The organism is Marinifilum sp. N1E240 (genome assembly GCF_009295825.1).
Lineage (GTDB): Bacteria > Bacteroidota > Bacteroidia > Bacteroidales > Marinifilaceae > Marinifilum_A > Marinifilum_A sediminis.
Genome location: NZ_WHKF01000011.1, coordinates 1 through 57,671, shown reverse-complemented (window position 1 = coordinate 57,671; position 57,671 = coordinate 1). Strand labels below are relative to the sequence as shown.

At 34.8% G+C, this 57,671-nt stretch carries 45 protein-coding genes, 1 tRNA gene and 1 riboswitch (1 of these 47 running past the window's edge); of the genes, 25 read left to right on the top strand and 21 right to left on the bottom strand.

Annotated features, from left to right (window positions below; translation table 11 throughout):
* On the top strand, positions 1-1,839 hold the 3' portion of the coding sequence (locus GCQ56_RS18255; RefSeq protein ID WP_152735975.1) for a pyruvate carboxylase subunit B. The gene continues 66 nt to the left of window position 1, outside the view; only the last 1,839 of its 1,905 coding nucleotides appear in the window; its start codon lies off the left edge, out of view; it ends in the stop codon at positions 1,837-1,839.
* Positions 1,840-2,095: 256 nt separating this feature from the next.
* On the opposite strand, the gene GCQ56_RS18250 is transcribed toward GCQ56_RS18255, so the two are convergent.
* From GCQ56_RS18250 to GCQ56_RS18225, 6 genes are all read right to left on the bottom strand, one after another.
* Positions 2,096-2,180, bottom strand: a tRNA-Ser gene (locus GCQ56_RS18250).
* 146 nt (positions 2,181-2,326) lie between these two features.
* Entirely contained in the window at positions 2,327-3,268 is a 942-nt protein-coding gene (locus tag GCQ56_RS18245; RefSeq protein ID WP_152735974.1) for an MOSC domain-containing protein, read from the bottom strand.
* Between the two features lie 14 nt (positions 3,269-3,282).
* Positions 3,283-3,738, bottom strand: a complete 456-nt coding sequence (moaC, locus tag GCQ56_RS18240) for a cyclic pyranopterin monophosphate synthase MoaC (protein WP_152735973.1) — start codon at positions 3,736-3,738, stop codon at positions 3,283-3,285.
* Positions 3,739-3,753: 15 nt separating this feature from the next.
* Entirely contained in the window at positions 3,754-4,554 is an 801-nt protein-coding gene (locus GCQ56_RS18235; RefSeq protein WP_152735972.1) for a GTP 3',8-cyclase MoaA, read from the bottom strand.
* Positions 4,538-5,713: a gephyrin-like molybdotransferase Glp gene (gene glp / locus GCQ56_RS18230; RefSeq protein ID WP_152735971.1), complete on the bottom strand. Its 1,176-nt coding sequence runs from the start codon at positions 5,711-5,713 to the stop codon at positions 4,538-4,540. The genes GCQ56_RS18235 and glp overlap by 17 nt, the downstream gene beginning before the upstream one ends.
* Before the next feature lie 4 nt (positions 5,714-5,717).
* Positions 5,718-6,260, bottom strand: a complete 543-nt coding sequence (locus GCQ56_RS18225; RefSeq protein ID WP_152735970.1) for a hypothetical protein — start codon at positions 6,258-6,260, stop codon at positions 5,718-5,720.
* A 91-nt stretch (positions 6,261-6,351) separates the two neighbouring features.
* A riboswitch (molybdenum cofactor riboswitch) is annotated at positions 6,352-6,497 on the bottom strand.
* Positions 6,498-6,738: 241 nt separating this feature from the next.
* Here GCQ56_RS18225 and GCQ56_RS18220 point away from each other — a divergent pair.
* Positions 6,739-7,665: a cation diffusion facilitator family transporter gene (locus GCQ56_RS18220; protein ID WP_152735969.1), complete on the top strand. Its 927-nt coding sequence runs from the start codon at positions 6,739-6,741 to the stop codon at positions 7,663-7,665.
* Here GCQ56_RS18220 and GCQ56_RS18215 read toward each other — a convergent pair.
* Together GCQ56_RS18215 and GCQ56_RS18210 are read right to left on the bottom strand one after the other, a co-directional pair.
* Positions 7,662-8,312: an HAD family hydrolase gene (locus GCQ56_RS18215; RefSeq protein ID WP_152735968.1), complete on the bottom strand. Its 651-nt coding sequence runs from the start codon at positions 8,310-8,312 to the stop codon at positions 7,662-7,664. The genes GCQ56_RS18220 and GCQ56_RS18215 overlap by 4 nt on opposite strands.
* Positions 8,313-8,431: 119 nt before the next feature.
* On the bottom strand, positions 8,432-9,163 hold the full coding sequence (locus tag GCQ56_RS18210; RefSeq protein ID WP_152735967.1) for a hypothetical protein: 732 nt from the start codon (positions 9,161-9,163) through the stop codon (positions 8,432-8,434).
* Between the two features lie 596 nt (positions 9,164-9,759).
* Here GCQ56_RS18210 and thrA point away from each other — a divergent pair.
* From thrA to GCQ56_RS18155, 11 genes are all read left to right on the top strand, one after another.
* Positions 9,760-12,192, top strand: a complete 2,433-nt coding sequence (gene thrA, locus GCQ56_RS18205; RefSeq protein ID WP_152735966.1) for a bifunctional aspartate kinase/homoserine dehydrogenase I — start codon at positions 9,760-9,762, stop codon at positions 12,190-12,192.
* Positions 12,193-12,270: 78 nt separating this feature from the next.
* Positions 12,271-13,197: a homoserine kinase gene (locus GCQ56_RS18200; RefSeq protein WP_152735965.1), complete on the top strand. Its 927-nt coding sequence runs from the start codon at positions 12,271-12,273 to the stop codon at positions 13,195-13,197.
* Between the two features lie 26 nt (positions 13,198-13,223).
* Positions 13,224-14,519, top strand: a complete 1,296-nt coding sequence (gene thrC, locus GCQ56_RS18195) for a threonine synthase (RefSeq protein ID WP_152735964.1) — start codon at positions 13,224-13,226, stop codon at positions 14,517-14,519.
* 418 nt (positions 14,520-14,937) lie between these two features.
* Positions 14,938-15,210, top strand: coding sequence for an HU family DNA-binding protein (locus GCQ56_RS18190; protein ID WP_054717818.1), 273 nt, complete (start codon positions 14,938-14,940; stop codon positions 15,208-15,210).
* Between the two features lie 71 nt (positions 15,211-15,281).
* The gene (locus tag GCQ56_RS18185; protein ID WP_152735963.1) at positions 15,282-15,971 is read left to right on the top strand and encodes an RNA methyltransferase; all 690 of its coding nucleotides are present in this window, start codon (positions 15,282-15,284) and stop codon (positions 15,969-15,971) included.
* Positions 15,972-16,134: 163 nt separating this feature from the next.
* Positions 16,135-16,842 carry a LytTR family DNA-binding domain-containing protein gene (locus GCQ56_RS18180; RefSeq protein WP_152735962.1) on the top strand — a complete coding sequence of 236 codons (708 nt, stop codon included), beginning with the start codon at positions 16,135-16,137 and terminating at the stop codon, positions 16,840-16,842.
* A 52-nt stretch (positions 16,843-16,894) separates the two neighbouring features.
* Complete coding sequence (locus GCQ56_RS18175) at positions 16,895-18,088, top strand: aspartate aminotransferase family protein (protein ID WP_152735961.1); 1,194 nt, start codon at positions 16,895-16,897, stop codon at positions 18,086-18,088.
* A gap of 3 nt (positions 18,089-18,091) precedes the next feature.
* Complete coding sequence (locus GCQ56_RS18170) at positions 18,092-18,901, top strand: hypothetical protein (RefSeq protein WP_152735960.1); 810 nt, start codon at positions 18,092-18,094, stop codon at positions 18,899-18,901.
* Positions 18,902-18,905: 4 nt separating this feature from the next.
* The gene (locus GCQ56_RS18165) at positions 18,906-20,870 is read left to right on the top strand and encodes a dipeptidyl-peptidase 3 family protein (RefSeq protein WP_152735959.1); all 1,965 of its coding nucleotides are present in this window, start codon (positions 18,906-18,908) and stop codon (positions 20,868-20,870) included.
* Between the two features lie 58 nt (positions 20,871-20,928).
* On the top strand, positions 20,929-21,969 hold the full coding sequence (locus tag GCQ56_RS18160) for a VPS10 domain-containing protein (protein ID WP_152735958.1): 1,041 nt from the start codon (positions 20,929-20,931) through the stop codon (positions 21,967-21,969).
* Between the two features lie 69 nt (positions 21,970-22,038).
* Entirely contained in the window at positions 22,039-23,301 is a 1,263-nt protein-coding gene (locus GCQ56_RS18155; RefSeq protein WP_152735957.1) for a M28 family metallopeptidase, read from the top strand.
* A gap of 576 nt (positions 23,302-23,877) precedes the next feature.
* Here the strand turns inward: GCQ56_RS18155 and GCQ56_RS18150 are convergent.
* The 3 genes from GCQ56_RS18150 to GCQ56_RS18140 form a co-directional block, all read right to left on the bottom strand.
* Positions 23,878-26,511, bottom strand: coding sequence for a DUF5686 and carboxypeptidase regulatory-like domain-containing protein (locus tag GCQ56_RS18150; RefSeq protein ID WP_152735956.1), 2,634 nt, complete (start codon positions 26,509-26,511; stop codon positions 23,878-23,880).
* Between the two features lie 486 nt (positions 26,512-26,997).
* Positions 26,998-28,644 (bottom strand): hypothetical protein, encoded by a 1,647-nt coding sequence (locus GCQ56_RS18145; RefSeq protein ID WP_152735955.1) that lies wholly within the window; start codon positions 28,642-28,644, stop codon positions 26,998-27,000.
* A 4-nt stretch (positions 28,645-28,648) separates the two neighbouring features.
* Positions 28,649-29,446, bottom strand: coding sequence for an ABC transporter ATP-binding protein (locus GCQ56_RS18140; RefSeq protein ID WP_152735954.1), 798 nt, complete (start codon positions 29,444-29,446; stop codon positions 28,649-28,651).
* Between the two features lie 259 nt (positions 29,447-29,705).
* Here GCQ56_RS18140 and htpG point away from each other — a divergent pair, with 259 nt between their 5' ends.
* On the top strand, positions 29,706-31,757 hold the full coding sequence (gene htpG / locus GCQ56_RS18135; protein WP_152735953.1) for a molecular chaperone HtpG: 2,052 nt from the start codon (positions 29,706-29,708) through the stop codon (positions 31,755-31,757).
* 163 nt (positions 31,758-31,920) lie between these two features.
* Positions 31,921-32,556: a hypothetical protein gene (locus GCQ56_RS18130; RefSeq protein WP_152735952.1), complete on the top strand. Its 636-nt coding sequence runs from the start codon at positions 31,921-31,923 to the stop codon at positions 32,554-32,556.
* 113 nt (positions 32,557-32,669) lie between these two features.
* Here GCQ56_RS18130 and GCQ56_RS18125 read toward each other — a convergent pair whose 3' ends face one another.
* The 3 genes from GCQ56_RS18125 to GCQ56_RS18115 all read right to left on the bottom strand — a co-directional run bounded on the left by GCQ56_RS18125 (position 32,670) and on the right by GCQ56_RS18115 (position 38,543).
* Positions 32,670-36,452 (bottom strand): PAS domain S-box protein, encoded by a 3,783-nt coding sequence (locus GCQ56_RS18125; protein ID WP_152735951.1) that lies wholly within the window; start codon positions 36,450-36,452, stop codon positions 32,670-32,672.
* A 143-nt stretch (positions 36,453-36,595) separates the two neighbouring features.
* Positions 36,596-37,927, bottom strand: a complete 1,332-nt coding sequence (locus GCQ56_RS18120) for a DEAD/DEAH box helicase (protein ID WP_152735950.1) — start codon at positions 37,925-37,927, stop codon at positions 36,596-36,598.
* A gap of 91 nt (positions 37,928-38,018) precedes the next feature.
* Positions 38,019-38,543, bottom strand: a complete 525-nt coding sequence (locus GCQ56_RS18115; RefSeq protein WP_152735949.1) for a hypothetical protein — start codon at positions 38,541-38,543, stop codon at positions 38,019-38,021.
* Between the two features lie 178 nt (positions 38,544-38,721).
* On the opposite strand from GCQ56_RS18115, the gene GCQ56_RS18110 reads away from it, so the two are divergent.
* From GCQ56_RS18110 to GCQ56_RS18100, 3 genes are all read left to right on the top strand, one after another.
* The gene (locus GCQ56_RS18110; RefSeq protein WP_152735948.1) at positions 38,722-39,915 is read left to right on the top strand and encodes a pyridoxal phosphate-dependent aminotransferase; all 1,194 of its coding nucleotides are present in this window, start codon (positions 38,722-38,724) and stop codon (positions 39,913-39,915) included.
* A 165-nt stretch (positions 39,916-40,080) separates the two neighbouring features.
* Positions 40,081-40,704, top strand: coding sequence for a hypothetical protein (locus tag GCQ56_RS18105; protein ID WP_152735947.1), 624 nt, complete (start codon positions 40,081-40,083; stop codon positions 40,702-40,704).
* 10 nt (positions 40,705-40,714) lie between these two features.
* Entirely contained in the window at positions 40,715-41,359 is a 645-nt protein-coding gene (locus GCQ56_RS18100; protein ID WP_152735946.1) for a hypothetical protein, read from the top strand.
* Positions 41,360-41,416: 57 nt separating this feature from the next.
* Here GCQ56_RS18100 and GCQ56_RS18095 read toward each other — a convergent pair whose 3' ends face one another.
* From GCQ56_RS18095 to GCQ56_RS18075, 5 genes are all read right to left on the bottom strand, one after another.
* Positions 41,417-42,616, bottom strand: coding sequence for an FprA family A-type flavoprotein (locus GCQ56_RS18095; RefSeq protein ID WP_152735945.1), 1,200 nt, complete (start codon positions 42,614-42,616; stop codon positions 41,417-41,419).
* A 205-nt stretch (positions 42,617-42,821) separates the two neighbouring features.
* Positions 42,822-43,493, bottom strand: a complete 672-nt coding sequence (locus tag GCQ56_RS18090; protein WP_152735944.1) for a Crp/Fnr family transcriptional regulator — start codon at positions 43,491-43,493, stop codon at positions 42,822-42,824.
* Positions 43,494-43,642: 149 nt separating this feature from the next.
* Positions 43,643-44,878: an ABC transporter permease gene (locus tag GCQ56_RS18085; protein WP_152735943.1), complete on the bottom strand. Its 1,236-nt coding sequence runs from the start codon at positions 44,876-44,878 to the stop codon at positions 43,643-43,645.
* A gap of 25 nt (positions 44,879-44,903) precedes the next feature.
* A complete protein-coding gene (locus GCQ56_RS18080) occupies positions 44,904-45,830 on the bottom strand; it encodes an ABC transporter ATP-binding protein (RefSeq protein WP_152735942.1) in 927 nt (308 codons plus the stop codon).
* 67 nt (positions 45,831-45,897) lie between these two features.
* Positions 45,898-48,186: a gliding motility-associated C-terminal domain-containing protein gene (locus GCQ56_RS18075; RefSeq protein ID WP_152735941.1), complete on the bottom strand. Its 2,289-nt coding sequence runs from the start codon at positions 48,184-48,186 to the stop codon at positions 45,898-45,900.
* A gap of 270 nt (positions 48,187-48,456) precedes the next feature.
* Here GCQ56_RS18075 and GCQ56_RS18070 point away from each other — a divergent pair, with 270 nt between their 5' ends.
* The 5 genes from GCQ56_RS18070 to GCQ56_RS18050 all read left to right on the top strand — a co-directional run bounded on the left by GCQ56_RS18070 (position 48,457) and on the right by GCQ56_RS18050 (position 52,763).
* Positions 48,457-49,746: an ABC transporter substrate-binding protein gene (locus GCQ56_RS18070; RefSeq protein WP_152735940.1), complete on the top strand. Its 1,290-nt coding sequence runs from the start codon at positions 48,457-48,459 to the stop codon at positions 49,744-49,746.
* Between the two features lie 32 nt (positions 49,747-49,778).
* A complete protein-coding gene (locus tag GCQ56_RS18065) occupies positions 49,779-50,486 on the top strand; it encodes a GTP-binding protein (protein ID WP_120239272.1) in 708 nt (235 codons plus the stop codon).
* A gap of 69 nt (positions 50,487-50,555) precedes the next feature.
* Complete coding sequence (locus GCQ56_RS18060; protein WP_152735939.1) at positions 50,556-51,584, top strand: ATP-binding cassette domain-containing protein; 1,029 nt, start codon at positions 50,556-50,558, stop codon at positions 51,582-51,584.
* A gap of 108 nt (positions 51,585-51,692) precedes the next feature.
* Positions 51,693-51,935, top strand: a complete 243-nt coding sequence (locus tag GCQ56_RS18055) for a hypothetical protein (protein WP_152735938.1) — start codon at positions 51,693-51,695, stop codon at positions 51,933-51,935.
* Positions 51,936-52,079: 144 nt separating this feature from the next.
* Entirely contained in the window at positions 52,080-52,763 is a 684-nt protein-coding gene (locus GCQ56_RS18050) for a GPP34 family phosphoprotein (protein WP_152735937.1), read from the top strand.
* Positions 52,764-52,794: 31 nt separating this feature from the next.
* Here the strand turns inward: GCQ56_RS18050 and GCQ56_RS18045 are convergent, their stop codons facing one another.
* Together GCQ56_RS18045 and GCQ56_RS18040 are read right to left on the bottom strand one after the other, a co-directional pair.
* Positions 52,795-53,526, bottom strand: coding sequence for a hypothetical protein (locus GCQ56_RS18045; protein ID WP_152735936.1), 732 nt, complete (start codon positions 53,524-53,526; stop codon positions 52,795-52,797).
* A gap of 16 nt (positions 53,527-53,542) precedes the next feature.
* The gene (locus GCQ56_RS18040; RefSeq protein ID WP_152735935.1) at positions 53,543-54,667 is read right to left on the bottom strand and encodes a hypothetical protein; all 1,125 of its coding nucleotides are present in this window, start codon (positions 54,665-54,667) and stop codon (positions 53,543-53,545) included.
* A gap of 313 nt (positions 54,668-54,980) precedes the next feature.
* On the opposite strand from GCQ56_RS18040, the gene GCQ56_RS18035 reads away from it, so the two are divergent.
* Positions 54,981-55,631, top strand: coding sequence for an HD domain-containing protein (locus tag GCQ56_RS18035; RefSeq protein WP_152735934.1), 651 nt, complete (start codon positions 54,981-54,983; stop codon positions 55,629-55,631).
* 1,248 nt (positions 55,632-56,879) lie between these two features.
* Complete coding sequence (locus tag GCQ56_RS18030; protein ID WP_152735933.1) at positions 56,880-57,353, top strand: hypothetical protein; 474 nt, start codon at positions 56,880-56,882, stop codon at positions 57,351-57,353.
* The last annotated feature ends 318 nt before the right edge of the window (positions 57,354-57,671 follow it).

Below are 57,671 nucleotides of genomic sequence, written 5' to 3'. Positions count from 1 at the left end.
GCAGAAAATCCAATTAAAATTAATGACGTAAGTTTACGTGATGGACACCAGTCACTTTTTGCTACTCGTGGACGTACAGAAGATATGCTTCCTGTTGCTGAAATGATTGATGATGCAGGATATAATGCTGTTGAAACTTGGGGAGGTGCTACTTTTGATACGATGCACCGTTTCTTGGGTGAAGATCCATGGGAGCGTTTAAGAGTGTTGAAAAAACATATGCCTAAAACTCCATTCTCAATGCTTCTTCGTGGGCAGAATGTGGTAGGATACCGTAACTATGCTGATGATGTAGTTCAATCTTTTGTTCAGCGTTCTATCGATAATGGTATGGATATCTTCCGTTGTTTTGATGCGTTGAATGATTTCAGAAACTTCGAAACTGCAGCTAAGGTTATTAAAGATAACAAGAAGCACTTACAAGGTGTTGTATGTTATACTTTGAATCAGCCTCGTTTGGGTGGTGAAGTATATAATATGGAATATTACCTTAATAAGGTAAAGGATCTTATCAGTTTTGGTGTTGATTCTATCTGTATTAAGGATATGGCTGGATTGATCGCTCCTTATGATATTTATAATTTGGTTCGTGAAATTAAGCAATTTACAGATACACCTATTAACTTGCACACTCACTTTACTTCTGGTATGGGTGACTTGGCTATTTTTAAAGCGATCGAAGCTGGTGTAGATATCGTTGATACTTGTATCGGACCTTACGCTTACCGTACTTCTCATGCAGCTGTGGAGCCAATGATTATGTCTCTGTTGGGAACAAACCGTGATTCAGGAATGGACATTAACAAGATTAATGCAATTGCTGAAGAAATGGAGAAATACATTCCAAAATATAAGCACTTGGATAACAATCCTAAGTATGCTACTACTGATATTAACGTATTGTTGCACCAAACTCCAGGTGGAATGCTTTCTAACTTGGTAAATCAGTTGAAAGCAATGGATGCACTGGATAAATTACCAGAAGTGTATCGTTTACTTCCTAAAGTTCGTAAGCAGCTAGGTAACATTCCATTGGTAACTCCTACATCTCAAATTGTTGGTGTACAGACGGTAAACAATGTACTATTCGATTCTTACGAAGGAGAATATGCTCAAATTACTAAAGAAGTAAAAGACCTTTGTTACGGATTGTATGGTAAAACGACTCATCCAATCGATCCTGAAGTTCAAAAGAAAGCATTGAAGGATTATCCTCGTGGTGAAGAGCCTATTACAGCTCGTCCAGGATCTATTCTTGAGCCAGAAATGGAAGATGTTAAAGCTGAATTCGGAGATCTTGCTAAGGATATCGATGACGAAGTTTTATGCGCACTTTATCCTATAACAGGAAAACGCTTCTTGAAATGGAAATATGGTTTGGAGGAAGTTCCAGCTGATGTAAAAGCTAAAACCATGGAAGAAGTTGAAAAAGAGAATGAGTTGGTAAGAAAAGCACTTTCTGGAGAACTTACTTCTAAAGGAAAAGGTAACGGTCGTGAGCTTGAAGTTACAATTGAAGGAGAAACTTTTACTGTAGAAGTTAATGATCCTAACGGTCCTGCTACGCCTCAATTTAAAGGTCGTAAGAAAAAAGAATCTGCTAACGATGAAATGGCTACAGGAAGCGTTGTTGCTCCAATCCCAGGTATGATTGTTGAGTGCAAAGTTAAAGTTGGTGATGAAGTAAAAGTAGGAGATACATTAGTAGTACTTGAAGCTATGAAGATGATGAATAATCTTGATGCTAAAGCAGAAGGTACTGTAAAAGAGATTAAGTGTGATTCTGGCGATTCTGTTGCTAAAGGCGATTTGCTTTTAGTAATTGAGCCAAAAGCCTAATGACTATTTAATATTGAGTTTTTATTACCCTCTGAATTTATTTTCAGAGGGTATTTTTTTGCATTTAATTTGGCACATCTGGAATTAGATAGATCACTGATTAACAAAACCAAATGGATTTCTTTAAAGTTTAAAGCTGGGATAATAAAGTCAGAATTATTTTTAGAGATAGGTGGTGAGATGGAATCTTTTTTATCTTTCCAGTTATTGGCATAAAAAAAGAGAGCTTCAAATTAATGAAACTCTCTTTTAGAAGCGGAGAGAGAGGGATTCGAACCCCCGGTACGTTGCCGCACAATGGTTTTCAAGACCACCGCATTCGACCACTCTGCCATCTCTCCAATATGTCTGTGAGCCTTATCAGCTCTGATATCTCTTGTGATAACGGGTGCAAATATAGGATGAAATTTGATTGCTACCAAACATTTTTTTGCAATAAATTATAAATTGTTCTGAAGCCGCTGTAAGTCAGATAAATTAATTTTAATTAGCGGTGCAAATCAAGTTCATTTAGCATGTATAAGGAGTGTTCAACGGTTTTAAAAATTTCGGAACAATACTCATTTACTGCTTTTGGACTCCCTGGCATAGCATAAATCAAAGTTTTATTCATAACACCGGCAATTCCCCGACTAACCAATGCATTTGCTTTCTCCATGCCATATTTCACACGAATTAATTCCATGATTCCTGGAATTTCTTTTGTGATGTGCTTTTGTACAACTTCAGGGGTGATATCTTTTGGTCCAATCCCAGTTCCTCCTGTTGTAAGAACCATATCATACTCTTCCTCTTTTGCTATATTTAGTAGTTCAGATAATTTTTCTTCTTGATCAGGAATGATATGCTTATCAATGGTGTAATGGCGATTTCTTGATTTCAAAAAATCTTCACACAACTTTTCAGCTAATGGACCGCTTTTATCTGCATATTCTCCTCTGCTGGCTCTATCGCTTAGTGTAATTATCATTGTTTTAATTACACGAGGCTTGTAGGTTAAAATATCTCCAGCTTTTAGTTCTCCATCTTTCAATACTCTACAGAAAATACCTTCTTTTGGCATTACACAGTTTCCAATTTCTCTAAAAATGCTACAATTATCACCATGACATTTTTTACCTATTTGAGTTACCTCAAGTTCCATATTACCAAGTGTGAATTTATCAAGAGGAGCGGTATGGTGTAGCAAGAGTCCTTCGGTAGTAATATTCTCGGCAAATTCTCCAAAGTCGATTTTTCGTTTGGCTTGTTCTGAGAATTTATCAATACTTTCTTTGGCAAGTAAACTAACTTGTCGGTGCCAATTTCCTGAGTGTGCATCTTTAGCAACTCCTATAGAATTTAATTCTATTTTATCAACTGGCTTTTTAATGGTTCCTTTTTTCTCAGATATATTTACAGAGAGTACTGCTACTTCTTTAATGCTCATGGTTTCTGTATTTCTTATTTCAAATCTGTTTTTGTTTTCTCCTGAAGTGTAACTTGTCCTATTACCATATTTTTATCAACAGCTTTACACATGTCGTAAATGGTAAGTAGGGCAACGCTAGCTGCGGTTAGAGCTTCCATTTCAACTCCTGTCTGTCCAATGCATCGCACTCTGGTGTGTACTTTAACACCATTCTCAACAATGCTACAGTTAACTTCGGCTTTTGTGATTTGTAAGGTGTGGCAAAGAGGAATTAGGTCGCTGGTTTTTTTAGCTGCCTGAATTCCTGCAATTTCAGCAACCGTTAAAACATCACCTTTTTTCATCGAATTCTCTCGAATCAACTTAATGGTTTCATTTTCCAGTTGGATTAAACCTGTTGCTTTAGCTTCTCTAATTTGTGGAGTTTTATCGCCTACATCAACCATGTTGGCTTTTCCTTCATTATCTATATGACTAAATTTCCCCATCTTAATTTCTAATTATTAACCACCAATACCATAAAAGCTGCCTTTTTTATTTTTGGTTCCAGCTTCAGGTTTTTGATTTATAGATTTATCTATTGCTTTTTTAGCTCCTAACTGCTTTAAATCAAATTCACTTTGATTGAATAAGCAAGGTTTTACTTTACCATTTGCAGTTAACCTGATTCTGTTGCATTCCTGACAATTGCCACCTTTACCGCCTTCAACAATCGAGAATTCGCCGGTAGCCAAATCCATTTGTTTGATAAAACGCAAGTCCAGATCATTTTGAGAGCAATATTTTCTGAGTGCTTCAATGTCGTCAAGATCTGCATCTGGCATGCGAACACAGTTTATTTTTACAGGATGTAAACCTGCATTTTTGGCAGCTTTAATACCTTTAAAAACATCTTCGATATCACCTAAACGAGTAATTGTTTTGTACTTTTTGGCATTAAGAGTATCTAAACTGATATTTACTCGATTCAATCCAGCTTTAGCCAAATCTGCAGCATATTTTTCCAACAAAATACCATTTGTTGTCATAGCCAAATCTTCAATGCCAGGTATTTGTGCAATTTGTTGAACCAAATCGATAATGCCTTTTCTAACCAAAGGTTCTCCTCCGGTTAATCGAATTTTATTAATTCCGGTTGAGACAGCCTCTTTTATAAAATCTACAATTTGCTCAAAGCTTAGAACTTCTTCATGAGCGATTAAGTCAATACCCTCTTCGGGCATACAATAGGTGCATCTTAAGTTACATCTATCGGTTACCGAAATTCTCAGGTAGTTGATATTTCTTTTATAATTGTCTAACATGTACAAATTCTCCTTCGGTAAATTCGTCAACTTCTCGCGGAACAGCCATAATGCCGTCAGCAAGTGTAAATGCATTTATATGAGCCGATCCGTGATATTTAATGGGAACCACTCTGTTGTTTGCATTAAATCGTACAGGAATGAACTCGAGTCTGTCGGTTCTTTTCCTCTTATAATCTTGAGAGATTGGCATTCTTACCATTGGTGCATTGTAATTGTGACCCATCAATCGATACAACAGAGGCTTACCCAATAATTCAAATTGAACAAATGAAGAAACCGGATTTCCTGGCATGCCGAATACATACTTTCCATCCTTGGCAGCAAACACAGTGTGTTTTCCAGGCTTTACCGCTAATGTGTGAAACCAGATATTAAATCCGAGCTCCTTTAGTATCTGTGGGACGTAATCGTAATCTCCAACAGAAACGCCACCGGAAATGATCAAAATGTCATTTTCTTCAATACATTTTATCATGGCTTCTTTGGTTGCATCCTTAGAATCTGAAACAATGCCTTGATAATTGCCCGTAATGCCCATTTTTTGCAATTGAGCTTGCAATTGCCATGAGTTAACGTTTCTAATTTGTGATTGATTTGGTTTCTCATGAGGCTCTACCAACTCACTTCCTGTCGCAATTGTTGCTACTTTTGGCTGTTTGTATACCAAAGGTTTAGCACAACCAACTGTTGCTAATACAGAGATGTGTTGCGATTTTAAGCGTGTTCCTTTGCTTAAAACAACATCATTTTCTTCAATATCTTCTCCTTTTATACAAATATTAGATTTGGAATCTTCTTTTGTAAATCGAATTAAGTTATTGTTTATTTCTTCTGTGTGTTCAACCATTATTACAGTATCAGCTCCATCAGGAACCATAGCACCAGTCATAATTTTAGAACACTGCTTGTCACCAATTGACAGACTTGGGGCAGTTCCTGCAGCTACAACTTCAAGTACTTCCAGATTTTCTTTTAAGTCTGATTTTTTGCAGGCATATCCATCCATTGCCGACTTATTAAAAGGAGGAATGCACATGTCTGAACAAACATCTTCAGCCAAAACACGGTTTAAGCAATCTGAAATATCAATGTGTTCTTTTTCCAGTTTTTTAGTGGCATGTTTAACCGTTTTTAGAGCTTCGTGAAAGGTTATCATAGTGTTAGTTTTTTATCCCCCATTTATTATTTGCAAATTTCACTCTTGCTGGATCGAAATTGAATGTATCACCATTAAATTCAATTTTACGATCTGCTAAATGCAAATATTTTTCGGTTTTGGGTTTTGTTTGGTTACTGTTTTTATTTTTTATCATTAAAAAAAGTCCTGGTGTAAGCAGTTCTCTTAATCCACCCGATTCAATTATTACAGGTGTAGTAATGTTTATAAATTTATCAAAAAAAGAGAGAACTTCAGATAAATATTCATCTTTGGTTTGAACGAAGTAAACTGCATTGCTTCCGGCTTTTAGCATTCTGTTACTATCCTTGTTGTGTTCTGTTGTTGTCTCCTTTGTAATTGTATAGTTTTCATTCTTTTTTAAAATCATTGCTTCAGATTTTAATTCATGGAAATGTGGACAAATTTTAATACTAACAATTGAATGTTCATCTTTTAATTGATCAATCAATTTGCAGGCAAAAAGTGTTTTACCAACATTTTGACCTGTTCCTGCAATTAGTAGTATGTTCTCTCTTAATTCCATAAAAAAAAATCCTCCAATTCAGTGCAGAATTGAAGGTTCATGTCTCTAAGAATCAATGCTAAATTGTATAGTACAATAAAACTATTTATTCTTACAATAAAACATTTCTCCTTTCCAATTTTGGATTTACAATCCTGCGGGAGGCAAATTCGTTTCCAAATTTACCCATCGGTTTATCATTCGTGCTTCTAAAAAAATAGTTGTTTAGAAATGATAAACTCGGAGTTAAACTATTATTAATGGGGTAAAGATATTAATATTAATGAATCTACAAATGTGTATGTGTTTCTATTCTTGTGCTAACGTTTTCGTTAAAATAGTGTGAAACTCGTAAACACCCGATGGTATCAGGGATTTATGAATTGTATTGGCAAAAGGAATTTTAATTTGATAGAAAAATTGAGAGCCTATTTATAATTAGTTTGATTAAAAAATAGATTGCATTGTTATATTTGTAGTAGATCAAATGAATTTAAAAATGGGGAAACACAATCATTCTCACGATCACGGACAGCTTAAAGGTAGAAATTTAGGGATTGCAATATTATTGAATATTGGAATTACAGTAGCCCAAGTTGTAGGTGGTTTTATTTCAGGAAGTTTGGCGTTGATGTCGGATGCAATGCATAATTTTTCGGATGTATTGGCATTGATAATAAGTTGGTTTGCAAGTAAATTATCTGGACGAAAACAAACTGCCCGACAAACTTATGGATATAAACGAGCTGAAATATTAGCTGCATTAATAAATGCAGTATCATTAATTGTAATTGCTTTTTTCCTTCTAAAAGAAGCCATTGGACGTTTTTCAGAACCTCAGGAAATTCAATCGGGATTGGTAATTATACTTGGTGTAGCTTCTATTATTTTAAATGGATTAAGTGTATTACTAGTAAAGAATGATGCGAAAGACAACATCAATATGCGGTCGGCGTATTTACATTTATTATCAGATATGGTTTCGTCTGTTGCCGTTGTTTTAGGTGGTTTGGCTATGACTTTTTGGGATGTTGCCTGGGTAGATAGTGTTCTTTCAATCGCAATCGCATTGTATTTGGTGTATTCAAGTTGGGGATTGATCTTGGAAAGTGTTCGCATATTAATGCAATTTGCACCCGTTCATATTAATTTAGATGAAATTAACGATAAGGTTAAAACTATAGATGAAGTTGAAAATATGCACCACGTTCATGTTTGGCAATTGGATGATAAGCAAATCAATTTAGAAGCACATATTAGTTTTAAAGAGGATCTTCCACTTAGTAAAGTAAATAAGGTACTCCACAAATTGGAGCACCTTTTGCATGATGAATTTGAAATAAATCATGTGACTTTACAGCCTGAAATAAATGGCTTTTGTGATGATGAAAGTGTAGTGATTCAAGAAAAATCACATGATCATTAAGTTAAGGATTTGATTAAATCCATAGGGTGCTCAAGAATAGTTTGGGCACCATTCTCAAGAAGTTCTTCCATATCTCTAAATCCCCAAAGAACGCCAGCTGCATGCATTCCAGAATTGTGTGCAGTTTCCATATCTACGCCTGAATCGCCTACGTAAATCAATTCCTCAGGAGGAATTCCCATTTTTTCACTTATTAGTAAAGCACCTTTTGGGTCTGGCTTTCTTGGAATATCTCCACCTGCGCCTAATACATGTTCAAGTTTCCAATCGGCTAGCAGCACTTTAACTACTTTTTGAGTTAATTCATTTGCCTTATTCGAGAAAACGGCGATTTTAATATTTTTTTCACTTAGACTGGTCAACAATTCTGGGATACCTGGATACAAGCAAGTTTTAACAATACAATTCTCATCATATACTTTCATCATGCGATTAAAGCTCGATAGAATTTCAGACTCTGTTCTGTGATTTTCCGGAAGTGCATTTTCTACCAATGTTTTAACGCCTCTACCAACAAAGGTTTTGTATGTGGAGTAATCGTGTGTTGGGAAATCTTTTTCTATTAGTACTTTGTTCATCGAATCTGCGATATCTTCAATCGAATTGGCTAGAGTGCCATCAAGATCAAATACTACTCCTTTTATCATTTTGCTTTGTTTTGAATGTGTAATACAAATATTATCATCATTTTTGAATATCCAAAGGGGAAATAAAAAATACCGATAAGAAATATCTTATCGGTATTATTATCGAAAAAAAATGCTTATTATTTTACAATTGTTCGAAGCTCAGCATTGTAATCAACAAGAATGTCATACCATTCATCAAGCATGTTTTGCCAACTTCCCTTACCATATAATTTTTCAAACTCTTTCATAAATCCAATGTCCTGCGACCAGGCTTCATAACTGTCAAAATTCCAAACCAATCCAATATCTGCACTTTTAGGAGTATGAAGTGGATTGTTAAAAACCAAAAAGGCAACTCCGAGATTTTCAGAAGTTTTCATGAGTTTCTTTGCAATAGCTTTAAACCTGTAATACTGACCTCTTTTTAAATCAACTGCCCATGCTTCGTAATGTTTAGAATTCATAACAAGATCTTTTCCAAAGGAGAGTTTCTCGTTAAAATTCCATAAGCTAACAGCACCATATTTTTCAACTAACGGATCAATATTTTTATTCCAATCTTCTTCATGACCATTTTCTTTTGTTGGTCTGGAATCTAATGCGGCGTAGGTGGTAGGTCCCATTATCCAGACGTACCAGCCAGCTTTCAAACCGTAATCTACTCTTCTTAAACCAGCAACATGATCTCCTTCAGGGTGGAATTTTTCGTTGTGAGATTTAATGGCTTTTTCAAATTCGTCAGCCATACCTCTTTTAGGTAAAATGTAAACACTTTCTACTACAATCGTCTTTTTCTCCTCTTTCTCCTGTCCAAATGCGATAAATGCAAAAAACAAAAACGCAGACAAGAGCATAATCCTCTTTTTCATGACAAATATGTTTTAGTGAATAAAAACCCAATTTACGACTTTTATATGGAATGATTCTAATTAAGATTTATTAAACGACTGGTAAATAGTTATTAATATTGGTGATTTGGCAGTTGCTATTTTTAAAATGATTCGTTAATCAACAAGTTTTATTGGCTGTAATAAAGTGTGATGATGTTAATTCTGTGTTATTTTTTCGAAAGATTTTCAGTGATTTCGGTATTCTACTTTAAAAAATTTCTATATTTGATTCTCTTAAGAATGAGGTAATATCAAATAATGAATAAAATGACTAACATAGAATCAATGATGCACATGCCAACTAGAGGTATGCGCTATTCTATGCATTTTATTTCGATGAATATTACTGCAACAATTACACCTACCACAACAACCCTTTAGGGGGTTTATATAATTACATATCACCAAAGGGGAGAGTTTATACTCAAAAGTTCATAAATAGAATTATGCAACCACAATAATATCGCGTAATTTTCTTTGTGTTAGACTATTAATTTAACTATAACCAATATTTAATAATTGATGATAGAATTGACATTTGTACGGAGAGGAAGTCATCAGAAGAAATCAAAAACATGAAAGTTTTAAAATTTGGAGGAAGCTCGGTTGCTAATGCAGAAAATTGCAAACGGGTAATGGAAATCATTAAGCAGAATAATGAGAGCTGTAAGCAAGTTGTAGTTGTGTCAGCTTTTGGCGGAGTTACAGATGATTTGGAACGATGCATTAGTTTGTCTTGTGATCGAAACAAAGATTACGAGAAGGCTTTAGAGAATTTAAAGAATAGGCACTTTGGAGTTATTCAAGAATTATATTTATCAGGTAAGGTTTGTGATACTGTAAAAATCAAGTTTAATGAACTTGAGGAAGTTTTAAAGGGTGTCTATTTACTTCAGGATATTTCGGAGAAAGTGAGAAGTACTGTTATGGGGTCCGGGGAATTGTTGTCATCTGCTATTATTTCAGAATATCTTAAGGTGTCAGGAATTGATGCTATTTATTGTGATTCGAGAGAGTTTATTAAAACCCAAAATGGCAAGGGAGTTTATCTGAATAGCGAGCAAACTAATGAAAACCTTGAATCGATTAAACAAAAGGATTTTGAGGTTGCTGTTTTTCCTGGCTTTATTGCTTCGGGGCAGAAAGGCGAAATGACTCTTTTAGGACGAGGAGGATCGGATTATACCGCTGCAATATTAGCTGCAGGCTTAAGTTGTTCGGAGCTTGAAATTTGGACCGATGTGAGTGGTATGTATAATGCTGATCCGAGATTGGTATCGCAAGCTAAGCCAATCAAGAGAATGTCTTTTCAGGAAGCCATGGAACTTTCCCATTTTGGAGCAAAGGTTATTTACCCTCCAACATTGATTCCAGTTGTTCAGAATCAGATTAATGTTCGAATAAAAAACACTTTTGCACCAAAGGATGAAGGAACTTTAATAAGTAAAACTCCTGGCGAGATTCGTTCCGTTGTTAGAGGATTATCTTCTGTAAATAATATCAACTTGTTTACTTTATCTGGTAGTGGTATGGTTGGGATAAGTGGTTTTGCATCTCGATTTTTTACTTGTTTGGCTCTAAGTAAAATTAATGTTGTTCTTATTACTCAGGCATCTTCGGAACATAGCATAAGTGTTGGAATTCATAAGGATGATTCGGAACAGGCAATTGAAGCAGTTCGTGATGAGTTTGCTATGGAGATTAAAATGAACTTGGTAAATGATCCGGGAGTGGAGGAAGATCTTTCAATTGTTGCTATCGTTGGTGAAGATATGGGATTTACACCGGGAATATCAGGTAAAGTGTTTAGTGTTCTTGGGAAGAATGGCGTAAACATTCGTGCTATGGCTCAGGGAGGAAACGAAATGAATCTGACTTTTATGGTTCCAACCAAGGATATCAAAAAAGTTTTGAATGTTATTCATGAGGAATTCTTCGATACCACTTATAAAAAGGTAAATCTGTATATTGCTGGAGTTGGAAATGTTGGAAGTAAGCTGCTTGAATTCATTAAAAATCAATATGATTTTTTAATAGAGGAAAAGGGAATACAGTTAATTGTTCGCGGAATTAGCAATAGCAGAAAAATGTATTTTTCAGATGATGAAAAATTACTTACGAATTGGTCTGAAAAGTTGAATGTTGAGGGTGAGCCAGCCGATTTGCAAGAATTTGTTCAAAGAATGGATCAGGCAAACCTACGCAATAGCGTTTTTGTTGATATAACGGCAAGCGAACATGTAAGTAAAATTTACCAGCAAGTTTTAAATTCAACTGTTTCGATTGTCGCTTGTAATAAGATTGCAGCCTCCTCAGATTTTGAAAATTACAAAAGAATAAAAATGGCGGCTAAAAAGCACAACGTTGAATTCATGTTTGAAAGTAATGTTGGTGCAGGTTTGCCCGTAATAAATACGATCAATAACTTGATTGATACTGGCGATAAAATTGTAGGTATTGATGCGGTTGTTTCCGGAAGTTTGAATTTCATCATGAATGAATTCAATAATGGTAAATCCTTTTCTGAGGCAGTTAAAATGGCAATGGAACAGGGATTTACTGAACCGGATCCTAAGATTGATTTAAGTGGTATGGATGTGCTTAGAAAATTATTGATTTTATCGAGAGAAGCTGGCTATCCGTTGGAGGTGGAAGATGTAGAACATCAGCCAATGATTCCTAAATCGTGTTTAAACGGAAGTACTGCTGAAGAGTTATTGAAAGATTTAGAAACAAATAACGATTACTTTGAAGGATGGCGGAAGGTGATGAAAGAGAAAAATATCCGATACCGATACATTGCTTCATTTAAAGATGGTAAAGCAAATGTAGGTATGAAAGAGGTAACGCCGGATCACCCATTCTATGATATTCATGGAAAAGACAATGTGATTTCATTGAATACAATATGGTATGATGACCAACCATTAATAGTGAAAGGCGCTGGAGCTGGAGCAGAGGTGACAGCCTGTGGTATTTTTGGAGATATCATCAGAATAAGCAGTTAACTGCCTGTTATCATTGAAGATAAAGTAATTTTAAAATAAAGCTGGAAGTAAATTGCTGACAGCAAAAATCTGAAATACATGTCAGAATCAGTAAAAGTTTTTGCCCCAGGTAGCGTTTCTAATGTTGGTTGCGGTTTCGATATATTAGGATTTGCCATCGATGGGGTGGGAGATGAAATGGTAGTAAGTAAAAATGATAAAAAGAAGATCGTTATTGCTCCCGTTAACGGTTATGAGAATTTACCAACAGATCCAAAGAAGAATGTTGCAGGAGTTGCCATTCAGGCACTTCTCGATGATTTAAAGAGTAATCAGGGCTTTGATGTTGAAATTGTAAAGAATATTAAACCAGGAAGTGGGATAGGATCGAGTGCAGCAAGTGCTGCAGGAGCAGTTGTAGCAGTAAATGAATTGTTGGGAAATCCTTATAGCAGAATGGAATTGGTTGATTTTGCTATGAAAGGAGAGGAAGTTGCATCGGGTGATGTTCATGCTGATAATGCAGCACCAGCTACTTTAGGTGGTTTCTGTTTAATTCGCGGATACAATCCATTGGATGTAATCCACATTCAGCCGCCTAAAGATTTATGGTGTGTTGTTATTCATCCACAAATTGAGATCAAAACAAAAGAATCGCGTGAGTTGTTATCTCCTGAAGTTTCAATGAAGAAAGCTATTCGTCAATGGGGAAATGTGGCCGGTCTGATGTCGGGATTGTATACTTCAAATTATGAATTGATTGGAAGATCATTAGAGGATCATATTGTTGAGCCACAAAGAAAGGTATTAATTCCTGAGTTCGATGAATTGAAACTTTCGGTTATGGAAGCAGGTGCTTTGGGCTGTTCTATTTCTGGTTCAGGACCATCGGTGTTTGCTTTGGCTGAAGGTAAAGATTCTGCTGACGTAATTGCAACGGCAATGGATACCGCCTATAGAAAAACAGAATTGGATTACAAGATATATGTGTCCAAAGTTAGTGATGGAGGAGTTAGAGTATTATAAAAGTGGTATCCTGAAAAGAAAGAACAATGGAATATTTTAGTACAAATAATAAAGATTTACGATACGGATTTAAAGAAGCTGTTATAAAAGGCTTGGCTCCAGATAAAGGTTTATTTTTCCCAATATCAATACCAAAATTAGAGAAAGAGTTTTTCGATAATTTACCGGATATGAGTATGGCAGAAATAGGTTTTGAGGTGGCGAAGCATTTTGTTGGTGAGGACATCAGCCACGAAGAACTAAAAAATATAACAGAAGAAGTATTTAATTTTCCTATTCCTCTGATTAAAATAGAAGAAGGAGTTTATAGCCTTGAATTGTTTCATGGTCCAACATGTGCTTTTAAGGATGTGGGGGCAAGATTTATGAGTCGTTGTTTAAGTGCATTTGCAAAACAAAACAAGGAGGATGTTACCATTCTTGTTGCCACTTCAGGAGATACAGGAAGTGCGGTTGCAAATGGATTTCTTGGAGTAGAAGGCGTAAGTGTTATCATACTTTATCCTAAAGGGAAGGTTAGTAAAATTCAGGAGCAACAGTTGACTACAATGGGACAAAATATTTCTGCCCTGGAGGTTGATGGTACATTTGATGATTGTCAGGCTTTGGTAAAACAAGCCTTTGCCGATGAGGATCTAAATAAAAAAATGAAACTTACATCGGCTAACTCAATTAATATCGCCCGATTACTTCCTCAGAGTTTTTACTATTTCTATATCTTGGCTCAACTACAGAATCGTGATAAGGATATTGTTGTATCGGTACCAAGTGGAAATTATGGCAATTTAACTGGCGGTTTGTTGGCAAAACAAATGGGACTGCCAATAAAGAGATTTGTGGCTTCAGCGAATAAGAATAAGGTTGTCCCTGATTATTTGGAACATGGAAATTATGAGCCGAAAGAATCGGTCCAAACCATTTCAAATGCTATGGATGTGGGAGCACCAAGTAATTTTGCCCGGATGATGGAGCTGTATCGAGAAGAGCATTTCGAAATTATTAAAGACATTAAAGGAGCTTGGTTTTCTGATCAAGAAACAGAAAAGGTAATGTCTGAAGTTTATAGCAATTATAAGTATATTTTAGATCCTCATGGAGCAGTTGGCTATCTTGGATTGAAAAAGCACATCAATAAAGAGAATGAGATTGGTGTCTTTTTGGAGACGGCACATCCTGCTAAATTTAAGGATACTGTGGAAAAAGCAATAGAAGTGGAGGTGGAAATTCCAACATATCTGAAAGAATGCCTTCAGAAGGAAAAAAATAGTATTCTGATTGGGAGGGAGTATTCTGACCTCAAAAACCAATTATTAAATAGTTAATATGATATTGGATAAGATCAAAAGTAAGGAATTTGCTTACTCTTTGTTTTTCAAATATATGAGAACATGTTTAATAGTCGGGTGAAATGCATGAGGTCACGTAAGGTGCTCGTAATGAGGAGCGAAGAGGTTTTTGTTTGAGGTTTTGTTGATTGTTTTAATTGTGAAACGCTTGTCGTAAATTGTATTGAGTTAAATTAATTGTTGAGATAAATTCTGTTATGATTTAATAAATAATCCTGTTTCATACATTAAAAGGGGCTTTTGTAAAAATAGAGCTTATTATTATGTTGATGTTTGTAAAAACGATTTTTTAATATTTTTTCCTAACTGAAATTTGCAAACGTTCAGAAATCCTTTATATTTGTATATGATTCAAATTTAAAAGCATTTTTTAACCCTAAAATTTTATAAAGTTATGAACAAAGCTCAATTAATTGATGCAATTGCTAGCAAAGCTGGTTTGACTAAAGCTGATTCTAAAAAAGCACTAGATGCTTTTATCGAAACTACAACTGAAGCATTAAAAGGCGACGATAGAGTAGCTCTTGTAGGATTCGGTTCTTTTTCAGTTTCAAAGCGTGATGCTAGAACTGGTAGAAATCCACAAACTGGTAAGCCAATTAATATTCCAGCTAAAAAGGTTATTAAATTTAAGGCTGGTTCAGAATTAGCTGACTCTGTACAATAGATAATTGTAAGTCAAACGAAATTGAGGGGGTGTAGCAATACCTCCTTTTTTTTATACCCTAAATTTTGAGAATGGAAAAACAACAACTAATCGAATCAGTTCGTTTTCTTGAACAATTTACAACAGAACATCGATTGGATTTAATCGATAAAAATATCTGTAACAGGACGAAGTACATTACTGTTGTCCTGGAGAATATTTTTCAGCCTCAAAATGCTAGTGCAGTCATTCGATCCTGTGATTGTTTCGGAATCCAGGATTTGCATGTGATAGAAAATTCGAATGAGTACACTTTAAATCCAGAAGTGGTTATGGGCTCCTCAAAATGGGTTGACCTGCATAGGCATAATGCTAAAGAAGAAAATACCTTAGACACGATAATAAGCCTAAAAAAACAAGGATATAGAATCGTAGCAACTACTCCCCATACAAATGATGTATTGTTGCCCGATTTTGACTTGCAAAAAGGGAAATCTGCATTCTTTTTTGGAACTGAATTAACAGGTTTGTCTGATGTTGTTATGGATAATGCTGATGAATTTGTGAAGATTCCCATGTATGGTTTTACCGAGAGTTTTAATATTTCGGTATCAGCTGCCTTAGTCTTGAATCATTTGTCTACCGAAATTAGAAGGACAAATGTAAATTGGGAACTGAGTGAGGTGGAAAAACTAGAATTGAAATTAGAATGGTTAAAAAAAACAGTCCGATCTGGAGATAAAATGATTCAGGAGTTTATTCTTCGAAATAAAAGCATTTGATTTAAAGGATTTTGGTCTTTTTAAGCCTGGGATTTTAAAGCAGTAAATATTTTTGGAAAATATTTCGGAAATGGTAAAAAGATTGTTATTTTTGATGAAGACAATATTACTGTAGATAAATAAAATTTATTCCCTTTTTCTTGACCTTAAATAATCCCACTATATGAATTGTGTTGTAATAGATGATGATAAACTTTCGAGAAAGGTAGTTGAAAGTTACATTGAAAGAACTGATTTTTTAACTTTTGGAGCATCTTATCCAAGTGCGATTGATGCAATTAATAACATAAAGAAAAACGAGCCTGTAGACTTAATTTTTCTGGATATTGAAATGCCAGAAATGAGTGGGATGGAGTTTTTAAATAGCCTGAATACTACACCTCAAATCATTATTATATCGTCAAAAGAGCAATATGCTCTTGAAGCATTCGAATATGATGTTACTGATTATCTTTTGAAACCGATTAGTTATAGTCGATTTTTTAAAGCCGTAAGTAAAGCTAATAAGCGCTATAAGAATAGTGTAGGCTTTGTTCAGGATAAGAATGAAATTTTTATCAAGAGCAATTCATCATTGGTTCGTTTGAATTATGATGATATTTTATGGATTGAAGCCTTAGAGAATTATGTAGTAGTGAATACTTATCAAGAGAAGTATACAATTCACTTTACAATGAAGGCAATAGAAGAAAAAATGCCTGCGGCAAGATTTTCAAGAATTCACCGCTCTTACATTGTAAATCTTAGCAAAATTGAAATGATTGAAGACAATTCTGTTGTAATTGAAACAGATGGAGGTCCTAAATCAATTCCAATTGGTAAATCTTATCGTGATAAATTAATGGGTGATATTAATTTAATGACCCGATAGTTTTTTAATAGCAGGATTTTTGTGAATTTTGTATTCAATAAAAATTCTGGATATGATTACCAATCGACAATTATTTCTACAACACGTAGCAACAACCTCTGATTTTCCAATTGCTTTGGAAATTGAAAGAGCCGAAGGAATATATATGTACGACCCGAGCGGGAAGCCTTATTTGGATCTCGTTTCGGGCGTTTCTGTTAGTAACCTGGGGCACGGACATCCCCGTGTTCGTCAAGCTGTAAAAGATCAGGTAGATAAATACATGCACCTTATGGTGTATGGTGAGTTTATCGAAACACCGCAGGTTAAACTAGCCAAACTACTTAGCGATAATCTTCCTGAGGGCTTAAACTCAGTTTATTTTGTGAATTCAGGAAGTGAAGCCAATGAAGGAGCATTAAAATTAGCAAAACGTTATACAGGGCGTTCAGAAATCATTCATTTTACAAGAGCTTATCACGGAAGTACTCATGGTGCTTTAAGTGTATTATGCGATGAAGAAATGAAAAATGCATTTCGTCCTTTACTGCCAGATGTTCGAATGATTGAGTTCGATAATATGGAACATTTGGATCAGATTACCGAAAAAACGGCATGTGTAATTTTGGAACCGATTCAGTCTGAAGGTGGAATGATTATTCCTTCGAAAGAATACATTCAAGCATTACGAGCTCGTTGTACAGAGATAGGAGCTTTGTTGATTTTCGATGAAGTACAAATGGGTTTTGGTCGAACAGGTAAGCTGTTTGCTTTCGAACATTTTGATGTTGTTCCTGATATTTTGTGTTTGGCAAAAGCTATGGGCGGAGGAATGCCGGTAGGAGCGTTTATTTCTGATAAGAAAATATTAGATTCCTTTAAATCAAACCCAATGCTAGGGCACATTACAACTTTTGGAGGACATCCGGTTTGTTGTGCTGCTGCACATGCCTCTTTAGAGGTTTTGTTAGAGGAAAATTTGGTTGCTGATACTCAAAGGAAAGGTGAACTTTTTGTTGAGTTGTTAAAGGATCATCCTATGGTAAAAGGTTTCCGACAATTGGGTCTCTTTATTGCTGTGATAGTTGAATCCAAAGAAATTATGCTGGAAATAATGAAAGAAGCATATGAAATAGGAGTTGTTATGGATGCCTTTCTTTTTTGTGATGATGCATACCGTATTGCACCACCATTGAATATTACTAATGAAGAAATTCACCATGCTGCCAATTTACTAATTCAGGCAATGGATAAGGTTAACAAATAAATTATGCGATCTTCAATTCTTCTTATTCTACTTTTATCGGTTTCATTCTTTGGAACTGCTCAATCAGATTTAGTCAATTTTGAAACAGAGACAAAGCAGCTGTTTGAACAGTTACAATTGGCTCAATCAGATTCAATTAAATTGAAAATTTGTGATCAGATTGAGGATGGATTTGAACAGATATTGAATCAAAAAGAAAGTTTTGACTACCCATTTTCTAAGCTTGATAAAATGGGTAAGTTAACTTCCCCAGATAATTTGTTTAGAATTTACAATTGGAACTGTGTACTTTCCAATGGAAGCTATCTATATTATGGGATTTTACAATTGGTGAAAAAAGGAAAATCAGAAGTGATTCTTCTCAAGGACAATTGTGCTGATGCCAGTATGTATACAAATCAAAATCAAGATAATTGGTCTGGTGCACTGTATTATAAAATTATTCCTTTTAAATCGAAAGGGGCAAATACATATTTGCTTTTAGCCTGGGATGGAAATAATTTTTCGACAAATAAGAAGCTGATTGAAGTTTTAAGCATTGATAAAAAGAATAATATTCAGTTTGGAAAAGCATTGATTTCCTGGCGAGGTAAAATGCTGAACAGAGTTGTGTTCGAATATGCCAAACAGGCAAGTATGACCATTCAGTATATTGAGAAAGAGGAGAAATTGGTATTTGATCATTTGGCTCCCTCACTTCCGGTTTATGAGAACCAATTTGAATATTATGGACCCGATTTTTCTTATGATGCATTAGAGTTTAAAAAAGGAATTTGGGAGTTAAAAGAGAATATTGACGTTAGAAATAAATAGAAATATGAGCGAATCATTTAAATATCAAACCGAACAATTTGCCGATATCAAAATATTAAGATATCAGGTTCCTGGATTTGAGGAGTTGAGTTTGCAGCAGAAGGAATTAATTTATTATTTGGCTGAAGCAGCTCGTTGCGGAAGAGATATTTTATTCGATCAAAACAATAAATACAATCTTAGTATAAGAAGAACTCTGGAAGCAATTCTAAAATCTTACGATGGAGATAAAGATTGCGAAGAGTTTAAACAGTTTGTGGTTTATACCAAAAGAGTTTGGTTCTCAAACGGAATTCATCATCATTATTCAATGGATAAGTTTTTGCCTGAATTCGATGAGGAATATTTTGGAGAATTATTGGCGAATACCAATTCTGAATTGTTGCCGCTGGGGGAAAAAGAGGATGTAGTTGATTTGATGACACGCTTGGTTCCTATAATTTTTGATGAGAATATCGATAATAAAAGAGTAGTATTAAATCCTGAAATGGATTTGATTGCCGATTCGGCAAACAACTATTATGAAGGTGTTACTCAGGCTGAAGTTGAAGCCCATTATGAAAATGCTGAGAAGGGCGATCCGGAAAGACCTCTTTCTGCAGGATTAAACTCCAAATTACTTAAGGATGATGGCAAGCTTGTAGAAAAGATCTGGAAAGTTGGAGGAATGTATACAGATGCAATCGAGAAGATTGTGTTTTGGTTAGAGAAAGCCATACCTGTTGCCGATAGCGATTTGCAAAAGCAATCCTTACTAAAACTGGTTGATTTCTATAAAACTGGTGATTTACAAACCTTCGATGATTACTCCATTTTATGGGTAAAAGATCTGGATGCTCATGTTGATGTAGTAAATGGATTTATTGAAGTTTATGGTGATGCTTTGGCATTTAAAGCAAGCTGGGAATCTGTTGTAAACTTTAAAGATATTGAAGCCACAAAGCGTACCGAAATTATCTCGGACAACGCACAATGGTTTGAAGACAATTCGCCAGTTGATGAGCGATTCAAGAAAGATGAAGTTAAAGGAGTTAGTGCAAAGGTAATTACCGTTGCGATGTTGGGTGGAGATTGTCATCCGGCAACGCCAATTGGAATTAACTTGCCAAATGCCGAATGGATTCGTAAAGAACACGGAAGTAAATCTGTTACCATCGATAATATTACCCACGCTTATCATCAATCATCGTTAAAAGGGGGAATGCTTGAAGAATTTGCATATAGTGAAGAAGAAGTGGCAAGAGCAAAAAAACATGGACATTTAGGAGGGAATTTGCATACCGATTTACACGAATGTTTAGGGCATGGTTCAGGGCAGTTATTGCCAGGTGTTGGTATGGATGCATTGAAAAATTACCATTCTACATTGGAGGAGGCGAGAGCAGATTTGTTTGCTCTTTACTATATGATGGATCCTAAAATGTTGGAAATTGGTTTGATGCCAACTCTTGATGTGGCAAAAGCTGAGTACGATGGATACATGCGAAATGGATTAATGACTCAGTTGACGCGAATCGAATTTGGGAAAGACATAGAGGAATCTCACATGCGAAACCGTCAATTAATTGCCAAATGGGTGTTTGAAAAAGGAGAATCAGATAAGGTGGTTGAGAAAGTTACAAAGGATGGGAAAAACTATTTTGTTGTAAATGACTATCAGAAATTGAGATCATTGTTTGGAGAATTGCTTGCCGAAGTGCAGCGAATTAAATCTGAGGGTGATTTAGAAGCTGGAAAATTATTGGTAGAGGATTACGGCGTGAAAGTTGATGAAGGTCTGCACAAAGAGGTAAAAGAAAGGTTCGAAAAACTGAATTTAGCAGCCTATGCAGGATTTATCAATCCTGATTATCATCCTGTAATGGAAGATGGAAAAATAGTGGATGTGAAAATTTCATATCCAATGGATTTTACTGAACAAATGTTGGTATATGGAGAGAAATACTCCTTTTTGCCAAACATGAATTAGGAAATAGATAACAAAAAAGAGGTCATTTGACCTCTTTTTTTTTGTAATTTCATCAACTATGAAAAAAGTACTTCTCATTCTATTTATCATTCTATCATTCAATGCAACAGCACAGCATAAAATGATTGAATTTCATGCACAAAATTCACCTTCCACTTCAGCATTTCGATCCATTCACATGGTGAACGATACCTGTGTGTGGCTAGGAGGTACCAATGGTAATTATTGTTACTCCAAAAACGGAGGAGTAAAATGGCAGAGAGGAATAGTTCCAGGAGCGGAAAAACTAGACTTTCGTGATCTGCATGTTTTTAGTAAGGATCGTGTAGTACTAATGAGTTGTGGGAATGGTAAGAATTCAAGGATTTATACTACTAGCGATGGTGGTAAAACCTGGAAAATGAGTCATCAAAATGAACATGAGATAGCATTTTACAATGGAATTGATTTTTGGAATAGCATGGATGGAATTTTAACCAGTGATGCTATTGATTCTAAACCATTTATTTTAATCACCAATGACGGAGGAGAGAACTGGAAACGACTACAGCCTAATTCCATTCCTGATTTGAAGCAGGGAGAATATGCCTTTGCTGCCAGTGGAACAGGTATTGTAACTCGAGGAGATTCTGAAGTATGGATTGCTACAGGAGGAATACATTCCAGAATATATTATTCGGAAGATAAAGGGAAGAACTGGAATGCATCCGAAACTCCAATTATTCAGGGAACATCAACAGAAGGAATTTATTCCTTTTTTATTGATGAGAACAAGCGAGCGATATCGGTTGGAGGAAATTACAAGAAGATTGAGGAGTGTAAAGGAAATGTAATTGTTTCTTCGGATTCTGGGAAAAACTGGAAATTGGCAAAAGGAGAAAGTACCCTTGCATTTAAAGAGTGTGTCCTGAAATTGAAAAAGAATATCTGGTTAACAACAGGTCCAAGCGGAACTGCTATTTCGACCGATGATGGCGAACACTGGACTGAAATAGACAACAGACCGTTTCATACCATGGATTACGATTCTATGAGTAGAACAGGCTTTCTAGCCGGAGACAATGGGAGTATTGTCAAATTTCACTTTCAAGAAAAATAATCAGGAAAAAATACGAAGCAAGATCATAAAAGAATTATTAACAACCTACATCAACCTAATATAAAAAAAATGAAAAGAATAGTTTTGCCTGGAATCATGTGTTTACTACTATCATGTGCAAGTTTTGCGCAAGATATGAAGTATACCAAAGAGCTTGTGAATACGTTGAGTTCAAAAGAATTTCATGGTAGAGGATATGTAAAAAAAGGCGATAGCATTGCAGCAGCTTACTTATCGGAGGAAATGAAAGCACTAAAGTTGAAAGGCTTTAGCGATAATTATTATCAGCCATATACCATATCAGTAAATACTTATCCTGAGAAAACAACTTTAAAATTGGATGGGAAAGAATTACAGCCAGCTAGTGAGTACATCGTAAACCCGAATTCAAAAACCTGTGTTGGAGAGTCAGATTTAAAATGGATCAATAAAGATATCTTAACCAATTCAAGAGCATTGGCAGGTTTTATGAAGGAAGATCACTCTAACTCGTTTTTAGCTATTGATTCAACTGGATTGAACAATCCAGATCTATACAATTTTGCACAAGCCATGCTGAAAAAGAATGTGTTCGATGCGAAAGGATTGGTGCTTGTTAATGGAAAATTGAAGTACTCGGCGAGAACAAAAACAGTTGATTATCCAACTTTCATGTTGAAAACGGATGTGATTACTCCTGATGTAAAGAAGATCACTTATGATATTAAAAGTAAGTTCATAGAGAAATACAATACTCAAAATTTGATTGGTTACATTCCTGGGAAATCGGATACTTGCATTATCTACTCTGCGCATTACGATCATTTGGGATATTTTGGAGAGAAGATGTATCCGGGAGCTAATGATAATGCCAGTGGTGTTGCCATGGTATTGAATTTAGCGAAGCACTTTAAAGCTCAAAAAAAGAAACCGCATTACACCTTGGTGTTTGCATTATTGAGTGGAGAAGAGGCTGGTTTATTGGGATCGAATCACTATGTTGAGAACCCATTATTTCCGCTAGAGAAAACCAAAATGGTGCTTAATTTTGATATGTTAGGCACGGGGTCAGAAGCTATTTATGTGATCAATGGTAAAATGGTTCCTGGCGAGATGAAAAAGTTTAATGCCATCAACAAAGAAAAAGAGTATGTGTTTAAGATGTACCCTACAGGTGAATCTTCATCCTCCGATCATGCACCATTCCACAAAAAAGGAGTGAAAGCTGTATTTTTCTACACTCATGGTGATAATGCAGATTATCACGAAACTACTGATGCAGCGGATAAATTACCTTACACTCAGTTCGAAGGTATTTTTAAGTTGGTGAGAGATTATACAGAATTAAAATAACTATTTGATGCTCTCACTTGTAGTGAGGGTATCAATATTATTACCACATAGAAAATTCTATGAATTCATAGTGCAAATAACTTATAGCAATATAAGGGGGGCATATTTGGGCTTGTTGGGTTAAGCCTTACTGTTTTTGGAATGGATTTACTATTTCAAAAGTTCGGCGCAGAGTTTGATGAACTCAAGTTTTCATCCTCTGACTTATACAATACATTCGACCACTTCACTATTCCTATACTTGACCTCAATCTTGCTATCGTAAATGAGTAATTTGCTTTGCCCGAGTTCTAATTTCCTATTACGGATAGCAATTTTCCTGTCGGTAATAGAAAAAGAGATAAAAATGATAAAAAACTTGCTATGATGTGATAGCAAGTTTTCTGCCCTAAAACGCATATTTGCTTTTGATGATAGCAAATTGCTATGTCTTCTATGAAATTTTCCTGTAGCCGGAATCAAATTTTCTATGTCAACATATCATTTTGCATGTGTGGGATGGAATTAATGATATCGGCGATAGGAATTTAGGTTTGGTAAACCTGCCAGTAACTGACAGGTTTATGTAATATTTTCTTACAAATTAAACTTCAATTTCACTCCCGTATCTCTGTGATTTTTGCCATCAAAACTCCAAACTACTTCAACATCTAATAGTAGGAAAATCTGCGATAAGCCGTATCCTACTTCCCAATAATTTTCTTTGTTTTCGTGAGTTAAATAGTTGGCAAATACTCTTTCCTGCAATGCCAATGAATTGTTTAGAATTGGCAATCTCTTTAGTAATAATCGATCCGAAGTGTATTGCAAGTGAGCTTCTAAATAATCTTCGGTGGTAGAGTGCTGATAAAAATCCAACAATCGGAAACTATCCCAGGTATTGCCAATCATTACGGTTGGCTTGCTTGTGTTAAAGTGTTTGTAATCGGCAAAAAAGCTTTGCTTGTTCGAAAGATAGGTACCAGCTTTAATTTTATATTCCAATCGGTCGTTAAAACCCATTTCTAAACTTTGCTTTACCGATGCTGCCAAAAGAGAATAATCAGTCTCTGAATCGAATATATCTTTAATTCCTTGTTTGTAGGTCAATCCAAAAGTCGGTTGATTGTGATACCAGGTCATTCTTTTTACACCCTTATCCATATAATACCTGTGATGAGGTGTGTATTCCAGGTTGGCTATAAATGTAAATGCCTTATTGTCTTTCACCAATTCAGGATGGATTCCTTCGGGAATGTTAGATGTATATTCATTGTCATCGGGATCGGAAATGTACCAGGAGTTGGTATTATACAATTGCTTTCTGTTGGCATATTCCAAACTGGTATGTAAACTCAGCCCATTTGTAATATCGGTTGAGTGCCAAATTCGGGCGTAGTTTTTATCGTATAATTTCAAATAATTATCTTTAAAATAGAGCGAACTCATTGCATTTAGCATTGGGTCAATTCCATTTCTGGCATTAAAATCTACAGCTTCGCTTCCTGCTTTAAAACCAATCCAAGAACGTTTTTCCCCATTATAACGGTATTGGCTACCTACCGAAAAGTCGAGATGTTTTCGTGAAAATGCATAGGTGAAATCGGGCGCGATACTAAAGTAATGACCAAGAGTGTCTTTTTTTGTGTATCGAAAAGGAGCATTAAAAGTAAAACCTTGTACTGTGTTGTATGATATTTTATCTAAACCGATTAAAGCGGGAGTAGAAAGGCTTGAGTTTTCTTCTTTGTATTTGTAATATTTCCCCCAAAGAATATGTTTAAATTTGAATTCGCGATTGGCTCTGCGAACAGAATCTTTATACTCTGGGGTGTTGCGAACAATTACGATTGAATCTTTCTTTATGAAACTGATCTTCTCATCATCCGAAAGTGGGATAGGTCTCATTTCAGCCCAGTAAAGCGAATCCTTATCTTTGGCACCCTTAGCCACTTTTACTTTTTCAATTTTAATTTCCAGAGGCTGTTTTACCTTTTCCTTGCGCTTCACCTGATTGTCTTTTTCCATCAGGCGGTACAATTTGCGCATTTCAGAATTGTTCATGTCATTCTTTTCCAGAAGAGTTTTGATCTCATCTTTGCGCTTTTTTTCTTTTGCTGATAAAACTTTGGATTCTTCTTCGTTGGTCAGATCCGAAATATTTTGTTCTTCTTGTTTACGGGCTAGTTCTTGCTGTTTTAGATAGTCATGATCCAAATCAGGATTTAGTATTACCTTGTAATCCTTAATAGAAGCAACATACATAGCATTTAAGCCAAATCCCATGCCTTTAAATTTGATGTTGAAATCGAAACTTACCGGCATCCAAACACCATCGCTAACCGGAGCATACAATTGATGCATGTGAACTTCGGTCATTGGTAAACTTAGTTTTAAATCGGCAGAGTGTATGTTCCAATAGGTTTCTGCAATGTTTAAAAAACCGCGAAACAGATCTTTACCTTTTCGTTTAGGTATAACCTTAATTCTGTTGATTGTTCTTCCCTGATCTTCGAATACCGATTCCAATTGAAACTTGTATACGCTAAATGCACTTCTGTCTAGTGGGGAAATGAAACCATCATCGCGGGTATTGTACAAATTAGTGGTAATGAATTGCATTGGATCCGCTTGTTCATCTAAGCCTGATGATCGCATTGAAATTACTTCTTCTTCCACCTTGTTTGGCAATTCGAAATGTATTTTCGAGATATTTTCAGTCACGAAAGTTTTACCTACAGTGATGTCTTCTTCGGCTAATTTCTTTTTAAACAATTTTGGGACACTTGTAATTTTTCCGGATCCTTTCAAGTAAACCATATTATCATATTCACTCACCTGTTTGGTGTAATAATCGCCCATGGCAATGGCTTTGCGCATTACGAAATAGGCAGGATCTTCGCCGCTGGCTAATACTTTTACTTCCTTTAATTGATAGGTTTGAGAGGCAAGAGCAACATCCATTTCAAGGTCATTTTCACCCATGGTTACTTTAACTTCTTTGGTTTTGTAACCCAAATATCTGTACTGTAGATTCCATTCCCCAACTGGCAGGTCGAGGTGATATTGTCCATCGATATTTGAGGTGGTTCCGGTAGCCAATTCTTTAATGTAGATATTGGCAAAAGGAATTGCCTTTCCATCAGTATCAGTAATTTTTCCTGATATTTGCTGAGAATATCCTGTAAAAGATAAACAGCAAAAAAGTAGAAATAGTAAATTTTTTGTCATGATTTGGTATTTGCTATTAATATAAATGAGACGACGGTGTTTTGGGTTTTGTTACAGTTTATTTTTAATGATTATTGTAAGCCATATTAAATAATAATGCAACTATCTGATAAATGGTTGCCTGGCTTTGTCATAAAAAGTAATTAGCAAATTAAAATGATTATCTATTCGATTAAATATTAGGTTAAAACAGTTAATTTTTATCTTGTTAGTTTTGTGTTTAATGAAACAATATTATTTGAATGTCAAGTGTGAATTTAGAAAAAATGGTTGAAGCTTAGTAAACTGTTTAATGTATTTTATGTTTTTTTAACAGCATGTTATTTGATATTCTTACTCAAAGTGAGATTATCAATAATGCCACATCTCGAAGCCATGTTCCCTTCTCCTGTAAGAGAAGGATAGGATGAGGTGTTGCAAACAAATGCCACTGGTTAAAACCAAGTGGCATATAATAGTTTTCAAATTCTACTTTTCTACATTTAATTAGTTCTTGATTTTAGCCCACGATATTTTTCTGAAACTTCTTAATCTGAAGTAGAGAATAAATGCTAGAATTGGAATGGCAATAGGAATTGCATAAGGCAATAAACTTAAGCCATAATGAAGAAAACCAATTCCTGCAGCGGAAATCATTAGTAGCATTCCTTTTGCGAAATTTCCACCTGCATCTTGAGTCAGTCTTTCCTTTGTAAATGGTAATATTGGCTCACTCCACGATTGCATCAATGAGGATACAATACTAATCAATAGAAAACCTAAAACAAGATCATCGATAACTGGTATGCCCCAAATTGCGAGAGAAGCGATCGAAACAATTAAATATATCGGAACGTAGTATTTAATCATTACCGATTTAAATGACCCCAGTAATACTTCACCAGGTTTTTCAATTGGCAATATCTGGTAAAACCAGCTCGATTTGTTCTGATCGCTATAGCCCAGTTGTTGAGTGATGCTGAATGATACAAATATAGTTGTATAAATAAACCACAGGTATTTATTGCTTTCGGCTAGCGATTCCAAATTGAATGCATCCTTTGATTTAAAGGCAAATATCAATATGAAAATAAAAATATAGCCAAATGATGGATAAACTGTTTGTTTGAATTTTCTTTCTCGCCCACTCATTAGCCAAACCATGTCAAATGCTGTTGACTCAACTCTGTTTTTGGTGGATAATCTGCTTAATCGTGATACAAAGCCTTTACCCTCATTTTTCTCCTTAACTACCTTTTTCTCTTTACTACCGGCAACATCAAGTTGTGCCAAAGCTTTGTTGAATTTCGGAGCTAGTACTTTAATTACAAAAATTAAACTTAGAATTGGAACCAATAGAGCACATGCAAAGAAAATTAGGTGTGAGGAATCGTAAACACTATTTATAGAGGCTTCCATACTGTTGCTCATCCAAAGCGGAGGAACAAGATAAGACCACCAGTGAATTGGTATTTGAATATTGGAAATATCGTACATATCCATCATGCGAGGCATAATTTGATATCCACCCATAAATAGAATTGCCATTGCTACCTGAAAATATACAATGATATCTTTTAACTTTTGTCCGTTTACCACATTCATCAATCCCAAATAGAAAATATTGGTTAGAAACAGTGTGAATAAAGCTGCCAGTATAATTAGTAAAAGCAAAACTAGCATAGCTACAAAGCCATGATTAATAAGAGTTGTTACAATCACGAATAAGGACAATGAGAGACTCATATGTAGCATGTAAAAAGCAATGTGTAGTATTTTTGCCAACACAATTGTTCTGCTATTAATTGGTCGCGGCATTAGAATACTATTATCGCGTGTATCCATTAGTACGTTGGTAAATTCTGATATCATCAACATGGCAATCATGACCATGATGTAAGAAAAGAAGATGGTATAACTTACCAAAGGGTTTGGTATTGTGAGAATAAGAAGACCAATTAGTAGTCCTAAAACGCCGTAAATGAATGTTTGTAGTAACAATTGATGGTTGGAATCTTTCCCTTTTTGCGACATGGACATACTTCTACGGTTGTCCATTTTTAGCTTTGCTGACAGAATGATACAAACTTGGTTGAAATCTGCACCCATTGCATTAATTAAGGGTTTAAAGAGGAATAAAATAGTTCGTACCATAAGTTTAATTTTCGAATACGTTAATAATTTCTTCCGCTTTCTTGCTGTGTCCAGATGTTCCTGTAAGCTCTGTAAATAATGATTCCAGAGAACCGGTACTAGCTTTTGAATTCAGTTCTTCAAAACTTCCATCAGCAACTACATTTCCCTGATCGATTAGAATAATTCGGTCGGATATTTTCTCAACAACATCCATAATGTGAGAGCTGTAGAATATGGTTTTACCTTCTTTTGCTAGTTGAGTTAAAATCTCTTTTACAATGATAACGGAATTGGCATCGAGACCAGATAGTGGCTCATCCATAAAAATGATGTCAGGATTGTGAATCAGACCAGAAATGATCAGAATTTTTTGTCTCATCCCTTTCGAGAAGGAATTCAATCTTTCATCGGCATGAGCTTTCATTTCAAATAAGTCTAATAATTTTTCCGTCTTATTATTAATGTCGTTCAATTCCATTCCCTGTAATTCACCTACGAATTGCAGATATTCTCTTGGTGTTAGCGTTTCATACAGGGCAGCGTTTTCAGGTATGTATCCAATCTTTCTTTTGATCTCAGTAGAATCTTCTCTTAAATTCATACCAAGAATGCAGATATCACCTTCAAAATCGGTAAGCAAGCCGCACAAAACTTTTACGGTTGTTGATTTACCGGCGCCATTGGGTCCTATGTATCCTATAATTTGTCCAGGTTTGATTTCCAGATTAATTCCTTTTAATACTTTATTTTCAACTCTACCATTTTGGTAGCTTTTCTCAAGATTTTGAATCGTGATTACCGGGTTTTGATTTTCTTGCATAGTTTCTATCTTCTGTCAATAATGTATATAAAAGTAGAAAAAGGTTAAATAGCATTGGCATGTAAATAGAAGTTTTCGATTTTAATGGAATATTGGAGGAGTAAATGAAGTTTTTGCACGATTATATTCAAATCGACTGACATTTTTCTGCACTTTTTTCACCTTTTCTGTCTTATTGACAGTTTTGCGGTATTGGCATAGGCTTTGACTATTGGGAAAACGTTAAATAGAAATTAAAATCTAAAAAAAATATAAAAGTATGTCAACAGGAAAAATTGGTGTTACCAGTCAGGATCTGTTTCCTATTATTAAGAAATTTTTGTATTCTGATCACGATATCTTTTTGAGAGAGATTGTATCGAATGCAGTAGATGCAACTCAGAAGTTAAAAACATTAGCTTCAACAGGAGAATTCACAGGAGAATTGGGAGAGTTGAAAGTTAGCGTTGCTATTGACAAAGAAGCTAAAACCATTACCATTTCGGATAATGGTATTGGTATGACTCAGGAAGAGATTGAGAAATACATCAATCAGATTGCGTTCTCAGGTGCTGAAGAATTCATGGATAAATACAAAGATCAGGCTAACGCAATTATTGGTCACTTTGGTTTAGGTTTCTATTCTTCGTTTATGGTATCAGATAAAGTAGATATCGTAACTCTTTCTCATAAAGAAGGCGCAAAGGCTGTAAAATGGAGTTGTGAAGGTAATCCAGAGTATTCTCTTGAAGAAGTTGAGAAAGCGGAGAGAGGTACTGACATTGTTATGCACATTTCTGAAGAAGAAGAGTCTTTCTTAGAAGAGAGTCGTATTCAGGAGTTGTTGAATAAGTACTGTAAGTTCTTACCAATTGAGATTGTTTTTGGAAAGAAAACAGAATATAAAGATGGCAAGCAGGAAGAAACTGATGAGGAGAATATTATTAATGATACAAATCCTGCCTGGACTAAGAAACCAGCTGATTTAAAAGAAGAAGATTACGGTGATTTTTACCGTCAATTGTATCCTGCAGGAGAGGATCCTTTGTTCCACATTCACTTGAATGTTGATTATCCTTTCAACCTTACCGGTATTTTGTATTTCCCAAAAATAAAGAACAGCGTAGAAATTCAGAAGAACAAGATTCAGTTGTACTGCAACCAGGTATTCGTTACCGATTCGGTAGAAGGTATTGTTCCTGAATTCTTAACTCTTCTTCATGGTGTTATCGATTCACCGGATATTCCATTGAATGTTTCTCGTTCATACTTGCAGTCTGATGGAAATGTGAAGAAAATTTCGAATCATATTACCAAAAAAGTTGCTGATAGCTTGAACGAAATTTTTAAGAAAGATCGTACTGAGTTTGAAAACAAGTGGGATGATTTGAGATTATTCGTTCAGTACGGAATGTTGACCGAAGAGAAATTTGCTGATCGCGCCAAGAAATTCTTTATGGTGAAAAATACTGAAGGAAAGTATTTCACTTTGGAAGAGTACGAAGCAATTATTAAAGAAAATCAGACCGATAAGGAAAACAATATCATCGCATTGTATGCTACCGATATGGATGCTCAGTTTACTTATATCGAAGCTGCTAAAGCAAAAGGTTACGATGTATTGTTGATGGATAGCCAGTTGGATAATCATGTAATTAACCATTTGGAGCAGAAGGATACCAACAAGAAATATGTTCGTGTCGATTCTGACGTAGTTGACAAGTTGATCCAGAAAGATGAGGTAAAAGAATCTAAGCTTACAGAAGAGCAAAAGACTGATTTGATTCCTGTATTCAATTCTCAATTGCCAACTGATGGTGTAAACTATATGGTGACATTCGAATCTTTAGGTGAAGAAGGACAGCCATTAATGATTACTCAAGCGGAATTTATGCGTAGAATGAAAGATATGGCTGCAATGAATGCCGGAATGGGATTCTATGGTGAAATGCCAGATTCTTACAACTTGGTTGTGAATACTGATCATGCTTTGGTGGCAACTATCTTGAATGATAAAGATGCGAAGCTAAGCGATAAAATTTCTGAAGTAAGCACTAAGTTAACTCCTTTGTTTGAAGAGAGAGATGCTTTAGAAGCTTTAAAGAAAGATAAGAAGGAAGAAGAAGTTCCTCAGGAAGAGAAAGACAAGATGACCGAAGTTCAAAATAAGATTACTGAAGTGAACTCGGAAAAGGAAAACTTGTTAAAAGAGTTTGGTAAAGACAATCAGTTGGTAAAACAATTGATCGATTTGGCTTTACTATCTAACAACATGTTGAAAGGAGAAGAGCTAGCTAAATTCGTAAAACGTAGCGTTCAGATGATTAAATAATATTTAATCTCTTATATATTTATAACAGCCGGACTTTTTAAGTTCGGCTGTTTTTGTTTTAATCTGTCAAAAATAAAGTTATGTAATTAACTTTTGTTTATATTATTTATATTTGAACTCTTATAAAAATTTTATCAAAATACGATTAAACTTTAACCCGAATATGGCAAAGAGAAAACCCAAAAAACCTATTGAAAAAAATGTTGAAAAACCGGTAACTCCTAATGGTATAAAAAAAGAGTTTTACATTAAAATTGCAGTGGAAATTCTATCTGTAGTATTTGCTGTATTGCTGGCATTGGGTGTTGATGAGTGGAGAGAAACTAAAAAGAATGAGGCATTGGCTCTTCAGGCGGAGATCAATTTAAAGGACGAAATTGATTTAAATATTGAAAGATTAAGAGTAATGATTTCTGAAAATAAAGAGCGTGTAATTCTGATTGATTCATTGATTGGGCATTATAATGCACAGCCAAAATTGAGAGGAATTGAATTGCCTGCAATGACATTTAGTTTACTTTCAACAGCGGCTTGGCAGTCGGTTAAAACAACAAAAGCCATTAACCACATTAAATTCGATATGGTACTTTTTTATTCTGCCTTTTACGATTTGTTTGATATTCACAAAAAGAAGATGGAAGGCTACTTATACGATAATGAAATACGTATTGAGAAGTGGAACAGCAAGGATGCCGTTTTAGAGTTGATGAAAAGGAGAAAAATTTATGAAAATTTTAATTCTACAGCTAAACAAATAGAAAGTTTTTACGAGGAAAATAAGAGTAACTTAAAAGTATAAGAATAATCTTTTGATAAATTAAAAATCTCGATGTAGTTATGGTTATATCGAGATTTTACTATTTTAATCACAGGAATGTTTGATATTTTTATGTAAGGTCGACTGTTTTTGTATTATTTGGAAGGAATACTAATATAGAATGTGCTGCCTTTCTGAGGTATTGAATTTAACCAAATTTTTCCATTTAGTAGTTTAGTTAATTCTTTTGATATAGCTAAACCAAGACCAGTTCCACTTAAAAATTGTGTGGATGCATCCTCAACCTGTATAAATCGTTTGAAAATTTTATTTTGATCTTCTAAAGGAATACCAACTCCCGTATCTTTTACAAAAAATAATATTTCTGAATGTTTTGTTTTTTTACAACCTAAGGTTATACATCCCTTTTCAGTGAATTTAAGAGCATTGTCAAGAAGATTTAAAAGAATTTGCTGTAATCTACCTTGATCTGTTATGATTTTAATATTATTCAACTCTTCTTTAAAATCCAGTATAAATTTCAAGTGACTTTTTTGTTCTTCTTCAATCTGTTCTGAAAAATTGGTGTAGATATCTTGCATAAATTCCTTTACTAAGAATTCTGATTTTGTAATAACTAGTTGACCAACTTCAATTTTAGAAACGTCAAGAATGTCACTAATTATTCTTAAAAGTTGTTTTCCATTTTTGTGAATAATATTAATAAACTTATTCCTTTTTGATTCTTCCATTTCTTTTTGATTAATAAGATCAGAAAAACCTATAATACTGTTTAAGGGAGTTCTTATTTCGTGACTCATATTAGCCAGGAAAGAAGATTTTAAACGATCACTTTCTTCAGCTTTTAATTTTGCTTCTATTAATTTTTGTTCATATTTTTTTAATTCTGTAACATCTTCAACAAATCCTTCAATATAGTTCGATTTATTATTAGCGTTTTTTACAAAGCGTACATTTATATTACCTATCCACACCTTGCCAGATCTATTTATAAATTTTTCAGCATAAGTAATAATTTTACCTTCTTCTAGTAATTTTTTAATAATAATTGTTCTACGTTCTGGTTCGAGGTAGAATTCTTTAGTATTGCATTTCCTGATGGCTTCATTTACATCTGAGAAACCTATCATTTTTGCAAAGGCTATATTGGCATTGATTAATTGTCCATCGAGTGTGGATTGGAAAATGCCTAGAACACTATCATTAAAAATAGCTTTGTATTTTTCTTCCGATAATTTTAATTCTAGTTCGGCTTTTTTTACATGCGATATATCTCGAACAGATTCAATTGCTCCATAAATTTTTCCATTTTCATCTATTAAAGGTGATGCTGTGACACGAACTGTTGCTCCATTACCGCCATATAGAGAAGGGACATATACTTCTCCCATAATGTATTGACCTTGTTGAGTAACATTTTGGTATTTACTCTTTAATAATGGATCATCGTTTCCAATCAAATCAATAAGAATGGGTCGGCGCTCTCCATAGAAAGGAATCGAGTATTCAAAATTACCCTTTCCAATAATTTTAGATTTGGGAATTTGAGTCATATTTTCAAGTGCTTTGTTCCAGGCAATTACTATTTTTTCTTTATTTATTACAAATGTGGCATCAGGAAGAAATTCAATTATATCGCTTAATTGTTTATGGGCTTTTCTAACATCTTGTTCTGCTTTTTTTCGCTTTCGGATATCCGTAACAAATGATAGCACAAATTCTTTATTCTTAATATTTATCTTTCTTAACCTGACGGTAGCAGGAACAATTAAACCCGCTTTATTCTTTAATTCCCATTCGAAATCAACACAACCTTTAAGCATTGTTTCATTAATTTTTGCTAGAGCTTCTTCTTGGTTGTGTTTTGAACTACTTAAATCTTGAATACTTAAATTTCGAATTTGATCTTTAGAATATCCAAATAATTTTTCAGTAGTTTGATTGACTTCTGTAATTTGACCTGATGGTTGATGTACAAATAATGCATCAGGAGAATGTTCTTTTAACTGATTGAGGAAATAACTGATATTTTTTAAATCACTATTTTTTTCAATAATCTGCTTTTCATATTTTTTTTGTTTTTTATTAATTAGGTGTAATTCTCTTGCCATATTGTTAAAGGCTTTTTCAAGAGAACCAATTTCATCGTGCGTATTTACAGGAATTCTAAAATTAAAATTTTCTTTCCCAAACTCTTGAGCTCCAATTGTGAGGTTTTTTAATTTTGAAGTTAAGAGGTTAGATAGCCAAATTGCGATAAGGATTACAATAAAAATCATTATTACCGAGGCAAAACTCAAATTTTTAATTGTGCTTATTGAGAATTTATGTAGAATTTTTTTATTTTCTTTTAGATTAGATTGTAATATTTCTCCTTCTTTTTTTACCAAGTTATTTATTTGGATTTCCATTTTGGAGGCAGATTTATGAAATTCATTAACATCTGCTCCAAGACAAACAATACCAAATCCTCTTGGAGAATTGCCATATTTCCCTGTAAAATAAGGTATGGGAGAAGCTGTCATTAATTTCCACTTACCATCCCAAAAATATTGATAGGATCCGAATCCTCCATCTTTCGTAATTTGGAATAAGCCATATCCTGTCCACATAGGTTCACGAGAGTATCGAATATCTAAAGCCATTTGACCTGAATCAAGTTGTTGCTCCTTAGATGAAGCTTGAAAGTCTTCAGGCTTGTACCACTGAGGTACTGACTTAAGAAAAGTATATGCATCAGATTCACCGGAACTTTTCCACTCGTCGTATAGCTGTTGATGCATCCAAGGAGCTACTCTTTTTCCTGTTTGTGGGTTAAAACCAGATATATAGTAATTTTTAGGATGTGCAATAAGTAAACCTTCAGGTCCCCATAAATAGCAATAATTTGCTGATTCAGAATTGGGAATATCCCTAATTTCTCCTTGTACAGGAGATGCATAATCAGTAAATTCCTGAACGTGTCTAAAATCCAATGCTAAAGATATGTATCCAATTTTAATACCATTTTTATAATATGGAGTAATAAAACGAATAATAGCTTTATATCTTTTACCTACAGGATTTTCAATACCGGCAAATGCTGATTTTTCTGGATTAAATTTTATACCAATTTCATTTGTGTTTTTGATGTTATATTTTCCTCGAATTTGTGCTTTAACATAGGCACCAATTACATCACTAACATATATTTCTCCTTTCTTCAAGCTTTGAATCTTATCAAAATACCTTTCAGCTTTTATATAGGTGTTTCGCCGATATTTTATATTTTTTAAATCCTTACTTAAAGTACTATATTTTATTTCTTCACGTCCAGATAGGTTAATAAAACTAATTTCTTTATAGATAGGAACTTGTTTATTCTGAATTTTTGAAGAATGTTTACAACTATAATATTTACTGGTTTGTGGTAATGGAACGCTTATAGAGACAGGTTTAATAACTTCTTTATTTAAGGATTTCCAAATCCCATATTTTTTGTCATAACTATATTTAGCGGGAATTCGTAATGGAGAGGTGTTAACAGTTGCAAAATTTTTAAATGTGCTATATGCAATAGGGAGAGTAGTTAAAAGAATTATATCTTGATCTCTTTGGTATAAGAAATTTGCAATTTGTTTACCTATTTCTACTCCCTGGTTTTCAATATTATTTTGATATGCAGAATCAAGGGATGTAATATTCTCCTTAATAAATTCTGATGATGCAATTTTGAATGTGTTGTGGTGTTGTTTGTAAATTTTTTCAATATTTGGAATTAATTTTTTTTCCAAAGAAATAGCTCCATAAAAAGCAATAAAAGCAATTATTGCGATAGGTATAACTTTAAGTAATATAAAAAGAATTATGAGTTTGGATTTAATCTTGAAAGAATTAATCCAACTAAAAAAGTTAGTAAAACTTTTAAATGGTGACATAGGGGATTAAATAAATTGTATATAATACTATTAATATACAATTATTAATCTATGATTTCAACCTAACGAACCACGTTATTTTGGTCAACATCCAGTGGGTTACTATAATGAAAGTCATAAAAAAAGCCCGATAAGGGCTTTTTTTATTTCTTCTTAAATTTATTTTGTTTTTTTCGGTTTCGCTTTTGAGCTTCTAACTGTTTCAATCGCCCTTTGGAACCTGAAGGTGTTTTCATATTTTTAGCCTTCTTTTGGTGGAAAGCACCTGTGTCTCTGCTAATGGTATTTTTCACCTTAATATTCCGGGTTTGCTTCTTTTCATCTTCCAACAACTGAGAGGTAATTTCAACATCTAAGGGAATAGATTCCAATGATACTGGCTTTTGAATCAAGTCCTCAATTTTTTCCATCAATTCCTCTTCAACCTCATTCACAAAACTAATCGCGGCACCCTCTTTTTCTGCACGACCGGTTCTACCAACGCGGTGAACATACTCTACATAGTTGGTTGGAATATCGAAGTTGATAACATGACTTACATTTTCGATATCGATACCACGAGCGGCAACATCTGATGCTACCATTACTCTTGCACGTCCTTCTTTAAATGCATTCAGTGCATTGATACGAGTGTTTTGTGCTTTATTAGAGTGGATAACACTTAAATCTTCACCTAGTATTTTCTCTAAACGCTCAACAATTCTATCAGCATTCTTTTTGGTCTCGGTAAAAACCATTACTTTATTAAATACCTCTTTGTCTTCCAAAAGGTATTTAAGTAAGTTAATCTTACTTAAAATATTTGGTGCGTGATATTGCTGCTGAAGTATATTTTTAACTGTTGTTGCTTGTGGAGCCACCTCAATTCTTTCAGGAGTTACAAGGAAATCCTCTGAAAGTTTGGCAACGGTATCCGAGAATGTTGCTGAGAACAAAAGGTTTTGATGTTTTTCAGGAAGAACTTCGAAAATGGCATTCAATTGCGGCATAAAACCTAAGTCCATCATTTTATCAGCTTCATCAATTACCAATGTTTTGATAAAGGTAAACTTCAGGACTCTGGTCATATAAATATCCATTAAACGACCAGGAGTAGCTACTAAAATATCAACACCCTCGTAAACTTTTTCTTTCTGAGTATTGATATTTACACCACCATAAACACCTAATGCACGAATATTTATATATGGTGTTAATAACTCAATTGTTTCGCATACCTGCAGTACCAACTCTCGAGTGGGAACAACAATTAATGCTCTGGGATCCATTCCTTTTGCATACCCAAGCTTCATTAAAATTGGCATAAGATAGGCGAGAGTTTTTCCGGTTCCTGTTTGGGCAATTCCAATAATATCTTTACCTGATCGAACAGGAGAAAACACTTCATGCTGGATATCAGTAGGTTTGTCGAAACCTGCCTCGTCCAGAGCCATTCTAATTTGCTTGCTTAATTTGATGTCGTCGAATGATATCATCGTGGTACTTTTTTTGAAAATTTCAGCAAAAATACGTAAAATAAGTCAATGAGATAGAGTTGAATTGATATTTCATTGATTTTGGAAATTATTATTTCCAGATTAAACCTATTTCTTCCTTTAATGCCTCAATGGCTTTATCAATTGCGGAATTTTGAAATTGCATATGTGCTTCAATTACAGCCTTGCTTAAACCTAATGATGCATCAGTTGGAATTAATTGTAAGGCTTCCGCATTAATTAGTTGAATCATACTTTCTTTTGCATCTTTTAATAACACCCAAAGTTTAGGTGATATGTAGATTTGCTGAGAAAGATTGTGTTCAAATTCCGTGCGAATAGAATTGATCAATTTATGTTGAAATTGTTGATTGTTTAAACCATTTTCATTTTCACGGATGATAAGAGATTCAGGATGAATTCTCTCCAAAAAAATAATCAGGCGCTCGTAAGCTTGCAATCTAATTGGTGTGATTTCTTTTTGGTTAGCCAAATAGATATCAAATTTTTGTTTTTTCTCCTCTCGCTTTAAAAACTCACGAATTACAAGATATGCTGCTATAAAAACAACCAGCGATGGTAGAATGTACTTACTTATTTCCAGAAAGTCCTTCATTTTTTATACTTAGGTTTAGAATTTTTACTTTTTATAAGTTCCTCGAATGTTTAAAAACAGTATCTTTACACTTGGTAAGCAAAAAAATGATAATTAGAACCACTCATTTTGTTTACACGGGGGAAAATATCTAACAAAAGTATTAACCAATTTTTTAAATCCCTAAATTAAATTTAGAATGTTGAAAGTTTCGGACCGAATTGCAGCAATGGAAATATCTCCAACTCTTGCAATGTCACAGAAAAGTAGAGAAATGAAAGCTCAGGGGATTGATGTTATCAATCTGAGTGTAGGTGAACCGGATTTTAATACCCCTGACCACGTAAAGAAAGCGGCTCAACAGGCGATTGAGGATAATTATTCGCATTATTCACCAGTTCCTGGCTTTGTAGAATTACGTCAGGCGGTTGTTAATAAACTAAAAAGAGAGAATAATCTTGATTTTACTGTAGATCAAATAGTTGTTTCAAATGGTGCAAAGCAATCTATTGCAAATGCAATGATGAGTGTAGTGAATAAGGGTGATGAGGTGATAATTCCTTCTCCTTTTTGGGTTAGCTACAGCGAGATTGTAAAATTGGCAGAAGGAACTGCTGTATACGTACCAGCTAATTTAGATCAGGATTTTAAAATCACTCCTGAACAATTGGAAAATGCCATTACAGCAAATACTAAAGCATTCTTGTTTAGTTCACCAAGTAATCCAACAGGTAGCTTATATTCTAAGGAGGAGCTGAAAGCATTGGTCGATGTATTTGTAAAATATCCGGATATTGTGATCATGTCTGATGAAATTTACGAACACATTAACTATGTTGGAGCACATGAAAGTATTGCACAATTTGCAGAAATTAAAGATCGTGTGGTTGTTATTAATGGAGTTTCGAAAGGTTATGCCATGACTGGATGGAGAATTGGTTATATCGCTGCTCCATTATGGATTGCCAAAGCTTGTGGAAAACTTCAGGGACAAATGACATCAGGTGCATCTTCGGTTGCACAAATGGCATCGGTAGCAGCTTTGGAAGGTGATCAGTCAACAACGGTTTCCATGCGAAACGCTTTTCATAAAAGAAGAGATTTAGCTCTTGCACAACTTAAGGAAATTCCTGGTTTCGAGATTCGAGAACCCAAAGGAGCATTTTACTTGTTTCCACAGGTAAGTGAATTGTTTGGTAAGTCGAATGGTAGTCTAACTATTAACTCTTCAACTGATCTTAGTTTGTATCTTTTAGAGCAGGCAAATGTTGCAACAGTAACAGGGGAAGCTTTCGGAGCGCCTGAATGTTTGCGCTTGTCATATGCTACCAGCGAAGAACAAATGGCGGAAGCTATCAGAAGAATTAAAGCAGCTATTGAAAAATTAAAGTAAGAATATTATTATCATATTTGAAACCGTCATGTCAATCATGACGGTTTTTTTTGTTAAAAACTGTTAAGCGTAAAACTTAATATACGTAATTGATTTATAAGAGGTGTCATAATACTGAAGAGAGGGATATTTTGACAGGGAAAGGACAACTTTAAAATCAAAATCATGAAAACCAAATTATCATTTTTACTTCTTTGTGGATTGCTAATTCATACATTAACTACATCAGCACAGTATTCCAATATCAAGCCTCTTGAAAATTCAAATGAAAATTTTCAGCGGACATCCAAATTCGAGATCGGATTTCATTATGGATCAGCGTGGACGTCAGGAGATGTGAAAGAATTTGCGAAGAATGGTGGGGCATTTAGTCTTGATTTGGGTGTGAATAGTGGAACTTTTTATTTTGGAACCGAATTGACGTTTACCTCCTGGACCGATTTTGTTGATTCACAAGATGCAGAAGAATTGAATTTTGAGGAGTCGAATTTTTTATGGTTGGTTCATACAAAACTGTTCCTTGGAGAAGGAAAAGTAAAGCCATACCTGGGAATTGGAACAGATTTAATCAGCCTTGGTGAAGCTATTTTAGATAGTGAAGATGATGATTGTTATCACAATTCTTATCATTGTGCTTGTGATGATGAACCAAATTATAATGCATGGTTTGTTCCAAGTTTTGGAATTCGATTTGCCATGGGACCAGATGTTTCTGGTAATATTGGTTTTAGCGTGAATTCTTCCCGTGATTATACTTTTACAAGATTACAGATTGGTATTGTTTTTTAATCCTTGGGCTATGCAATACAAAAGAACAGTACTTCTTATGGTTTTCATGTTCCTATTTTCTTTGTTATCGAAATCGCAAGAGAAATATTATCAGTATTCAAAACCAACACACAAAGATAAAGTGAATCTGGATTTGATAACAGAGTTTGAAATTGGTTTTCAGGCAGGAAAAAATTGGACTTTAGGTTCCACAAATGATTTTGCGAGAACGGGACATGTTTATAGCTTAAATATAGGCTGGAATAATTCTAAGTTTTATGGAGGAACCGAGTTCAGTTTGAAATATTGGGATGAAATTCTCAGTGATAAAAAAGCGAATGAGGCGGATTTTAATCAGAAGCAATTTTTGTGGCTTGTACACATGAAGTGGTATATAACAAAAGGAGATGTGCAACCATTTTTAGGAGTTGGAACCGATTTATTATCAATTGCTGAAGGTATTTTGAATCCAAAGGATAAAGATGATGAGAATTATCATAGAAATCTTGATGAAGATCGATTCTTAAATTACAATGCTTGGTTTGTTCCTACTATAGGTGTACGTTTTAAATTAAAAGATAAATTATTTACTGATATCACTTATGCTTTGGATCATTCGGATAACTATGATTCCATGCGATTGCAAATAGGAATTTCATATCAACCACAGTTTTAGATATAAAAAAACTCCTCCAAATTTGGAGGAGTTTTACGTATATATGTAATAAGAATTTTACTTGTACAATTCTTTTAAACGATTTGCCATTCCTTCGGCAAGTGCTGCACACTGGTCGAAATCTTCGCTGTTTGGAGCACAAAGAGCTTCCGGTGTAGCTTCAATGGTTTCCCATTTAATTGCTTCAGCAAATTTATTCAATCGCTTAAGACCTCCGCCTCCCCACGATTTTGAACCAAACACACCAAGAACGTGATCTTTAACGCCCATATGTTCCAATTCATTAATTAAAGTCTCCATGGTTGGGAAAACATCTCCGTTATATGCACAACTTCCTAAAATTACACCTCTAAATCTAAAGATATCATTAATGATATAAGATGGGTGTGTTTTAGAAGAATCGTGAATACGAATTTTTTTGATGCCTCTTTTTACCAATTGGCGAGCGATATTGTCTGCCATCTTTTCAGTATTTCCATACATCGAAGAATAAACAATAACACAACCTTCATCAGTTTTGTACTGACTCCACTTGTCATATTTAGCAACAATATCAGCGATGTGTGTTCTCCAGATTGGACCGTGAGTAGCACAAATCATTTTGATATCTAAACCACCTAGTTTCTTAAGTGCATTTTGAGTTGGACGACCATATTTACCCACAATATTTGAATAGTAGCGGCTAATCTCTTCTTCAAGGTAATCCAAATCCAATTCATCATCGAAAATACCACCATCAAGAGTACCGAAAGCACCAAACGCATCACCAGAGAAAAGAATTCCATTGTTTGATTCAAAAGTCACCATGGTTTCTGGCCAGTGTAACATTGGAACCATATGGAAATTTAACATGTGTTCTCCCAAATCTATTTGATCTCCTTCTCTTACTTCCAAAAGGTTTGCCTTAATTCCGTAGAAACGTTCTAACATTGGGAATGTTTTTTTGTTTCCAACGATTTGCATTTCCGGGTAGCGCTCAACCAAAGAACGAATCGATCCGGAGTGATCTGGCTCCATGTGATTCACAATTAGGTAATCTGCCTTACGTCCATCAAGAACTTCTTCGATATTATCTAAATATTCATCCATTGTACCTTTTTCAACAGTATCTACAATGGCAACTTTTTCATCAACGATAACATACGAGTTGTAGGCAACTCCTTTAGGTAGTGGCCAGTAGTTCTCAAAAATGTGGGTTCTACGGTCGTTTGTTCCTACCCAAAAAATCTTGTCAGTAATGTTGGTTTTGTTGTGCATTCTTTATGATTTTGAATATTTTGCATTTTCAGACTTTAAATTCTCTTTGTATCGCTCAACTTTGAGTAAAACAAAAAGTTGAAAGACAGAATAAGCAATTTGATCAGCAAAGTCAAATTTGATTAGCCTTGTTTTTCAGCCCACAAAATTAAGAATAAATTTTTTTCTGAAATGCTTTAGTAACATCTTCTTTCAAAAAAATGATTTATTGTTGAAGAAGCCTGATAAGCTTTTGTTTGTTTAGGATTTTTATGTCTCTTCTATTGGTTTCAATAAGTCCTTCTTGTTCCATTTCTTTAAGACTACGTGCAAAGGATGGTCTTGTAACACCAAAAAACTGTGCCATTTCAGATTGCGATTTAGGAAGAGTAATTTCTGTTTTATCGGGGGCAGCTAGTTTTAATATATAGTTAGCCAACTTTCCTTTAATGGTTTTAAAGTTTAAAAACATGAGTTTATTAGCTAAAAATTGACTTCTATTCGAAATTAAATTCAGGTAATTGATGAGGAAAGTTTTATTATCCTGAAAAAGATCTACTACAGAAGCTTTTGCCAATGAAAATATTTCCACATTATCATTTGCGGTTACATTTACAGGGAATTGATTTCTCTGACCAAATAAAAATGCAGATGCAATTGGGTAAGGAGCCATAATATCCTCAATTTTAATGCTTTTTCCTGATGGATCAAGCATTTCTCCTTTTACGCTGCCTTGTAACACTATCATTAAATTTTCGCACCTGTCTTCCCTAAAGGCAACCATATCGCCTTTTGTATATTTTTTAATTTGATATTGAGCATTATTAAGAAGTATTTCCAGTTCTTCAGGATTTATCCCTCTGAAGACTGGCGATTGAGATAGTTGTTGATAGAGCATTATTGTTTTCTTAAATATTTCCTCAATAATAAGGCTTTCCAATCAATCTTCAAATAGAAAAAGAGGAAATTGTCTTTTTATTTAATGAATGAGTTATTTGAATAAAAAAAGATACTCATTCACTAACTCCTCATTTACTCTTTAATTACTTATACCATTTTCAATAAATTTCTTTTAAAGCTAATAACAGCAATTGTAGTTAGATTAGCACCAATGCCTAATAAAATTAGCATTTTAGGAAGTATATCTATCAGTGGTAATTGTCTCCAGAAAATATCGAAAAAACCTTCCATAGCCCAATAGTTTACTGAAACTACAGCAAGTTTTTTCATGATTGCTGGCATAAAGAAAAGAGGCATCATGCTCCCACCAAGTGCCGAAATAAGTAGAATAACTAGTGTAGATAAACTCTCAACTTGTTTTCTGCTTTTACAAACAGATGCCATGAATATTCCATAACTTGAGCAGGCAATTGCTGCACAAACAATCATTAGCACAAGAGCAGGAAGATTAATAAATATGTCTAAGCCCAAAGCTAACCACGCATAAAGAAACATTACGGTAAGTTGCAGAATTGCCATGAAAAGAGTGGAAAGCATTTTGCCATACAAGATTCCTGAAGGACTTACTGGAGCAACGAGTAATCGTCTAAATGTACCGTCTTCTTTCTCTTTGAGTAGGGAAGCACCACTTGCTGAAACGCTAAACAAAAGCATCATGATCGCAATGCCAGCAATAGCTTGAACCAATCCCAGATTTCCATTCTTTTTTTCTCCAACAAGAGCTGTCATTGGTAATTCAGAATTTTCTTCTATTTCCGAAGATTCATCAGAATTGTTGAATCCTTCGAATTGCTCTGCAACTTGTGCCTGAATGTCTTCGATTTCAGATTCTGCCATATCTGGATTTTTCTCTCTAATCCAAGTATTTACTTTACCTTTAATTCCTTTTTTCATGGTAACACCGAATAGGTTTGACCATAAAGCTTGTTGAAGTAATCCTATTTCTATTTCTTTGGCTTCGTCGTAAAACAATTCCATAGGTATCTTTTTTCCAGTTTCAACAGAGTCCTGAAATCCTTTGTAAAGAACCAATACAGCACTGTTTTTTCCTTTTTTTACTAGTTTTTCAGCTTCCGGATAAGTTTTGGAAATTAACTGAAGACCTTTTTCCTCATTTAATGTGGTATAAACTTCTTTTGACAATTCCGTATTGTCCTGATCAGAAAATAATAAGGTGATCGGTCGTGATTCTTTAGATTTTCCAATACCTCCATACATTAAGGCAAAAATGGTCATTAATGCGATAGGAAGAAGAATTGATAGAAAAACAGCAGTTTTATCCTTGAAATATTGTTTGATGTCTTTGAGTGCTATAGTAAACATGAGATGTGAAGTTTTGGGTTGAAAGTTAGTCTCTTAATGATTTTCCGGTTAATTCAAGGAAGATACTTTCCAGACTTAAGCTGCGAATGTCTATTTTGTCTAGTAGGATATTTGAATTCGCACAAGCTTGTATTAGTTCTGGAAGATCGGCATTAGCTTGAGAAGAGGAAAAAGTCATATTGTTCTCTTGAATTTGTAGCTGAGTCTTGTATTTTTCTTGTAAATCGTTCAAATCAGACTTTTGAGGATTTAGAAATTTCATGTGGATTTCCTCCTTAATCGTCGATGCTTTTTTGAGTTGATCCAAACTTCCTTCAGCTATTATTTTTCCTTCATCAATAATTCCAATTTTATCACACAACCTCTCGGCTTCTTCCATGTAATGTGTGGTGTAAATCATTGTTAGTCCTCGAGAGTGAAGCTCTTCAATCACTTCAAAAATTAGATTTCTACTTTGAGGGTCGATACCTACGGTCGGCTCATCCATAAAAACTATTTCTGGTTCATGAAGAAGGGCAGCAGCAATATTAATTCTTCGTTTCATCCCACCAGAATAGGTTTTTATTTTATGATTTTTTCGATCAGATAGACCAAGGAACACTAACAGTTCATCCGATTTATTTTGAAGTTTACTGCCTTTAATTCCATACATTGTTCCCCAAAACTTTAAATTCTCTTCTGCGGTTAGATCTTCATATAGAGCAATTTCCTGTGGAACCACACCAATTAATTTTTTACAACTTGATAGGTTTTTATATAGTGATTTTCCGTTGTATAGAATGTCTCCGGTATCAGGTTTTAATAAAGAACTCAATATGCTAATGGTGGTTGTTTTTCCAGCACCATTCGGTCCTAGCATTCCATACAATTCACCTTTTTGAATTTCTAAATTAACATTTGATAGCGCTTTAACTTCTTTGTAAGATTTGCTGAGGTTTTTAGCAATGAGCATGTGAATAGTGGGTTAGTTTTAAATCAAAAACTAATTTAGTCAACTTTAAGTAAAATAAAAAGTGCAATTAGCGAAGAAGTGCTACGTTTCCTTTTTTCAGAATAGATCGACCGTCTAAATAGGTTACTTCCAGAACGTAGATGTAAACATCTATATCCTGCATTTCACCTTTAAAAAAACCATCCCAACCAGTATTAATACTCTTGGTTTCAAATAGTTTTTGCCCAAGCCTGTTGTAAATAATAAGGGTAGCTTCCTTAAAATCGGAACCTCTAATAAATAATTTATCATTGTGTCCATCCCCATTAGGAGAGAATGCCTTTGGTAATCCAACAAATGGATAATCTTCAACAAATCCTACTTCAATACTATCTTTTGCGGTACAATTGAATTCGTTGTTTACTTCCACCCAGTAAATTCCTTCTGTATTGACAGATATTTTCTGAGTGATTTCACCTGTAGACCATGTGTAAAAACAGTTTGGCGTTCCTGCATCAAGAACGATTCCTTTATCAGGATAGGAAACCAGATCTTTTCCTAAATTTACTTCGGGAACAGGTAGTACCTCAATGTCAATGCAACTTGTTTCAATATTGCCATTGGCATCACTTACTTCAACACAGTATTCTCCATCTTCTTTTAAATAAATTTCAGGTGAGTCTTGATTTAAATTAACCCAGTTGTAAGTAAGAGGATAAACTGGATTACCTTCAATCTGTACAGTAACAAATGCCGAATCCCCCTGACATACGGATTGGTTTTCACCAAGAAACACTCCAAATTTTTGTCCATGTTTGTAATCTACAATAATAGTATCTTTATTCGAGCAGCCGTACTGATCTGAAACCTCAACAACAAAGACACCACCGCTATTAATTGTAATTGTCTGAGTGGTTTCTCCATTGTTCCAAATGTAATCTGCTCCAGGATTTTGAGCATCTAAAACAGTTGTTTCTCCGTCCCAAAGAATCAAATCAGCACCTAAATCAATAATAGGATTCATGTGATAAGAAATTTCAGTTTTAGCAGATTTTTTAAAGCCATCAGGATCGGTAACTGTAAGCTGATAAATACCTTCGGTATCAATTGGAATTGTTGATTCGGTTGAGCCTGTATTCCATTCATAAGTATAATCCTGATCTATGGATAGACTTGGACTAAGTGACATTTTTTCTTCACCACACATGTGAATTACATCTGGTAATTCAAGCGTGAAAAGATCGTCAGATGATTTAAACTTAAACGATTTGCTAGTAGAGCATCCTTGGGAAGATGTTTTTATTACCGAATAGTCTCCAGATTCAGTAAAAGAATTGTAACTCTTAGTAGAACCATCACTCCAAAGGTAAGAGCATCCGTCTGAATAAATATCTATTGTGTTTTCATCACCTTCGAATGCTAAATAATCAGGAATATTTATTTCAGGGGATTTGACCTTTACCACCTGAACGTTTGCTTTTACAACTTGCTCATCAGTTAAATCGGTTACAGTTAGCTCGTAATTTCCTTGTTCGGATACATGAATCTCTTTGCTAGTAGCATCGGTATTCCATTTGAACGAATAGTCAGAAGGAAGATCAATTTCTGGTTGAAGTGTAATTTCATCTCCTTCGCAAATGTACTTGGTATTACCTAAATCTACCTGAAACGATTTTACAATTTCTACTCCAGCATAAATGGTATCGCTATTACATCCGAAAGCATCTGTTTCAATTAATTTTAATAGATGGTTTCCCTCTTTATCTGGCCATTTTAATTTAAGATCAACTTCTTGGCTAGACGCTGAGATTTTACTTTTATCATTAATTAATTCGGCACCATCGGGAAGTATGAATGAATAAGAAGAGTTTTTTCCAATTAGTGCTGAATAGTTTTGTGTTGATTTTGTTTTTGCTTTTGGGTAATAATCATTTAATTCAGGGGCTGCAAGTGGTAAAACCTGAATGGTTGCAGATTCAGCTCCCTCATCGATAGTAAGTGGTGTTAAATCTTCCAGCCAGGCTTCTTTTAATTCTATGGTATAATCTTGTATTCTATTGCTAAAATTTCTTAAAAAAAATGAGATTTGATATTCCGACACTTCAATTCCTTTATCCCCATTTAAAATCATTGCAGGACTGTTATTAATAGAGTAACTAACAAACCATTTTTTGTTTTTTGGACCTTTAATGAGAAGTTTTATTTCTTGAGCCGACTCAACAATGCCATTATTTGCTGAGCAATACATGACTTGATAATCGGAATCTATTTTTACAAGATCGGTTTGTGCAAGCAGCGAAAAAGGCGAAATCAGAAGAGTAAGAATTACAATAATTCTTTTGATTAAAGTACTAAATATGTTATTTGCATCTATCATTCTGATTGAAAATTGACTGATAATTTAAAAATATCGTGCTTTAATTTCTGTTATAAATATACTTGAAAAAAAAGCACAAATGAAATTTAATCAATATAAATAGCTGTTTAGGCATTTTAATTAAGCGTTTAGTCATATAAAAATAATTTTCTCATTGTTGAGTTTTTACCTGTTGTACGCAGAAAAATGAATAGTGTAACATCGGTTACAGTTTTTTTTTCGGTCTAGATCTACATTTGTACCAAGAAATCATTAAAAATCTGTTTCAAAATGGAGAATCAATATTTTAAAACCACAGATAGTTTACTTGAGATTTGTACGAAGTATCCGGAAACGGTGAAAATTTTCGTATCAAACGGATTCAAGCAATTAGAGGATGAAAAGAAAAGAGCTTTGTTTGGGAAATCACTTTCTCTGGAGGTTGCTCTTAAAATGAAAAAATTAAATGTGGAGACCTTTACCGATTTATTGGTTGAGGGGATTGATTCGAATCGTGGTCAGGTTGATGGTGATTTAAATCAGAAGACGAAAGAGCAAAAGGAAGATTCTGTTCATGTTCAAGGATTATTGCCTTGTCCGGTTCGAGTTCCTTTGGTTGAAGGAATAGATTCTTTTATTGAGGGATATGAAAAGGAGCACAAGAATGAAATAGTATATGATTTAAAGGCTGCTTCAATGGGATTGGATTGGTTGATCGATGATGTAATCAATCAGGATAATGCAGATAATTTGGCAGATATCTTTATCTCAGCAGGTTTTGATTTGTTTTTTGACGAAAAGTTGATGGGAAAATTTAAGAAGCAGGGTGTTTTTAAAGATAGTACTGGTTTCGATCGCTTGAACAAAGATTTTGACAATGATGAAATTTGCTTGAAGGATCCGGAAGGACATTACTCGATGATTGGTGTTGTGCCGGCAGTTTTTCTTGTAAACAAGGATGAATTAGGAGACAGACCAGTTCCTCGTACATGGGCAGATATTTTTAAACCAGAATTTAAGAGAAGCGTAAGTTTACCTATTAGTGATTTTGATTTGTTTAACTCTATGTTACTTCATATCTACAAAGCTTATGGAGAAGAGGGAGTAAGAGGATTAGGAGCTTGTTTGCTGGAAAGTATGCATCCTTCACAGATGGTGAAATCACATACCAAAAAGAATCAAAAGCCTGCAATTACAATTATGCCTTATTTCTTTACCAAAATGGTTAAAGTAGGAGGACCTATGGTTGCGGTTTGGCCTGAAGATGGAGCGATTATCAGCCCGATTTTCATGTTGACAAAAGAGGATAGATTGGATAAAACACAGCCGGTTATCGATTTCTTTGCTTCAGAAGGTGTTGGTGAGATTCTATCACACCAGGGATTGTTTCCAAGCATCAATCCAAATGTAGATAACAGATTACCGGAAGAGAATAAATTCATGTGGTTAGGTTGGGATTACATCAATAGTAACGATATCGGTTCGTTAATTACAAAATGTGATACTATCTTTAAAAAGTCCATACAGGATGAATCGTTTGCAAATATGGGACCTTTAAATTATGCTCCCAATAACGATTAATTATTAAACACTAACAGAAAACAACACCAGATATGAACTTAGTTACAGTTTCAGGACCTCCATCATCAGGAAAAACAGCGGTGATTTTGAAAACCATTGATTCATTCCAAAAGCGCGGATTGGAAGTGGGCGTCGTAAAATTTGATTGTCTTTATACCGATGATGATATTTTATATGAGAAAGCAGGAGTTAAAGTGAAGAAAGGATTATCTGGTTCTCTTTGTCCTGATCATTATTTCGTAAGTAATATTGAGGAAGTTACCCAGTGGGGAATTAAGGAAGGCTTGGATATTTTAATTACTGAGAGTGCTGGTTTATGTAACCGTTGTTCTCCCTATGTGAAAAGTGTAACTGCTGTTTGTGTGATTGATAACTTAAGTGGTATCAATACTCCAAAGAAAATTGGACCCATGTTGAAATCTGCAGATATCGTTATCATTACAAAAGGCGATATTGTTTCACAGGCGGAGAGAGAAGTATTCGCATCGAGAGTGAATACGGTAAATCCTGGAGCAAGTATTATGCATGTAAATGGATTAACAGGTCAGGGAGCTTATGAGTTGAGTACTTTATTATATGATGAAAAAATTGAGGTGAAAACTTTAGTTGGTGAAAAGTTACGATTCTCAATGCCATCGGCACTTTGTTCATACTGTTTAGGCGAAACCAGAATTGGTGAGAGTTACCAAATGGGTAATGTTCGTAAAATAGATATGGAAGATAAGAAGGGGAAAAAGTAATAAGGAGAAAGTAACAAGTTCCAATTCACTTGCCATCTGCTTTAGCTGGTGGATTAAAAAAAGCAACAAATGATCACAATACAAGATATACAAGAAAAAACAATTGCCGATTTGTTCGAGGAGTATCCATTTCTTCCAGGGTTTTTCGAAGAGAATACACTGGATGTTGATGGACAAATCAACGAAAAGTTAGATGATTTCCTTAACATTCTGGAAGATGAAGAAGAAAAGGAAAATCGTGCAATGGATAAGGCTCAGGTATTGAATTCTATGACAGAATACATTAGCCAAATGCTGCAATTCCTTGGTGAAGATGAGGATGAAGGTGTAAATAGCATCACCTTATTGCCTGGAACCAACAAATCAGGAGAAAGAGAAGAGTTTGGAGAGTTAACCATTAACAAGAGTGAGATTGTTTGTATTGTAGGTCCAACGGGATCGGGAAAAAGTAGATTGTTAGCAGATATTGAGTGGGTAGCTCATAACGATACACCAACATCAAGAACTGTTTTGGTGAATGGTGAAAAAGGAGATAAAAAGTGGCGTGTGACATCAGGTCATAAATTGGTAGCTCAGTTATCGCAGAACATGAACTTTGTAATGGATCTTTCGGTATACGAGTTTATTGAACTGCATGCACAGAGTAGACTGGTTGAGGATGTGGAAGGCGTGATCATGAAAATTTTTGATCAGGCAAATAAGTTGGCTGGGGAGAAATTTAGTTTGGATACACCAATTACCAGTTTGAGTGGAGGACAATCGAGAGCCTTGATGATTGCAGATACAGCGATCTTAAGTAAATCGCCAATTATCTTGATTGATGAGATTGAGAATGCAGGTATCGATCGTAAGAAAGCATTGGAATTATTGGTTGGAGAGGAGAAAATTGTACTGATGGCAACTCACGATCCAATTCTAGCACTAATGGGTGACAGACGTATCGTAATTAAAAATGGTGGAATTCATAAAGTAATTGAAACTAGTGGAGAAGAGGAAAACCTATTATCGGAATTGGAAAGAATGGATTCTGTAATTCAGAACATGAGAACTCGTTTACGCCACGGAGAGATTATCCGTAAAGAAGACATTGGGTTTTAGTGTTGAATTAAGAATTATCAATTAGAAATTAAGAATAAAAAAATAAAATCAGATTTTGAAATTGGAGGAGATCTTAAATTTTAAATCTATTAAAAGGAGGAAATAGTTATGCATGACGGTTGCGCAGGAAGTTTCGAAAATGGACAACAAGTAGTTGATAAGGTTAGAATGATGGGTTTTGCTCAGCAATTGATGCCAATGCCTATGGATATTGAGTGTCACGGATGTAAAGAAACCTTCACTATGGAAGAGTTCGAGGGACATTGCCCTAAATGTGATATGGTACACGGTGTAACACCTTGCCATGCTTTCGATCCGAACAACATTATGGCTGCGGGTGTAGGATACTAGTAGTGACATGCCACGGCATGTCATTACGGATAAATGCTATGGCGTGTCCGTACAGAGAAATCCCAATAGAAATTTAACATCTGTTGGGATTTTTTGTACGCTATAATTAGTAAATTAGCCTTAATCTTTAAATTATATACAGATATGAATCTAAATTTAGTTGATCAGTTAACCCTTCTTGCATTAGATGATGATAAGGGAAGTATTGTTGCCGACTCTTTCTCTTTTGGTTACGGATTGGCTGGGGCTGTAATTCTTGAATTATCCTTACAAGAAAGAATTGAGATTAAAGAGAAGAAGATAGAAGTAAAATCCAGTGCTAGTTGTAATGATATTTTATTGGATTACTTTTTGGATATGATTCGCAATTCGAAAAAGAAAAGAAAGATTCAAACTTGGGTTGAGATGATGGGAAACAAGGCAGATCATATCAAGGATGAAACTGTAAACAAGCTGATAGATGATGGTATTTTAACCAGAAGAGAGGAAAAGATTCTTTGGGTATTTTCTAATGATAAATATCCGACTAAAAATGCCAAGCCCGAAAACGAATTGAGAAAACGCTTGAATGATATTCTTTTAAATCAGCGAGAAATTAGCTCAAAGGAAGCCATGTTGATAAGTCTTATTGATATGTGTGATCTTAATAAAGAAGTGTTTGGAAAAGAAAGAGCGAAGGAGTACAAAAAGAAGATAAAAGCAATTATTGAAGAAGCACAGCTAAGTTCCGAAGTAGGAAAAGCGGTGAAAGAAATTCACGATGCTTTAATGGCTGTGGTCATCATGCTTATAACCACCTCAACTACAACAGCTGTAATTAGCAGCTAATAGAATTGAAGAAAATATTCTGCCCCGGGATCTATTCCGGGGGAATTTTTGCTTTCCGGGTGCGCTTTCTGAACTTGGCAATTCTGTCTGCATAATACAGTTGTAATTCCTCAACAAACAAAAGAGGATCGGGATATTCCTTAAGAACAATATAGGTTCGTCGACTCTTTGCTATTTTTAATAACCCTTCCAATCGTGCCTTTTCCTTTTCAAGATACAGATCTTGAGTTGGTGTTTTCTGAAGTTCCTGGGAAACATCAAAGGTTTGATGAAGCGCATTGCCACTAAATATATGAGCATGATATAACTGCAGATCATTCAAACTTCCTGTGTGATAAATATCAATTAGCTTAGAGGTAACATCAGTTGCCAAATCCAATTTATCTTCATTCATTGAGAATTTATCGGGATGAACATGTAACATGGCTTCACGGTACAAGCGCTTTTTCTCTTTTGCTTCCTCAGGTTTAGATACGTTAGTATTACTTTTAGGTAAAGGCTTAAGACCGATGGGTTCGCGATAATTCTTCCCACGTCGCTTCTGTTCCAATCGTTTCTCTTTTTTAGCCTTTTTCTGCTGTTTATATAGAACAGTGAGTTCCTGCAACTCCACAATCTCATTGGTTAAACGAGCACGAAGGATGTTTTCAAAGGCAAGAGTTTCTTGTTTTACGACATCCAATTCCTTTTGCAAAGCTTCAATGCTTAACTGCAGAACCGACGGATCATTATCATTCAAATGGGGAAGTTTCTTTTCCTTCATTGGTTTACAAGTGCAATTAAGAGAACATCTTACGATAGCAACGCTTGCGTTTGTGTTGCACATGGTCGAAAGACTTCCACAATTGAATGGCCACATAGTTATTCTCTAACATTCCTGTGGTTTCAGCAAATCGTAAACCATCGGCATTCGATGTTTTTAGCAATTCATTCATGAGTATGGAAACAAAGCCCAATTTCTGAGATTTGTAATCTACTCCTGTAAGCATTAAATCCATTTCACAAGGATTCTCTAGACTCTTTTTAATGTGCCACCATCCGAATGGGAAGAGTTTCCCTTTCGCTTTTTGCATTGCCTTTGATAAGGAAGGAATCGCAATAATAAAGCCCATTAACTGATCTTCCTGACTCGTTATGATTTTTACGTATCGAGGATTCAGAATTGGGAAATATTTTGAAACGTAGAATCGAATTAATTTCTCGGGCAATTTAAACGTGCCAAACAGATCAGCGAAAGCATCATTAAATACGTTAAAAATCTTTTCCTTATACGGTTCCAGTTCCTTTTTAGTGGTGAAATTAAGGATGTTTAAATGGTGTCGTTTTTGAATTAAATCAGCAAGACGACTTGCTTTCGCAGGAGTTTCTTCAGGCAGGCTAATTCTAAACTCCAGCCAATCTATTTCTTTCAGATAAGAGGAATTTTCAAAATGATTCTGATAGTAAGCAAAATGATAATCAGAAGCTATAGAAGGCAACCATTCATGCCCTTCGATTAATACTCCGGCATGATCGAGATTAGAAAAACCAAGAGGTCCCATGGCACCAATCATACCTTTTTCTTTTAGCCAATTTTCAGCAACTGTAAACAACTGTTTCGAAACGGCAGGATCATCAATAAACTCCATGCGAGTGATTCGCCCCATTTTTTCACCAGTTTTATCAATGGCTAGTTGATTTACGATAGCTCCAATACGACCCACAACTTTATTGTCTTGATAAGCAAGCCAAAATTTGGCGATACAAAACTCAAAGGCAGGATTCTTTTCGGGAAGCAACAATTCCAACTCTCCAGACTTTATAGGAGGAACCCAGAATTTGTTGTCTTTATAGAGTTCGTAAGGGAAATTAACAAAGGCTTTGCGTTGGCGTTTATTTTGTACTTCTATAATTTGAATGGTCATATTTAAAATTTATTCTAGAATAAGGAATACAAATAGACCTTAGGGTAGATGAGGGGTAAATATTCGGTAAATGTATACAATTCAGCCTTATTTTATTCTATGTATTTAAATCTGTAAAAATGATCTTGCTTTAAGATTCTAGTACGAAGAGTTTTGACTGTTCTAGTATAGAATATTTCTAAAACTATCCGTAGTAGTTTTTGCTTAGAAAAGAGATGAAATAGGAGAAGGGGAGTGATACTAAAGGACAGATGTCCCATCGTATCCTGTCATTTTAATTATCTTCGCTTAATCACAAACAAAAAACAAAAGAATGAAAGCTCAGATTATCATAGATAAAACCATAGAATTCGTAAAACAAACACTAATTGATGCTGAAGGAGGACACGATTGGTGGCACATTTATCGGGTTTGGAAAACTGCCAGACAGATTGCCAAAAAGGAGGATGTTGATTTGTTTATAGTAGAATTGGGAGCTTTGTTGCACGATATTGCTGACTCTAAATTTCACGATGGAGATGAGAGCATTGGTCCTAAAAAGGCAAGAACATTTTTAGAGTCGGTACAAGTTGATGAGGAAGTAATAGTTCATGTTGAGAATATCATTAGCAACATCTCATTTAAAGGAGGAAAAGAGGCTCAAAAGTTTACATCACTGGAACTGGATGTGATACAAGATGCCGATCGTATGGATGCTATAGGTGCCATTGGTATCGCACGAACCTTTAATTATGGTGGGCACAAAAACAGGGAGATCTACAATCCTGAAATTGCACCCAATTTAAATATGACAAAGGAGGAGTATAAAAACAGTACGGCACCAACCATCAATCATTTTTATGAGAAGTTATTGTTACTGAAAGATCGTATGAATACCAAAGCAGGTAAAGCTATGGCTGAAAAGCGCCATACATTTATGGAACAATACCTTGAGGAGTTCTACGGCGAGTGGGAAGGAAGGTAGAAGTTCCCAATATGTAACAATTGTAATGTAAAGATCAAGTAGCTTGATTTGGAAGTGATACCAATAGCAATTGCAAAGATCCGGTGAGCATTTGAAATTGCTTATAAGAAAACACAACATAAGTAGAGCCAATTGGAAATCATATTCGTTGTAATTTCAATTGAATTGAGGACTTAAGGAAATCGACTTAAGGAACAATGGGAATTGGGTTAAGGAGGTATGGAAATCGACTTAAGGACCAATGACAATTGGCTTAAGGGGGTATGACAATTGACTTAAAGACCAATGACAATCGGTTTAAGGGGGTATGACAATTGACTTAAGTACCAATGACAATTGGCTTAAGGGGGTATGACAATTGACTTAAGGACCAATGACAATTGGCTTAAGGGGGTATGACAATTGACTTAAGTACCAGTGACAATTGGCTTAAGGGGGTATGACAATTGACTTAAGTACCAATGACAATTGGCTTAAAGGGGTATGACAATTGACTTAAGTACCAATGGAAATTGGTTAAGGAGGTATGGAAATCGACTTAAGGACCAATGGAAATTGGTTAAGGAGGTATGGAAATCGACTTGAAGACCAATGGAAATTGGCTTAAGGAGGTATGGAAATCGACTTGACGACCAATGGAAATTGGGTTAAAGAGTATAGAAAAGACTTTAGATCAAAAGATAATTGAGCGAATATTGTAAGGCTTAGGCTTAAGGTAGTTTATAATAATGCAAAATTAGATAGTAATTAAGTTTAGATTGTAGAAATCAAAAGCAAGACGATTTATAGATTGTTAATGTAGTATAAAAATTACGACCACTGCTAAGAAAGTAAACATGCCAAAGCAATTTAAATGCTAAGAATAAAGGTAATTATCTGAGAGCCTCACCCGCTGTATCCTTCCACAAACAAGACTGCATTGTCTTTTATTTCGTTAAATTATAAGGTGCTGTAAATTAATCATAGGTATTTTTTGTGGATACTTTATTGTTTTGTAGATTCATAGGCGAAAAGCAATTTTACTCACTTTACATACCCTATAGGGGCTTGTAAAGTGTATAGATGCGTTTTATATATAAGTTAGCTTGCATTATACCCATGACGCAAATGAAATACATATTAACAATAGGACTTATTTTCGGAATTTTCAGTTGTAATAGAACTGAAACGGAAGACTCTTATTTTTATCTGAAGCATAATTATGAATCTTATAGTTCTGCATACATAGACTCTTTACCCGTGACAATTATGCAAGAATTAAAAGATAGCGTTTATCATTTGAATTACATATTGAGACGGGAATCTGGCGTTGACAGTATTTCATATATTTTAGGGGAAGATTCAATTTCTGAGCCTATTTATATTGTGAACAATAGCAAAGACAGAATGAGGGATTTTCAATTCGTTGAAAAGAATGAATTTTCTATCAATTTTAAAACTTATGTAGTTTATAAGTATGCATACAATACTTCAGCAATAGACGGTTGTGTAACTCACTTTTGGACTCCAGAGTTAGGTGTGTTTTTAATTCGGTCGACGACTTGGAGAAGTATGAGGATTCTCTATTCAACTAATACAGCGATAAATGATAAAATCAATTCGCTTTGCAGACTTATTTGGCAGAAACCGGAGTTTTATTTTGGCTGTGTGGAAAGAATGGAGTTACTTCCTGAATCAATGGTTGACAAATGCATTGAAAACTATATTAATTTGGAAAAATAACGACAAGCTAACAATAAATAAAGGGCATAGGCTGTCAGTATAAATTTGGGAGTTTTGTTCATTAAATAAGTTCGCCGAAGCTTTTGCTGCGGCTAGTGAATATGATAAATTTATAACCAAAACAAAAGCTTCGGCTTGGTGGGATTTTGAAGGTTCGGTTTTTCAAATCAGCCTACGACCCCTTATTCGAGCCGTCAGACTGTCTAAAAACCTTGATAAGTTGTTGATAAGTAAGCATGCTTGTATTTGATAGATTTTCAGCACTTTGTTATCTTATAGTATGAGATTTATACAAGGACAAGACAGAACACAAACTCA

Bases quoted from the DNA above. Each gene is read 5' to 3' on its own strand.
- GCQ56_RS18150 (WP_152735956.1), bottom strand. From the start codon at position 26,511: ATGACAAAAAATTTACTATTTCTACTTTTTTGCTGTTTATCTTTTACA.
- GCQ56_RS18115 (WP_152735949.1), bottom strand. From the start codon at position 38,543: ATGAAGGACTTTCTGGAAATAAGTAAGTACATTCTACCATCGCTGGTT.
- GCQ56_RS18100 (WP_152735946.1), top strand. From the start codon at position 40,715: ATGCAATACAAAAGAACAGTACTTCTTATGGTTTTCATGTTCCTATTT.
- GCQ56_RS18060 (WP_152735939.1), top strand. From the start codon at position 50,556: ATGATCACAATACAAGATATACAAGAAAAAACAATTGCCGATTTGTTC.
- GCQ56_RS18130 (WP_152735952.1), top strand. From the start codon at position 31,921: ATGGCAAAGAGAAAACCCAAAAAACCTATTGAAAAAAATGTTGAAAAA.
- moaC (WP_152735973.1), bottom strand. From the start codon at position 3,738: ATGGGGAAATTTAGTCATATAGATAATGAAGGAAAAGCCAACATGGTT.
- thrC (WP_152735964.1), top strand. From the start codon at position 13,224: ATGGAATATTTTAGTACAAATAATAAAGATTTACGATACGGATTTAAA.
- GCQ56_RS18190 (WP_054717818.1), top strand. From the start codon at position 14,938: ATGAACAAAGCTCAATTAATTGATGCAATTGCTAGCAAAGCTGGTTTG.
- GCQ56_RS18075 (WP_152735941.1), bottom strand. From the start codon at position 48,186: ATGATAGATGCAAATAACATATTTAGTACTTTAATCAAAAGAATTATT.
- GCQ56_RS18225 (WP_152735970.1), bottom strand. From the start codon at position 6,260: ATGGAATTAAGAGAGAACATACTACTAATTGCAGGAACAGGTCAAAAT.
- GCQ56_RS18105 (WP_152735947.1), top strand. From the start codon at position 40,081: ATGAAAACCAAATTATCATTTTTACTTCTTTGTGGATTGCTAATTCAT.
- GCQ56_RS18120 (WP_152735950.1), bottom strand. From the start codon at position 37,927: ATGATATCATTCGACGACATCAAATTAAGCAAGCAAATTAGAATGGCT.
- GCQ56_RS18085 (WP_152735943.1), bottom strand. From the start codon at position 44,878: ATGTTTACTATAGCACTCAAAGACATCAAACAATATTTCAAGGATAAA.
- GCQ56_RS18245 (WP_152735974.1), bottom strand. From the start codon at position 3,268: ATGAGCATTAAAGAAGTAGCAGTACTCTCTGTAAATATATCTGAGAAA.
- GCQ56_RS18165 (WP_152735959.1), top strand. From the start codon at position 18,906: ATGAGCGAATCATTTAAATATCAAACCGAACAATTTGCCGATATCAAA.
- GCQ56_RS18070 (WP_152735940.1), top strand. From the start codon at position 48,457: ATGGAGAATCAATATTTTAAAACCACAGATAGTTTACTTGAGATTTGT.
- GCQ56_RS18065 (WP_120239272.1), top strand. From the start codon at position 49,779: ATGAACTTAGTTACAGTTTCAGGACCTCCATCATCAGGAAAAACAGCG.
- GCQ56_RS18040 (WP_152735935.1), bottom strand. From the start codon at position 54,667: ATGACCATTCAAATTATAGAAGTACAAAATAAACGCCAACGCAAAGCC.
- htpG (WP_152735953.1), top strand. From the start codon at position 29,706: ATGTCAACAGGAAAAATTGGTGTTACCAGTCAGGATCTGTTTCCTATT.
- glp (WP_152735971.1), bottom strand. From the start codon at position 5,713: ATGATAACCTTTCACGAAGCTCTAAAAACGGTTAAACATGCCACTAAA.
- GCQ56_RS18080 (WP_152735942.1), bottom strand. From the start codon at position 45,830: ATGCTCATTGCTAAAAACCTCAGCAAATCTTACAAAGAAGTTAAAGCG.
- GCQ56_RS18125 (WP_152735951.1), bottom strand. From the start codon at position 36,452: ATGTCACCATTTAAAAGTTTTACTAACTTTTTTAGTTGGATTAATTCT.
- GCQ56_RS18110 (WP_152735948.1), top strand. From the start codon at position 38,722: ATGTTGAAAGTTTCGGACCGAATTGCAGCAATGGAAATATCTCCAACT.
- GCQ56_RS18235 (WP_152735972.1), bottom strand. From the start codon at position 4,554: ATGTTAGACAATTATAAAAGAAATATCAACTACCTGAGAATTTCGGTA.
- GCQ56_RS18215 (WP_152735968.1), bottom strand. From the start codon at position 8,312: ATGATAAAAGGAGTAGTATTTGATCTTGATGGCACTCTAGCCAATTCG.
- GCQ56_RS18160 (WP_152735958.1), top strand. From the start codon at position 20,929: ATGAAAAAAGTACTTCTCATTCTATTTATCATTCTATCATTCAATGCA.
- GCQ56_RS18185 (WP_152735963.1), top strand. From the start codon at position 15,282: ATGGAAAAACAACAACTAATCGAATCAGTTCGTTTTCTTGAACAATTT.
- GCQ56_RS18140 (WP_152735954.1), bottom strand. From the start codon at position 29,446: ATGCAAGAAAATCAAAACCCGGTAATCACGATTCAAAATCTTGAGAAA.
- GCQ56_RS18030 (WP_152735933.1), top strand. From the start codon at position 56,880: ATGCAAGAATTAAAAGATAGCGTTTATCATTTGAATTACATATTGAGA.
- thrA (WP_152735966.1), top strand. From the start codon at position 9,760: ATGAAAGTTTTAAAATTTGGAGGAAGCTCGGTTGCTAATGCAGAAAAT.
- GCQ56_RS18210 (WP_152735967.1), bottom strand. From the start codon at position 9,163: ATGAAAAAGAGGATTATGCTCTTGTCTGCGTTTTTGTTTTTTGCATTT.
- GCQ56_RS18145 (WP_152735955.1), bottom strand. From the start codon at position 28,644: ATGGTACGAACTATTTTATTCCTCTTTAAACCCTTAATTAATGCAATG.
- GCQ56_RS18180 (WP_152735962.1), top strand. From the start codon at position 16,135: ATGAATTGTGTTGTAATAGATGATGATAAACTTTCGAGAAAGGTAGTT.
- GCQ56_RS18095 (WP_152735945.1), bottom strand. From the start codon at position 42,616: ATGCACAACAAAACCAACATTACTGACAAGATTTTTTGGGTAGGAACA.
- GCQ56_RS18055 (WP_152735938.1), top strand. From the start codon at position 51,693: ATGCATGACGGTTGCGCAGGAAGTTTCGAAAATGGACAACAAGTAGTT.
- GCQ56_RS18200 (WP_152735965.1), top strand. From the start codon at position 12,271: ATGTCAGAATCAGTAAAAGTTTTTGCCCCAGGTAGCGTTTCTAATGTT.
- GCQ56_RS18175 (WP_152735961.1), top strand. From the start codon at position 16,895: ATGATTACCAATCGACAATTATTTCTACAACACGTAGCAACAACCTCT.
- GCQ56_RS18035 (WP_152735934.1), top strand. From the start codon at position 54,981: ATGAAAGCTCAGATTATCATAGATAAAACCATAGAATTCGTAAAACAA.
- GCQ56_RS18220 (WP_152735969.1), top strand. From the start codon at position 6,739: ATGGGGAAACACAATCATTCTCACGATCACGGACAGCTTAAAGGTAGA.
- GCQ56_RS18155 (WP_152735957.1), top strand. From the start codon at position 22,039: ATGAAAAGAATAGTTTTGCCTGGAATCATGTGTTTACTACTATCATGT.
- GCQ56_RS18090 (WP_152735944.1), bottom strand. From the start codon at position 43,493: ATGCTCTATCAACAACTATCTCAATCGCCAGTCTTCAGAGGGATAAAT.
- GCQ56_RS18045 (WP_152735936.1), bottom strand. From the start codon at position 53,526: ATGAAGGAAAAGAAACTTCCCCATTTGAATGATAATGATCCGTCGGTT.
- GCQ56_RS18170 (WP_152735960.1), top strand. From the start codon at position 18,092: ATGCGATCTTCAATTCTTCTTATTCTACTTTTATCGGTTTCATTCTTT.
- GCQ56_RS18050 (WP_152735937.1), top strand. From the start codon at position 52,080: ATGAATCTAAATTTAGTTGATCAGTTAACCCTTCTTGCATTAGATGAT.